The sequence below is a fragment of the Streptomyces sp. NPDC005794 genome (genome assembly GCF_042871445.1).
In the GTDB taxonomy this organism is placed as follows: Bacteria; Actinomycetota; Actinomycetes; order Streptomycetales; family Streptomycetaceae; genus Streptomyces.
On the sequence record NZ_JBIAIN010000011.1, the window covers coordinates 1 to 57,671 of the forward strand.

Sequence of the window (57,671 nt, forward strand, 5' to 3'; positions counted from 1 at the left end):
CGGCCGCCTTACCGCCGGACGAGTGTAGGCCGCACAGCCCAACCAGAAACCCGTAGGCCAAAAAGACGAACCACACCTGAATCCTGATAGACCCTACTGGTGGCGGGTGGTGCGGGGGAGCGGAGTTGTGGAGGGCTGCGCGGAGGCGGTGGAGGTGGTCGCGTGGTGGTCGCAGCCGCACGGGCTGGTCTGTACGGACCGCCGGCTGCTGGGCGCCGCTGAGGACGTGGTCGATGGTGTCGACGGCCTGGTGTGCGGCCTGTTGGGTGAGGTGGCTGTAGAGGTTCGCGGTGGTCGACAGGGTGGAGTGCCGCAGCGTCTTGGAGACCACGGTGAGTGGGACGCCGGCGGTGATGGTGATGGTGGCGGCCAGGTGCCGTAGGTCGTGGACCGTGACCCGGGGGACGCCGGCTTCCTCGGACAGTCGGTGGAGTCGGTCGAGTACCAGGTGCGGTCCGAGCGGGCGGCCGTCGGGTTGGCAGAAGACCAGCCCGTCGAACGGGTCGTTGGGGTCGCCGCGGAGACTTGGAGCGGATCGTGCGCGGCGGCGGAGCGCGGTGGCGACGCGGGGTGAGATGGCGATCCAGCCTCTGCTCGAGCGGGTCTTGGGCGTTGTGAGGACGAGGCGGTTGTTGTCGACGGCGGAGAGTGTGCAGCGGATGTAGAGCACGCCCTGGTCGAGGTGGACGTCGTTCCAGTGCAGGCCGAGGGCCTCGCCCTTGCGCATGCCGGTGCCGATGAGGACTTCGAAGAGGTCGGCTATCTCGGGGTCGGTCTGATGGCAGTGGGTGAGGAATCGGGCTGCTTCCTCTGCTGTCCAGATCCGTCGTTCCGGCGACGGCGGCCGGTGCAGCACCGGGGGAGAGGCTGGGTTGTGGGGGAGGCGGTGCTGGCGGACGGCGTCGCCGAGCGCGCTGGACAGGGTGGCGAGGCACCGGCTGGTGACGAAGGCCGCGATATGCCGGTGGGCGAGCTGGTCGAGCTTGAGGGTGCCGAACGCGGGGACGAGGTCGTTGCGGACGTAGTCGCGGTAGCGGGCCATCGTGGTCGGCTTCAGTACGAGCGCCTTCGCAGCCAGCCATGTGTCCAGGTAGGCGGCGACGGTCTGGTTCGGGTCCGCGTCGAACCCGCCGGCCTCACCTTCGAGGAACCGGCGCAAGGCTTCATCGGCCGCATCCTGGGTAGTGAAGCCGCCCCGGCGCACCGTCGTTCTGCGGTGGTCTGGGGCGGGGACATCGACGGCGAATCCCCAGGTTCCGTGGGTGCTGTCTGTGACTAGGTGTGGACAGCGGGCACCTATCTGGTGACGGTGGGTGTCTCTGCAGCCGCAGCGGCGGTAGATGCGGCCTCGGCCGGCGCTGGTACGCATGACGATCGCCTCCACGAGGCAGAGAAGGGCCTGACATTCTCAGCGTGCGACCACACGCGACCACCACGCCCGCCAGAGAGGCCATGACCAGCGATTTTCCCTTGTCTACGCGCCAAGTAGCAGCGGTCAGCCAGTAGATCCTTCGGCACTAGCATTGCTCCTGACCTGCGGCAATGGGGAGATCGTGGTCGAAGCCAGCCGCTGTACCGCCGCCGCGATCTGCCGGGCACACGGCTGGACCGCCAAGAGCCTCATCGGCCACCTCGAATGGTCCAACGACAAGGTGGACCCAAAGGGGTTCGCGATGGCATCCATGCGCACGCATGTCGCCGAACTCCTCAACGAGGCGGCGAACTGGTCGCAGGGCACGAGCGCGACGTACACGGTCAAGAAGGGCGACATGCTCTCGTCCATCGCCAGGTTCGGCGACGCCGGCCGCTACAAGCTGGCCAATCCCAGCAGGATCGACGTGGGGCCAAGTCCTCAAGCGCCCCCAGAAGTAGGCGCCCATGAAGACTGCCAAGTACTGGAACGCTGTCGTGGCGACCGGCGTCACCTTCCGGTCCCGTAGGTTCGTCCGTGCGTTCGACCGGCACCGGATGGCCGGATCGATAGGGAGCGTGGGGGTGGCGGGCGACAACGCAGCTATGGAGTCCTTCTTCAGCCTGCTGCAGAAGAACGTCCTCGACGGCCGCGCGTGGGTCACCCGTGAGGAGCTGCGGATCACGATCGTGAGCTGGATCGAGAGGACCTGCCCACAGACGCTGCAGACAAGCCTTACTTGGTCGGCTGGCCCTGTCGACTTCGAAACCGTCATGACACCACCGGCCCTCCGGCCGCGTGACCGAACCTGTCACCTGAACCTGCATCAGACCCCACCAGAGAACGTAGAGATGGCTACGCAGGCTGCATCCGCGAGCGACCGTGACGGCGTACACGCGGTAGTGACCGGCCAGTTGCTTCTGTGCGTGCACACGCTGCCTTTGAGCTCCGGACCCCGTTCGAGTAAGGACAAGACCAGCCCAGCTATTCCCGGCGACTAGGGGGCTGGCGCGGCGGCACGCGCTACTCTGAGCATGTATGGAATCTTCAATCCAAACCTTGCTTTCCAGGCTCGTGGCGGGCCCTGCCTTCATGCTGCTGGGGCAGGCGTCGGCAGAGTTTCACGCTGCCTCAGATCCCGAGCGCGCAGTCATTCCCAGCGCTGTGGGGCCGCTGAGCGACAGCGCGGCGGCCGAGTACGAGCGATTCGACCGGGCGGTCCGCGCCGTCGAGCCGCCCGAGTGGCTTTCCGAGGCCGCTCAGTATCCCTGGAACGGCGTCTTCACCTCTCGAATCGACTCATCCCTGTCAGATGTGTTCGTCAGCGAGTGGCGCAGAGTTGTCCCGACTGCCCAGGTGTTCCTCGGACGGCAACCACGCAGTGCCACCGAGATGCAGGTGCGGTACCTCTTCGGCGGGGTGGGTCTGCCCGAGGAGGAGCGGCCGCCGACGGACGTCATCCAGGAGCTCGAGTCCAGGGCGCGGGCCGCTGAGATGCTCCAAGTCTTGGCCGAGACGCTGGTCACTCCACGCGGCGTGATCGTGATCGAGGGATATCGACCGGGTGATTGGCTGACGACGCAGGAGCTCTTCACTTTCGTCAACCGCTTGCAGCCGGGGCAGGCCCACCTGTTTTCCGTGACAGAGGCCCTGCGCGAAGACACGTTCGTACGTGCCGCGATCGACCGGGGCATGCTGGTCGCGCACAGCGAGACCTTCAGTGCCGTGCTGAACGAACTGGAAACGTCAGGTCGCTTCCAGCGGATGTCGGCTGGCCGGGCGATGGCAGGGCAGCGACTCATCCCAGTCGGCGATGGCTTCGCCGAGATGGACGTCAACACGTGGAACCGGGTGATTGGCGCAGCGCGCCCGGTGGACAACGAGCTGCTGGAACCCTTCGCGTCCGCCTCGTCGGCCCTGAAGTACCAGCGCTTCCGCACGTTTCTTGGGGCGAGCGAGGGCTCTCCGCCCTGGAAGGCGGTGGCAAGCGGCTACAACCTGCGCCGGGACTTCGAAGAGGTTCTGCTCAGGCGTGTGCAGAGCAGTCTCGACGAGTTGTCGATGCCGGAACCTATCGTCATCGCCGGGCAGACCGCGACCGGCAAGACCATAGCGCTGTGCTCACTCGCCCTGCAGGTGGCACGCTCCGGCCAGGCCGCCGTTCTCCACCGGTCGCGCCGCGGGGACCGGCCGACGCTCGCTGACATTGACGCCTTCGCTTCCTGGGCCGACGAGAACCACGCGATCCCCACATTGCTTGTGTGGGACGGCATGGTCGACATAGACGAGTACTACACGCTGCAACGGCAGTTGCGCTCCAGGGGTCGGCGCGTACTTATCATCGGAAGCAGCTATCTGCCCCCTCAGCATGTCAAGAAAGTCATTCGGGTCGATTCGGGCCTCAGCGAGGCCGAGGTCGCGCGAGTCAAGGACTGGCTCCCCGCCTTCGCCATCCCGGTTCCCAATGACATCGGCGGGAAACTCGACTCTTCGTTCCTCGCGCTGCTCTACCGGGTCCTGCCTGAGACGGAGCGCGGTCTGCGCCGCGGCTTGACGATGGAGATGCGCGAAGCCGAGATCGGCCTGGAGAAGCTTTCCAAGGCAACCCAGGAGACCGGCTCGTCCCGCCTCGGGGCGGTCGCACAGGCGCTGGCCGACGCTGGGTTCAACGTCGACGCGCTGGCGCCCTCGGAACGCCCGCACGCCGAGCTCATCGATCTCTCCTTTGAGGAGAGGAGTTCCACCGAGCGGCTCACCTCGATGGTGCTCGTCGCGGGGCGCAGAGGTCTCCTCGTACCGCTGGAACTCGTGCTGCGCATCCTCGGCCGGGAAGGATCGAGCCGCATCGTCGAACTGGTGCGGAACTTCGACATCTTCCGCTGGACCGAGGACGAGAGGGGCAGTCAGTACCTGGGAGCGCGGACGCAGCTCGAAGCCGAACTGCTGGGCCGTGAGGACCTGAACGTCCGCACGGAGGTTGAGGTCACGGGCCAGATGATCGAGAATCTGCGGCCCATGCCCACCCGTGGGGGTGGGGAAGAGGTCCAGTTCGTTGTCGACCTGATGGAAGGGATGGGCCCGCAGTCTCGAGATTCGACGCGCTACGCGGAGCACTATCTTGACCTCGCCAATGCGTTCGTACAACTGCGGGAGGGGCGCGGCTCGGCACACCACAGGTTGGTGCTGCTGGAGGCCAACCTGACGCGCGAGCACGTGCTGTGGGCGCAGAAACACAATGTGAGCAGCTCCGCCGAACGAATTGAGCTGCTCCGCCATGTACAGCACCTACTCGAAGCCACGATCGAGGAGGCCGACGCCTCTCCGCGCTCGCGACTCAACCTGCTCGTGGAGCTTGCCAGTACCGATGGCGCCCAGGTATTCGAACTGTCACAGCGTGGTGAGTCGTCGAACGCGTCGGCCATCTCGGCACTGATGAGCGAGGTGACGCGGGCTGCGCTGTCGGCGAGGGCGTACGACCCGGAGAATGTCTACCCTGTGGACGTCGTGGCGTGGACCACGAGGCGCGCAGTCGAGGCGGGTGTGCTCTCGGAGGAGACTCGGATCGACCTGCTTGCTAACGCCCAGGCGTCCCTGGATTCGATCGATCCCGGCACGCTTAGCCCCGCCCAGCGTGCTACGTACGATCAGCGGCGCGTGGAAATGGCGCGCTTGCTCAACGACAAGGCCCTGGAAGCGAAGCACCTTGCGGCGCTGACGGAGAACAACGATCCGGCCGCCTACTATTTCTTGGCCCGATCGGCTGCGCGACGCGGGCCGGAAGGCGTGAAGGTGGCGGTCGAGTCCTTGTTGCGCGCGTCGATCGAGGTCCGAGCTGACTGGCGCTGCTCGCGGTTGCTGCTCGATCTCTTCTGGGAGCTTAAGACCGGAAAGCCGTTCCTGCGCGGCGAACGCCAAATGCTCGCCTTCACGGAGGCGGACTGGAACGAGTGCCTGCGCATTGCCGACGCCATCCCTGTCGCAGGCGACTTCGATCGCTATCGACTGGACTTCTTGCGTGGTCTGAGCCTCTTCCACCTTGGTTCCTACCGGGCCTCGGAGGAGGTGTTCCGCAGACTCGACAGGGAATCCCAGGACCTGTCGTCCCGTATCGTTTCCACCTACCTCGCGTCAGGGAGTGACGGCAAAGCCTCGCTGTTCACCGGCAGAGTTGTCTGGGCGACTCCGGACGGCAGGCGGGGCATCGCATGGGTGGACCAGCTCCGCATCGAAGTCCCCTTCATTCCGCAGCGCTTCTCGGTCACGGACTTCCGCAGGAAGGGAGACATCCTTCCCTCGTTCCACATCGCGTTCAACATGCGAGGAGCACTCGCAGATCCCATCCGTGCGGCGCACCGAGGGGAGAGACGGACACCTGATGCGCAATGAGCTGGAACGATTTAAGCGGTCGTGTCTCACTCTGTCTCAGCACAGGCGGCTCTGCACGGGCGAAGAGCTGCACATCCCCGTGCCGGACGTGTGGCCATCCCGCGTGCGCAGCGAAGGCGACCTCGAACGTCTCGTCTCTGCTGCGTACAAGCTGTGGCGCGAGAGGTGGAAGCTGGACATTGGTTTCCTGCTCGGTGATCGCAGGACCGGCGGGGCGGCATGGGACTTCGACAACCTGATCTATCACCTGCGTACGGCTCGGCAGCATACGGACAACGCTCAGGCGACCGCACGTTGGGCGGCGTGGACGCGGGATTCCGCCGGCGGACACGAGCCTGCAGGAGAGGAGGATTGGGCTGCCTGCGGCCAGGCTCTCATGGCATCGCTCAACAACGCGATCGAGGTGCTCTGCAAGCTGGCCGCCGCGGGCCGGAGTAGCGAGCCGTTCCGGCGGGGATGGCATGCGAAGGTGTCGGAGAGCGTCCAGGCCGTCGTTGCTAGGGTCACTGCGGATCTCGGCCTCCATCTGCACCCCAAGCGTCGCGACTACTACGTGCGCGAGGTGGAGCGGCTCTGGAGCAGGCACCGGCTACGGCCCCGCGAATTGGCCGTGGACGTGCTGGCCTCTTTTGCCGAGCGCGTGCTCGTCTCCGAAATCGGGGCGTTGCCGTGCGACTATCAGTTGATACTCGAGGAGCTGGACGTGCTCGCCACGGCCGATGCGGTCGCCGTCCTGCGGCTGGCCCACTCTGTGGCCGAAGTGTCAGGGGCTCGTGGCGAGGCGTTCCTCAAGCTGGTCGGTTCCACTTGGGTGACATTGCGGCTGGATGCCTCGTCATAGACGAACGGGCTCCGTGGCAAGCCATGAGGGAGCTTTAGGCGAATACGTTGCCTTCGGGGCCAGAGGTCCAGGTGCGGCAGCTCGGGGCTGATCCATTCCGGGGCGCCGGTCATGATGCGGCTTCTGCGGGACGGAGATTCTCCGGGTGTGGCCGATCCGGCTCAGGCGACAACGACCGCTCTCCCCTGGGGCGTAGCGTCTGTATGTCGTTTCGATACATGCCGATCCAGACGGACACGATGCGTCGGTGGACGCGTTGCTTGACTCAGGAAGGGTGGGTAGCGTTTGCCGGGTTGTGCCGTCTAGATCTGGTGTGATGTGAGGAGACCATTGACCTGTTCCTTCGCTCTGATGTCTGCCGGGAGTGGGCATGGCTGACACCGATCTTCTGCGTGCCAGCCGGGATGGTGATCAGTTCCACTATCACTGGGCCGCTCGGCAGTCGCTGAAGTTGCTGCTCCCTGGTGCGGATCTGACTGCCATCGCCATCGAGGGCGTGTCGCACGACGACACGGAGGGTCGCGTTGGTGAGGACGTCATTGATATCGCCGAGTACTACGGCGCACCTGGGCTTCGCGAAGCGAACCGTGTGGTGTATAGGCAACTGAAGCATTCAACGGCGCGGGCCACAGAGGAGTGGACCGTGTCGGGTTTTGCAAGGACGGTCAGCGGGTTCGCGGAGAAGTTCCGGCAGATCCGTCTGGAGTCGCCGGGGCTTGAGCGGCAGGTGACCTTCGAGTTTCTTTCCAATCGACCTGTCCGTGACTCCGTACTACGAGCGATCGGGATCCTGGCAGCAGGCGGTGAGCCTGGCGCGTGCGCCCACGAGGTCAGGTTCCTCAAACAGTATGCGGGCTTCTCAGAGGATGCGGACGGCGAAGCCGAGTTCTTCAAGCGGCTGCAGGTGGATCCCACGGCTCCGAGCCTACTGCGGCTCGAAGGACTGTTTCGGCTGGATCTGGCCGGTTTTCTGCCCGGCGCCCCCGACGTTCATCACCTTCTGCTTAAGGAGATGATCGCGAGACGGGCGAGTTCACTCGAGACGGACCACGTCGTCGACCGCTCCACTGTGCTTACCACTCTCGGGGTTTCCCCGGAGCGCGCCCTACCTGCTCCGAACCTTATTGAACGGCCCGGGCACGTCATCGTGACTCCGCAGACTCGCACGATCGCCGAGGACATCGTGGGGTCCGCCCAGCGGGCGGTCATTGTTCACGCGGCCGGCGGCGTCGGGAAGTCCGTGCTCACCACGCAGATTGAACGGAACTTGCCGACCGGATCCGTCGCCCTCGTCTATGACTGCTTCGGGAACGGTGGGTACCGACGCTCCAGTTCACCTCGCCATCAGCATCAGCAAGGTTTGGTCCAGCTGGCCAACGAGCTTGCTGCGCATGCTCTGTGCGATCCGCTGATTCCGGCCGGTACAGCCCAGCCGGCCGACTACGCGAACGCGTTCATGGTCAGAGTCAGGGGCGCAGCAGCGGCCGTCGCGGCCTCGGCCCCTGGTGCGCTCCTGGTCCTTGTCATGGACGCGGCCGACAACGCGGCTCTCATCGCGAGAGACGGTGGTGAGCGCACCTTCGTCGTAGACCTGTTGCGGGAGACCCTGCCTGACAACGTGCGACTCGTCATGTTGTGCCGTACCGAACGCGTCGATCTGCTCGAACCGCCGCCTGGTGTCCACAAGATCGAGCTTGCGGGATTTGGTGCTTCCGAATCCAGGAAGCATCTGAAATCGGTGTTCGGCGCGGTCACGGAGGCGCAGGCGGCCGAGTTCCAGCGTCGCACCGGCGGCAACCCTCGCATCCAGGCCCTTGTTCTCAGTACGGCATCGGACCTCGACTCCTGTCTCGCCTCCCTCGGGGAAGCGAGGCAGCCCGACGTTCCCTTGTTCGACGAACTCCTGCAGAGCCTGGTGGACCGCTGTAAGGACGCCAACCACCACCTGAGTGTCGAGATCGACCGATTGTGCGAGGCCATGGCCGCACTCCGGCCGAGGATTCCCGTAGGGGTTCTAGCTGAACTGTGCGGGGTGCCGGCTGCGCTGATCCACAGCTTTGCAGCGGATCTGGGACGCCCGCTGCTTGTCGATGGTGACAGCTTGCAGTTCCGTGACGAGCCTACCGAGACCTGGTTTCGTACGAGATATCACCCGACCGGCCAGTCCTTGATCGACTTCATCGCCCGCCTGACACCGCTCGCTGCAATTGAACCGTATGTAGCGGCCTCTCTGCCGCAACTGTTGTGGGAGGCCGGACAGGTTGACACCCTGGTTGAGCTGGCGATGACCGACGGCGCCCTGCCAGAGGGCGACGATCTGGAGCAACGGGAGATTGCTCAGCAGCGGGCCCAGTTCGCCCTCAAGGCCACGCTGCGCGTGGGAAAGGAGTGGGAGGCGGCCCGGCTGGCCGTCAAGGCTGGAAGCCTTGCTGCCGGTCACTCCCGCCGGCTTCATCTGCTGAGGTGCAACACCGACCTTGCGGGCGCCTTCCTGGACGCCAGCACGGTCGAAGACATAGTCGCGAACCGCAGCCTTGCCGCGGACTGGCCAGGCTCCAATCTTCACTTCGAGGGCGCTCTGCTCTCATTCGCGGCAGGCCAGGCCGACTTCGCACTCAGTCGGCTGCGTAGCGCGGCGGAGTGGCTCAGGGCATGGGTGCGGCAGCCGGACGAGGGACATCCTCACTGCTACCGCGTCGCCGCGACGGACATCGCTGAAGTCGCCTTCGGGTACCTCAACACCCTCGGCGTGGAGGCGTGCGTCGAGTACCTGACCCGTTGGCGCCCCAATCGGGTGGGCTTCGAAGCCGGAGAGATCATCGCCACCCGGCTTGCGGACTCAGGTCGTGTCGAGGAGCTGGAGGCCCTCGGCCACGCGGCCGCGCGCTCGAAGTACCTCCAGTTCGCCGTCGCCTACGCGGCCTGGCAGGCCAACCTCGTGTGCCAGGCACCGCTTGCGCAGAACCTGGTGCGCAGGCTGAAGCGCCAACGCAGACCCGTCTCCTTTCGCCGGCATCCGGGTCTTGCGGAGGAGAACAAGGCGCTTCCGGCGGTTTGCTGGATTATCGCCATGGGCCTGCGCCATGGCCTGCTGTCGGATGCTGAGGCCGAACGGATCCTGTGTCTCAATCTGCCTGACGACCTGGGCCGGGGCGCAGGGAGCCGCTATGGCCATAACAGCGACACACTCACATTGCTGTGTGGCTTCGCGCTGCTGTCGAGGATTCGGAGGCAGCCCTTCGATGTGGACGCGATCGCGGGCAGCGATGTCCTCGATGCGCGGCAGCACCCCCATACGTACTCGAGGGCATTGGACGACCACAAGAAGGGCATCGTGCCCCTCGGCGCCTGGGCCAGCCTGTGGATGGACTGCCTACTCGGAGCTTCCGGCGACGCAGAGGTTCGGTTCCGAGAACTCACGGCCGCCATACCGGGCAAGCAGGGCGGACATGAGCTGCCGTACTTCCTGTACCGCGGCATCGCGCGCCTCGGGGTCCGGATTCTCGCCTTCGGCTCGTCCGAGATGACACGTCGACTCCTGCTCGACTGGCTCCGGGTCACGCACAAGCACATTGCACACGGAGCACTGATCGACGCCGTTCGAGCAGCGGCCCCCGTCGACGAAATACAGCACATTGCCGTCGAACTCGCGGAGGCCGTCGCCACGTCGCTCGATGCCGCGCAGGACAGCGCGGAGTACAAGGCGGAGCAGATGGTCAAACTCGCTCGCGCCATCCAGCGATTCGACACGAGCGAGTCTCACGCCTACTTCACCCGGGCGATCGACCTGACCGAGCGAGTGGGCGACGATGTCCACGTGCTGTGGCGGGCCCTCCTTGCTGTGGCACGCCGAGCCTCTGAGGGAAACCACCAGGACGATCGCCGGGCGTATCGCGTTGCCCAGCTCACGGAAAGCCTTCAGCCCTACCTAGGGGACGGACTGGACTACTCCACGGTCGTCAGCGTCATGGGCCAGTTGAGCCCTCCGACTGCGATGGCTGTTGCTTCCCGTTGGCGCGACCGTCGCCTGTGTTCTGAAGGTCCGTTCATCCAGGCACTGCTCGACGAAGAAGCGGGCCTGCTCGCTCCGCCCGCGGTTACTGCTCTGGCGATGGTGCCGTTCGGCGAGCACCGTGTCAGCGCCCTCCGCCTCGTCGAACGGGCCATGCGCGAGGCTCCCAGCGAAGGGGAGCGCATCGCAGGGACGCTGGGCGAGTTCTTGCGGGCACATCGCTTCGGCAGGGAAACCTTCGAACGGCTTGACGAGACCGCCAGCGAATTGAGCATTGACCTTTCCGGAACGTTGTTCTCCGTTGGATCTCGCCACCTCGCGCTCCCGGAGCCATCCGGCTACAGCTCTCCCCGATGGACTCGAAGCGAGGAGGACGAGGAGCGAGCGGCGCGTCTGCGACGGTTGGAGGACGCCCTCGGAGTGTGTGACCTCTCCACCGACGAGGGCTTCGAGAGGGCCCGCCAACTAGTACGAGGGTCGGATCGCCTGCTGCATATGGAGCAGGTCATCGACCGAGCGGTCGCTCTGCCCCTGCGTGAACTCGACGACATGCTCGCCGCGTTTCACTCCAATCCCCACCTCAGCACCTTCGACTACACCCATCTGATCAAGAAGCTGACCGATCTACGCTTGCTTCCCCTGGCCGCACGCCAGCAGCTGCGTCATGTTGCGGCCACAGTCGCCAAGCGGTTCAGCCGGGAGCTGACGACCAAGGGCTACGAGCCGATCGACCTACAGAGCCTCGCCGACCTGGCCAGCATGCCTGATGCGGATCTGCTCGGAACCGCACTTCGGGAACTCGGTTCCCAGCCTGCTACGTTCCTCGCCGAGGAGTGCCACCACCTGGCAGCCCGGATCGCTCCACGTCTCACGGGTGCACAGGCGCAGGTCGTCCTGGACGACTTCGGGACCATGCTTGCCGGCCTCGCCCCCGAGGACTCAGCCGACGGCGTGTTCACCGATCTTCCCGCCAAACCGGCAAAGACCGCAGAATGCCTCGCAGGCTATCTGTGGGCGGTCCTCGGCGACCCCGAGCACGATGCAAGGTGGCGGGCCGCGCACTGCGTCCGACTTCTCGTCGAACTCGGCTGCAAAGAAGAACTCGACGCGCTGCAGCGCTTCGCGCTGGGAACTCTCGACGTGACCCCGTTCCACGACGCCCGTCTGCCCTTCTATGGCCGACACGCCCTCCAATGGCTGCTCTTCGCCCTCGCGCGTGCCGCTCAGAACACAGCAACGCACCAGGGACTCGCAGAATTCGAGCCGCTGCTGCGGAAGGCGATCTTCGACGATGGACCGCATGTCGTTATGCAGGAAAGCGCGAAAGTGATCTGCCTCGCCCTGGTCGCTTCCGGCTTCGGGAGTCTGACAGCTAACGAACTCGACATCGTGCGCGCGATCAACAGCCCGAAAGAGGTTATCAGCCAGTCATGGGCGGAACGCAGGGCAAGAGCACTGAATGAGACGGATGAGGGAGGCTCCTTCGCACTCGAACCGAGCGATTTCCATTCCTTCTGGGACTTCAGCGATCGCTGGTGCAAGCCGCTCGGGGCAGCTGTCGGCATATCCGAGGAGACGGTCCTGCGACTCGTCGGGCACACCATCACGGCCACCTGGCAGCTCTCCTACCGTGGCGCCCACGAGGACGACCCGCGCCACACCCTGAAGCTGTACAGGGAAGGAAGCACCTTCGCCCACCGTAGGGCGTGGCCGGACGCGGACGATCTGGACTTCTATCTTTCCACCCATGCCTTGTGGACCGTCGCCGGGGAGTTGCTGAAGACGAATCCCGTGTACCGGGATAGCGAGGCGGACACCGACTTGTTCACCGACTGGCTCAGTGACTTCCGTCTCACGCGCGGCGACGGCAGATGGCTTGCCGACCGGCGGGACCCCTCGCCGCAGAGCATCTTCGAGGGGCTATACGACTCACCAAAGCCCGAATGGATCTGGCAGTTGAACAGCCGGCACTTCAGCGAGCATCTCCTGGCGAGCGACGGATGGGTCACGGTCTGGGAAAGCTCCGACGACACGAGCTACGAGGCCGCGCAAAAAGTCCTGATCCGCAGCGCTCTGGTCAATCCCGAAAAGGCCAGGGCGCTCGCACTCGCCCTGCAGACCGCCCCTTCGTACATGGCGTATCGCATCCCGGACGCCGACGACGGCGACTACCAGTTCGATGCCCAAGGCTTCCAGCTGACCGGTTGGATTGTCGTCCCGGACGGCCGCGAAGGTCAGGACAACAGAGACCCGCTCGCTGCTGGGGTCAGGTACCCGCCATATCGGCCCGCAGACGAATTCGTCGGTCTGCTAGGGCTGGAACCGGACGCAGATATGCGCGAATGGACTCGTGCCGATGGCGCCGCCCTCCGCAGCACCGTCTGGGACGACACGGCCGCGACCCGTTCGGACCGAGTGACAGGAACTGAGGGACAGCGGCTGGAAATCCGATGTGATGCCCTTCAGGAACTCCTTTCCCTAACCGGTCGCAGCATGATCGTCGAAGTGATGATCGACCGTACTCACAAAGACCACAGTCAACCCTTTTCGGTGAGGTGCGACCCAGACGATGACGAATCCCTTCCCCCACGCGAAAGGTCCTACAAGATTTACCTCTTCGATGACTCCGGAGGATGCGGCGAGCTTTGAGCAGACTCTCGAACTGGGCAAAGAAATCGCCGCTGGCCTCTCGGATCACGATGTTCTGGGCCGATGGATGGCCCATCACATCAGCGACTTGATCATCCGTGCGGAAAGTGCCCCTGAGGCGGAGGCCGACGACATACGACGTGAAACGGTGGCCGCCGTCCTCGAGCTCTGGAAACACCGGTCGGCACTCCCCATGCCCAATCCGCCGCTCGACGCGTTCGAGCCCGTATTCAGAGCGCTGGAACGGCTGAGCGAGCCCCAAGACCCCTGGGGCTTCTACCGGATATTCCCGTCTGGGCATGAGCCCGGTCAGGACGACATGGTCGCCACACCGCTGCTGCGGAACGCACTGGTCCTTGAGGATGCCGTCCGCCGCGTAGTACGCGAGATCGTCGTATTTGCCGAAAGGGAAGCCGCAGACAAGGAGGCGAAGTGGCTCACGCTTTCGGAGCATCTCGAAGAGGACGAACAACGAGCTGCGCGGGACGCCGTGCTTGAGCTGGCACGCACCCTCGCAACGTACGCCGGTGACGCCGACGTCGAACCGGCTGTGGAAGCCGGGCACTCGAAGCTGATCACTACTCTGCTGCGTGCCGAGACGCAGCTGGCAGAAGTCCGCCGGGTTCTTGAGGCACATCTGTCCGAGACGTCGTCAGAGGGAGAGCCTGACGCACCTGCGTGAGAGCGTGCGACGGGCCTCACTGCATCCCAGCGAGTACGTGAACGACGCGCCAGGTCGTCGCGGCGTGGTTCTGGTGCCGGCTTCTCGGAGGGCTCCTGTAGTCGGTCGAGGTTGGAGCAGGGAAGAGGGAGGTGCCGGCACTGCCATCTCTACGACCATGTGGGACTGTGCCCGTCCACCAATTACCCCCGAGCCGGGCGTCAAATTGTCCGGTCATTCTATGCTGCCGGTCGCCCTCCGAGCTGATCCTTGGCCCACCACAAGAACGCGGCGGCGTGCTGCTGGTTGGCGAAGCCGTCACCGGCGAGGTCGAGCAGGAGGTCGTTGCTCCACAGGATGAGCCGGCCGAGGGTCCAGTTCACCGACTCGGGCGCCGGCAGCTCAAGGCCGTAGACCATTCGCGCGATCTCGCGTTTGCTGCCCGCCTCGGTCGTGTACTTCAGGATGGTCAGGAAGCGGTCGGGGTCCATCACGCAGAGAACCCTCGTGAGCAGGGCCTCCTTGAATCCGGTCATGGCGAAGGGCTTGGCGCCGGACAGCAGCTGCTCGAGCCGGTCTTCGAGCGGCACGCCCTCGGGTCCGCGCAGGAGGTGCTCGATCGTCTGACGTGTCGCCTCCGCGGCCGCCGATCTCGGAGTTGGCGAAGTCCTTGAGAACGCGGGGGTCGCACGTCCACAGCCCATCCGCCGAGAAGATCCGCTGGTACTTTGCCCAGTAGGCCGCGACGTCGGGGTCCCGCTCCGGCTTGTCGGCGAGGTACCGCTCCTTCAGCCGGGCCACGCGCTCCAGCTGCTCGGGATCGACGTCCTCGGCCTTCGGGAAACGGGACTTGAGCTCCCCGAAGGAACGGGCCGGGTTCGGCTCGGACACCACGGGCGCCTTGTGCTCCCACGAGAACCCGCACCGGTGCTTCACGAGCCGCCCCTCGCCGTCGAGTGTACGGCCCACCTCGATGTCCTCGTCGTCACTGCACAATGGACACATGGCCGAGGCCATGGCTACCCCCGCTTCGTCGGTGCCGGAGCCCCGGCTTCGAGCCGTGGAACGCCCCGGCCAGGAGCCGCATTCTCGCATTTGGTCGTGTCACGCGGCATGCGATCTCCAGCAGCCGACGGGTCTCGGATCGACCGTCGGGGACGGCAACTCTGCGTTACGATCTTGGTGGTCGAATCGTGTGACGAGGCGGCGACGCGCAGGGCGCGGAGCCAGGAAGCCGCTAGACGGTGCAGCGGATACTGACGCAACCCGGTACAGATCAGTGGGTCAGCTGGCGTACCCGGTTGTCGTCTGTCACCTCGTACACGTCGATGCGCAGGAGCCAGCGGACGTGGGCCGGGACGCGTGTGGCGGCTTTGGCGGAGGAGGACGGTACGACGAGGGCGTAGCGAGTGTGTGGGTCCTGGCTCGTCATGCGGCGTAGTAGTTGGCCGTAGGCGATGTCGGCGTCGATGCCCTTCTCGCTGGTGCGGCCCTTGGCCTCGCAAATCAGCCGTTCCTCGCCGCGTACGGCTTCCAGGTCGGTCCACCGGTCCGTGGGAGCGACGGGTGTCCAGCCGGCGGCCAGGAGCCAGCTGCGGAAGGTCTCGGTGACCCGGTCCTCGTCACTGTCGCGAGCCAGGATCTTCTGCAGCGCTGCGAGGTCGGACTCTTCGCTGCGGCGCAGTCGTCCGCGGTTGTCCGCATCCAGATCGGACGGGCGGATAATGACCAGGCGCAGCCCGTGCGCGGGAATGTCCGTATCGCGCCGGGCGTCGTACAGGGCTCGTTGCTCGCCACGGTGGACACCGCTGATGGTGAGACGGTCCGGCTTGTCGAAATGAGGCGTCGGCTGGTCATGCTGCAGTTCGCGGTACTCGACCACCAGCTGATGCCCGGGCCAGTAGGCGTCGACCGGCAGTTTGACTCGTCGGCGGCCCGCTCCGGGATCTCCCAGCAGCCAGTCGAACCTGTGCTGCGTCAGAGCACTCTCCCCGAGAATCCGGTTGCACAGCCCCACGACGTACGTCTCGTCGCTGCCATCTCTCGTTGCCATGACGAGGCATCCTGCCACCACCCACGGACCGACGGCACCGGCCCGGCAAACTACGCCTCGGAAACGTCGGATCGCAGAGCGCGATCTCGAAGTACCGTGCGGCCCATCACCTACGGTTTAGCTGGTGGCTCCGACTGTCGCGTAGCGAGCAACGCTGAGCCGCTCGGTAACGGCAGTACGCTCCCAGGGGCGTGGCTAGGCGCTCGAGACACGACGAATCCGACAGCGCGCACAGCCAATGTGACGACAACAGACCATCCGCGGCCAACGGCAACCAGCCCATCCATGTGCTGCATCACCTGCGGTGCGTGTCCTCGTAGTTGAGTGCGTCGCCATGCCCCGGCCGGCTTCAGTGTCTGTCTCGCTGCGAACCTATGCGCGGACGCAGCTTGTACGGGACCTTGGCCACGCCCTCGCGCTCGCTCCACAGCCGCACCCCGGACCGCGTCAGTGTCCAGCCGCTGTCCTCGTAGGGCATGAGTTCTCCGACACTGAGCTGCCCGAGGAGGTGGGTCAGCTCCTTGGCCATTCGCAGGTCATGCTCGCGTTCCCGTTCGTCCGCGTTGGCATACCCGTCTGCGCGAGCGGTGAACTCCTCGTAAGCCAGATCAGCGAGGCGGCGTCGATGTTCGAGCAGCGCCTCACGGTCCACGTACGCGTCGGTGTACTCCTTGCCGAAGCGGCGTCCGTACTCACGTACTCGGTGACGTTCCTCCTCGAGTGCTTCAGGGCTGATACGTCGCTGACGGGCGGTGGCGACCTGATTGGCGCGAGACAGGAGCCAACTGAGAGGGGAGGGGCAGAGGAAGATGCCGAGCCTGTCGTATCCCTGCCATTGGCAGTGGGTGTATCCGACGGCCTGTGCGACCCAGCCGTAGCGTTCGCCGGTGCCCGTGTCCGGAGTCGGGTTCTTGAACTCGATGCCGACGGCCGGCTCGGCATCGTGCCAGCCGTCCGCATCGCGCGGCTTCAGCACGGCGTCGATTCGGGTTTTCTCGCCGGTCCAATAGCATCCCGGCACCTGCTCCTCAATGTGGAACCACTGGTCCAACTTGCCCAGAACGAAGGCACCGAGGGCCTTCTCGTCAGCGAACGTTCCAGGGCGTGGCAGCAATGCCTTCTGTTCGTATCGCACTTACCCGACTGTACGGTCCACCTGACTCGGGGCGCGAGACTACAGCTGTTGGCGCAGAGTCCATGAGATGTCGTAGTCGACATGATCGCGGTAGGTCATCACCAGCGCCTGTACCGCCTGGCGGAGGGCGTTGTGTGCGGGCCCCAGTGCGGCTTGTTCGTACAGATCCAGCACCATACGGCGGGCTTCGATGTTCGCCACGGCTGACATTGGGTCCCAGGTGGCGATCTGATCGGCAACATCCCGCAGCGGACAGGCGACAACCAGCTCGTCGTGGTCGTCGACGACCCTCCGACTACGGGCCGGCCAATGCCGCCAATGGGTGATACCTGCGGCTCCGGCAGTGGCCTCCTCCTCGTCAAGGCGAGCAAGAAGGAAGGCGATCATCGGCTCATGGTCACGCTCATCGGGGTTGGCCGAGAATCTGCGGGGCCCAAGGGCAGGGTCGTCGTCGGGGCAATAGGTAAGCCAGCCGATTTCGCCACGGACCAGAATGCCGCCACCGGGCGGCACATAAGTCGCGCACAACTCGGCGGCGCACAGGGCGCCGTACCTATTGCTGGCTGCCATCCCCGTCACCCTCCCCGAGTAATCCGGTGCGCCGCCACAGTAGCTGGTTCTACTGGCACCGCATCGTTCGAGGAAGGAGAGGGGAACGGGTGCTCTGGGACGCCCGCTTAGGGTCGAAGCAAAGGCCGAGATCGCGGCTGGCGTGGACTGCTGCGTGACCGAGCGAGCGCACTCTTGGCTGTTACGTGGGAACGGCAGCGGAGGTCCTCAACCCTATGACCCGGCCCCGGGGCCACCCTGATGACCCCGTAGGTGGTCGGAGGGTTGCGATCTCGAAGGAGCTTGAGGTGCTCGCGCGAGGCGTCGGCCGGACAATGGGAAGGGGGCGCGTGGGGACCAGTTGGGGACCACACGCTACGCGCGGTGGTGCACGAGGCATGCCTACACGCACAACTCGCGCCCGGATTAAGTCCTCTATATCCAGAAAATACCCTTGACCCTTACTCCTGGGGGTCAAGGGGTCGCAGGTTCAAATCCTGTCGTCCCGACTGGAGACAGTCGTAGGTCAGGGCCGGTTTCGGAGCAATCCGAAACCGGCCCTTGATCATTTTTGGGGACCAGTTGGGGACGGGCCCTGACCCCGGAGTTTGGACACCGGAGAGACTTGGATCTTGATGGTCCGGGAGAACGGAGTCCCTGTGGGGATGAAGCACTATCCCACCGAGTTCAAGGCGGACGCGGCGGCGCTCTACCGGTCGCGTCCGGGAGCGACGATCAAGTCGGTTGCCACCGATCTCGGGGTGAACACCGAGACGCTGCGGAACTGGATCCGGGCCGCCGACGGACGCCGTGCCGGCGCCCACTCCGCATCTGCGGCCGCGCCGCAGCCTGGCGGAGAGGTGGTTCAGGCGGAGCTGGCCGCCGCGCGCAAGAGGATCCGCGAGCTGGAGGAAGAACGCGACATCCTCCGCAAGGCGGCCCGGTATTTCGCGACGGAGACGCGCTGGTGACCCGCTGCCAGTTCGTTGAAGATCATCAGCGCCGGTTCGGCGTCAAGCGGCTCTGTGACATTCTCGGGATCTCCCGCTCGAGCTTCTGTTACTGGCGCCGGACCGCCCTGCCAGGGTGGCCCGGCAGGCCGCTGACGCCCAACTCGCCGCCCGGATACGCAAGGTCCACGAGGACTCCGACGGCACCTACGGCGCTCCGAGGATCACCGCTGAGCTCCGCGACGACGGCGACCAGGCGGTCAACCACAAGCGGGTTGCGAGGATCATGCGGACGATCGGGCTCGAGGGCGTCCGGCTGCGGCGTCGGCACCGTACCACCGTCACGGACCCGGCCGCGCCGAAGGCGCCGGACCTGATCGGGCGTGACTTCACCGCCACGGCCCCGAACACGAAGTACGTCGGCGACATCACCTACCTGAGTATCGGTGGCGGAAAGTTCTGCTGTCTCGCGACCGTCATCGACCTCTGCTCGAGACGCCTGGCGGGGTGGGCAGTCGCCGATCACATGCGGACCGAACTCGTTACCGACGCCCTGGCCGCCGCCGAGCGGACCCGCGGGAGCCTGGCCGGGGCGGTGATGCATCGACCGGTTGAACTCGCCCAATACACGAGCCGAGAATTCGCCGAAGCCTGCAGGTCAGCAGGGGTCCGTCAGAGCATGAGCGCGGTCGGGTCCAGCGCGGACAACGCACTGGCGGAGTCGTTCAACGCGACCTTCAAAAGAGAGACGCTGAAGGGGCGAAGGGGCTGGTCAAGCGAGCGTGAGGCCCGGCTCGACGCCTTCCGATGGCTGACCCGATACAACACCCGACGCCGGCATTCCCACCTCGGACAACGCTCCCCGATCGCCTACGAGACCACCTTCCACCCACTATCAACTACCCTGGCCCAAGCCGCATAGATGTGTTCAAACTCCGGGGTCAAGGCCCGTCTCTTCGAGTAAACGGCCTGCCAGGTCGTCGGCCCATTCCAGGGCTCAGGTGCGAAGCGCGGTGATGGTGGAGTCATCGAGCCCGTAGGCGGCGAAGGCTTCGTCGTCGGTCCACTCCGCGCCGGTGAGATGTGCCTCAGGTCCTCGCGCTCGAAGAGCACCAGGCGCGGCGGAGCGCCTGACGCCCCGCCGTCATCCGAACCGCCCCGTCCTCCCGTCCGGCGAAGCCCCCGCCCCCGGCTTCTCGGAGCGGCCAGGCTACGTCACCCTGTTCTCCGCTTCCCCGGCCGCTCCCCGCATCACCGACGACGGCACCCGCGCCCGCAGCCGGTCCGGCGGGTAGAACTGCCGGGCCCAGTGGCGGAACGGGCCGATCGGGCCGTCGCCGCGGGCCAGCCGGGGCGGAGACACGTACCGCTTCGTCGCCCAGACCGGGAAGTCCTGGGACACGAAAGCGCAGTTGCCCCGGAACATCACACCCGCCAGCAGCCGGTGTACCGAGCCGCTCACCCAGCGGGCCAGCGGGGCCGGGAGGGCGGTCGGCTCGGCCACCTCGAAGCGGCTCGTCTGGCGCAGCTGGAAAGCCGCGGGCGCGATCATCGTGGTCGTGTATACGGCACAGGTGCGCACCCCGAACCGAGGGAGCGCCGTGCACACGTGCACCCGGCTGATCCCGTTGCCCTCCAGCGTCACCTCCAGCGGACTCGCGCCCAGCAGCGGCACCCGCTCCTCGGAGCGCACCGAGATCCGGAAGGACCGCCCCTCGAAGACCGCCGGCTCGGCTACCTCCGACGCGCCCCAGCCGTGCAGCGGCGTGAAGTGCCCGATGTCCACCGTGTTCTCGACCACGTCCTGGCTGTGCCCCGCCATCTCCCACGCGGCCAACCGCGGCGCCCGCGTCCCGAGCGTGTGCCAGGGCGTGAGCTCCCAGTCCGGAGCCCGCCCGTCGTGGTGCCGCCACACGAAGACGGCGCCGTCGACCTCGCGCACCGGCAGCAGGGTCAGGTCCGAGGACGGCGGAGGGGGCGTGCCGTACCCCGTCCGCGTGCAGGCGCCGTCCGGGCCGAAGGCGAAGCGGTGGAAGGGGCACAGCAGCTCGTCGCCCTCCAGCGCGCCGAGCCCGAGGTGCGCCCCCAGGTGCGGGCAGTACGGGCGGACCGCCCGCACCTCGCCGTCGCGGAGCCGGTAGAGCACCACGTCCTCGCCCTGGAGCGGCCGGGTCAGCAGCGCCCCCCGCACCACCTCCGAGGAGAACGCCACCGAGAACCAGCCGTCGGGGTACGGCAGGACTGGCTCGTGCGCGTCGGCCGGGCTCGGGCCCTCCGTGAGCGCCCGGGTGTGGCCGCGCCTCACAGCTCGACCAGCACCTTGCCGAAGGACGCCGCGCGGTCGGTGTACAGGCTGCGGTAGGCGGCGGGAATGGAGTCGAAGCCGTGGTGCACGGTCTGCTGGTAGCGGATCTCGCCGGCGCGCACCAGCGGCCCCAGCTCGGCGTGCAGCGCCGCCCAGTTGTCCTCGGTGAACCACTCCAGCGCGAAGATCCCGCGGATCGTCGTGCGCGGGAACATGATGTACGGCAGCAGCCGGGGCCCGGTCCACTCGCCGCCGACCTGGCTCGCCCACTGCCAGCACACCGCGACCCGGCTGTCCACGGTGAGCATCGTGAAGACGGTGTCGGTCATGACCCCGCCGAGGTTGTCGAAGTACCGGTCGACGCCGCCAGGAGCCGCCTTCGCCAGGTCCTCGCGGAGCTGCGCCGGGTCCCCGCCGTGCCGGAAGACGACGACGGCGTCGAAGCCGAGCGCCGTCAGCCGCGCCGCCTTCTCCGGCGAACCGGTCGTGCCCACCACCCGCGCGCCCGCCCGCTTCGCCAGCTGCCCGACCAGCGTGCCGATCGCGCCGGATGCGCCGCTGATCAGGACCGTGTCGCCGGGTCGTACGGCCAGGAAGGTGGTGAGGGCGCCCCACGCGGTCATCCCGGCGCCGCCGAGGATGCCGAGCGCGGTGCTCAGCGGCAGCGCCTCGTCGTAGTGGGCCGGGTCCAGCTTCCGGTACGCGGGGAAGACCATCGGGAACGTGCCGGTCTGCCACAGCGCCCCCGCGCCGTTACTGACCAGGTGGGTGCGCCAGCCGCCGAAGCCCTGCACGAGGTCCCCGACGCCGAACATCGCCCGCGGTCCGGCCGCCAGCACCTCCATGATCGAGTCGGCGCCCATGTGGTCGCCCACCGGGGTGTCCAGGGCGATCCCGTGGAGGTACGGGTCGACGGAGACGTACCGCGTGCGCAGCAGCATCTCGTCCTCGGCCAGGTCGGTGTCGAGCTCCTCCACCACCTTCACGTACATCCGGTCCACGTCCGGCACGCCGTCGGTGTGCTCGCTGACGATCCACTTCTCGGTCTTCACGGGGTCGCTCCTGCGGGTTCGATGAGTTGTACGGGGAGAGGGGCGCTGTCGTCGACGGAGGCGGTGAACGGCCGCCCGTCGTCGCGGCAGACGAAGTGCATGACGTGCCGTCCCGAGGCCGCGGCCCGGATCAGGCCGCCGGTGGTGGCCCAGACGCCGGACAGATAGAAGTCCGCGAGCCCCGGCAGTCCCGGACCGTGTCGCTTGACCTCCTGCTCCACGGTCTCGCCGCCGTCCACGAACGGCTGCCAGCCGAGCACCGTGCCGTCGTAGTTGCCGGTGTAGCGGACCTGGGTGAGCGGGGTGGACACGTCCCGCACCATGATCGCGTCCCGCAGCCCGGGGTGCCGCTCGTCGAGGAAGTCCACGATCGTGTCCCGCACCTGCCGCTTGGCCCGCTGGTAGTCGCGCCCGCGCCCGACCGGCAGTGTGTGCAGCTCCTCGCCGCGGCGGATTCGGGTGAACTGCTCGGGACCGGTGCTCAGCTCCCGCCACGGCGCGATGTCGCAGAAGTACGTGGCGTACACCACGGAGGTGCCCGGCGGCGACAGCTCCGGGTAGTGGCGGCTGCGGAACTGCACGTTGACGCTGGGGTGCCGGATGCCGGTGAGCCGTTCCGCGACCGCGTCCTCCAGGAGGTACGTGGTGCAGGGCTCGCCGTCCGGGAAGGGCCGGCGCAGCCCCAGGAAGACCGTGAGGTAGCCGGGGAAGACCATGTCGGGTTCCGTGATGGTCCGGGTGTACAGCTCCCGGTACGTGTCGGTGAGGTAGCGGCCCTTCAGCAGGTCGAGGAGCGTGGTGCGCCCGTCGCAGGCGGAGACCACGATGTCCGCCCGCAGCTCCGTGCCGTCGCTCAGCCGGACCCCGGCCGCCCGGTCGTTCTCCACCAGGATCTCCACGACCCTGGCGTTGTACATGACCTCGCCGCCGAGCCCCCGGTAGCGCTCCTCGACCGAGCGGGCCAGGCCCAGCGAGCCGCCCTCGGGGACACCGGCCGAGGCGTCGGCGTGCGCCGCGAGCTGGAAGTAGAACGGCAGCACGGGGAAGTTGGGATGCTTCTCGTACAGGATGAAGTTGAACGCCTCGCGCAGCAGCGGGTCCCGGAAGCGCTGCGAGTAGTCCCGCATCAGCGTGCCGATGGAGCGCCGGATCACGTTGAAGTAGGGGACCAAGGACGCCAGCATCCGCCAGCGCTCCAGGCGGCCCATGAGCCCGACCGGGGTGAGGAACGGGTAGCGGGCCAGTGCCTTGCGGAAGGTCCGCAGCCCGGCGCAGAAGTCGCGGATCACCCGGGCGTCGCCGGGGGAGAGGGCGAGCAGGTGCGCTTCGAGGCGGTCCGGATCGGAGTAGAAGTGGACCGTCCGCCCGTCCCGGCCGCGCACCGTGTTGAACACGTCGAAGTTGCGCATCCGCTTGCCCTGGAGCGCGCCGAGCTCCAGCCAGATCTGGTGCATCTCGTTGCCCGGCCCGCTGCCGAGCAGCCAGCTCACACAGCAGTCGAGGGTGAAGTCGCCCCGGTCCCAGGCCGTGCAGGAGCCGCCCGGGATCTCGTGCATCTCCAGCACCCTGCTGCGATAGCCGTTCATCTGGGCGTAGCAGCCGGTGGAGAGCCCGCCGAGCCCTCCGCCGACGATCAGCATGGTCCTTCTGGTCATTCGGCCACCGCCGCCTTCCCGGCGTCGCCCCGCTGTTCGAGTCGTGGCAGCCGGCCCAGCTTCCCGGGATGCCACGGCCCGGCACCCTCGCTCGGCCAGGCCCGGAACTCCCGGCCCAGCTCGTCGCAGAGGAACTGGACCGCGTACCGGCCGCTGGTCGCGGCCCGGATCAGGCCGCCCATCCCGGTCCACTGCCCGGCCATCGAGAAGCCGCTCAGCCCCGGCAGCCGCATCCGGTCCCGGTCCACCAGCGCGGTCGACACGTCGTCGGCCTCGGAGAACGCCTTCCAGGCCAGGATGCTGCCGTAGGTGTTGCCGGTGTACCGCTCCGTCGTCGCCGGCGTCGCCACGTCCACCAGCTCGATCCGCTCCTCGAGGCCCGGATGACGCTCGGCCAGGAAGCCCCGCAGGAATTCGACGACCTCCTGCTTGCGCTCCCGGTACGCCCGCCGGTCCGCCTTCCGCAGATCCTGCCAGGACCGGTGGTCGGTGAAGTACGTGCAGTGCAGCACCGACTTCCCGGCCGGCGCGAAGCCGTCGGCGTAGTCGGACCGCCGCTGCACCACCAGACTGTGCTGGAGGCTCCCCGGCAGCGCCGCGCCCCGCTCCGGACCGAGGAGGTACGTGGTGCTGTGTGGCTCACCGGCGGGCAGCGGGCCGTCGATCCCGACGAACGCGGAGACCACCGCCGGGTACAGGTTGTCCGGCCGGTCCAGCAGCTCCGTGTACAGCCGCTCGGTGCGCGGGCTGCTCCACCGCCCCTCCAGCAGTCGGTCCAGCACCGTCGGCCCGTCGCAGGCGGCGATCACATGGTCGGCGAAGTGCTCCTGCCCGTCCCGCAGCCGTACGCCGACCGCCCGCCCGTCCTCGACGAGGATCCGCTCCACCCGGGCGCGGTAGCCGATGTGCCCGCCGAGCCCCGTGTACCGCTCCTCCACCGACCGGGCCAGACCCAGCGAACCGCCCTCCGGGAAGCCCGCGTTGCCGTTGAAGGCGCAGGACATCGTGAAGAGGAAGGGGAGCAGCGGGAAGCCGGTCAGCTCCTGGAGGAACATGTTCGGGAACGCCTGGCGCAGCAGCGGGTCCTCGAAGCGGTCCGCGAACCGGCGCATCGGCGTGGCCGCGGTGCGCCAGTACAGCCGGAACGCCGGCAGGATCGCGAGCAGCGTTCGCGCCTTCTCCGTCAGGGACTTCAGCGGCGACGGCTTCAGCTCCCAGTGCGGGGCGAGCCCCGCGAAGCGCCTGAGGTCCCGGCAGAACGCCCGGATCAGGCGCTCGTCGCCGGGCGAGAGCTCCAGCAGGTGCTTCTGGAGCCGGTCCGGGTCGTTGTAGAACGTGACGGACCGGCCGTCCTCCGTCACCACCCGGTTGAACTGGTCGAAATGGGTGATCCGCTTCCCGTCCAGCGCCCCGAGCTCGCGCCACACGTCGTTCGCCCCGGTCCCGGGTGCCGTGCCGATCAGCCAGTCGATGCAGTAGTCGAAGAGGTAGCCCTGCCGAGCCCAGGCGGTGCAGCAGCCCCCTGGCAGCACGTGCTTCTCGAAGATCCGGCTCTCCAGCCCACTCATCTGCGCGTAGCAGCCGGCGGCCAGACCCGACATGCCCGCGCCGATGATGATCACCCGGGGCCGCCCGCCGGGAGGCCGGGCCTCCCAACGGGGCCCGCCGTCACGCACGCCCATCCGCGGCACCTCCCGCCAGCAGCGCCCGGACCAGCTCCGCGTTCCCGTCGAGGAACGACCCGTCGAGCATCTCGGCGTGCCGCCCGTGCCCCTCGCGTACGGTGCACCCGGCGGCGGTGACCCCGTGCCAGCCGCCGGGCTCGTCCGCCGCGAAGCGGAGCAGCTTGTCCTGGTCGGAGATCACCGCGATCGGCGCGCCGAGCACACCGAGCGACGGGTGAGCACCGCAGTGCGCCAGGTACTCGCGGGCCTGCTCCACGGTCTCCCGGGCGACGATCTCGGAACCGGTGTGCCGCCGCAAGTGCTCAGCGAGCTCCGCCTCGAACTCGACCAGGTGCTCCTCGCCGAGGGCGACGGCCTCGGCGATCCGGTACGAGTCCATGATCAGCACGAGGTCCACCGCGCGGCCCCGCCGCTCCAGCTCCCCGGCGATCTCGAACGCGAGGTTGCCGCCGAGGGAGTAACCGAGCAGCGTGTACGGCCCGCCCGGGTGCAGCTCCTCGGCCAGATCCGCGTACCGGGCCGCCTTGTCCGGACCCGACAGGTAGTTGAACGCGGCGAAGCGGTGCTCGGGCAGCCGCGCCGCGAGCTGCCGGTACACCAGCCCGTGCCCGCCCGCGGGCGGCAGGCAGAACACCGTCGCCGCCGGGTCCGCGCCCGGGTTGAACCACAGGTACGGCTCGGCGCCGGGCAGCCGCCCGGTGACGACGTCCTCCAGGGTGCGGGCCATGCCGTGCAGGGTGCTGGTCTGGAACAGCCGCCCGACCGGCACGGACGCGTTGAACTCGGTCCGCAGGTGGTGGATCAGTTCGATCAGCTTGATCGAACTGCCGCCCGCCTCGAAGAAGTCGTCCCGCAGCCCCGGCCGCTCCAGCCCGAGCAGCGACCGCCAGTGCGCCGCCATCCGCGTCTCGTACAGTGTCACCGGCGGTTCGTACCTCTCCGGTCCCGCCTCCGCGCGCGGCTCCGGCAGCGCGCCGAGATCGACCTTGCCGTTCGCGGTCAGCGGCAGCGCGGACAGCTCCGTGAAGTGCGCCGGGATCAGATACGTCGGCAGCTGCTCCGCGAGGTGGCGGCGCAGCTCCCGGGGGTCGGCCACCGCGCCCGGCGCGGGCACGCAGTAGGCGCACAGCACGTTCTCGCCCGTCTCGTCCCGCCGTACCGTCACGCACACCTGCGCCAGCTCGGGCCGGGCGGCCAGCCGCGCCTCGATCTCCCCGGTCTCCACCCGGTGGCCGCGCACCTTCACCTGCCCGTCGGCCCGCCCGAGGAGGTGCAGCACCCCCTCCGCGTCCCAGTGCCCGAGGTCCCCCGTCCGGTACAGCCGTACGGGTTCGCCGCCCGGTTCGAGGGTCACGAACCGCTCGGCCGTCCGCTCCGGATCGCCCAGGTAGCGGTCGGCGACGCCGGCGCCGCCGATCCACAGCTCACCGGCCACCCCCGGCGGCACCGGCTCGCCGTGCCGGTCGAGGACGTACAGCTCGCTGTTGGGCAGCGGCCGGCCGACCGGCACCACCCGGCCCGGCTCCAGCCCCTCCGCCGGCCCCTCGTAGTAGGCGCTGTCGATGGTGGCCTCGGTCAGCCCGTACGAGTTGACCACCCGGGTCCCCGGCCCGCACAGCGCGACGAGCCTCCGGTGCTCGCCCGCCCGCCAGGCGTCCGAGCCGACGATCACCAGGCGCATGAACTCCAGGCCCAGCCCCTCCCGCTCGCAGTGCGCCAGCAGCCCGCGCGCCACCGACGGCACGAACTCGCCGCAGTCCACGCCCTCCGCGCGCATGGTCCGGTAGAGCCGGGCGGTGTCGAAGAGGAGGTCCCGGTCGACGAGGACCAGCGTCCCGCCCGAACACAGCGCCCGGACCAGGTCCCCGGTGAACACGTCGAAGGAGACGCCCGCCATCTGCAGGTGCACCCGGACGTCGGTGTCCAGCCGGTACTCCTGCTGCCAGGCGACGAACACCGAGGCCAGGTTGCGGTGGCTGACCCGCACTGCCTTGGGGCGGCCGGTGGAACCCGAGGTGTGGATCACGTATGCCGCCTGGTCGAGGCCCACGGCCGGCTCCGGCCGCTCCTCGGTCCCCGGCCGGTCCAGCTCGTCGAGGGTGACCGGCCGTCCCGGCAGCCGGGCCGCCTGGCCCCGCCGCCCGTCGGTCAGAACCAGCGTGGCCCCGGCGTTCTCCATCAGCTCGGCCAGCCGCTCCGCCGGATGGTCCGGGTCCAGCGGCAGATACGCGCCCCCGGCCCGCCACACCGCGAGCAGCGCGATCACCAGCTCCGGCGACTTCGCAATACGCACCGCCACCACCGTCCCGGCGCCGACGCCGCGTTCGCGCAGCGAGGCCGCCACGCGCCGCGAGCGCTGGTCCAACTCCCGGTAGCCGAGCCGCCGCCCGCCCGGCACGGACACCGCGACCGCCTCCGGGAACTGCGCGACGATCTTCCCGATCAGCTCGTGCACCGGCACGTCGTGGTCGATCCGTCGGCCGACGCCGCCGAACCCGGTGACGATCCGCTCCCGTTCCCCGGCCCCCAGCATCGGCAGCCGTCCCGCCGGGCGCTCGCCCTCCGCGCGGGTCAGGCCGTCGAGGAGGTTCCGGTAGTGCGCGGCCATCCGACGCACCGTCGCCGCGTCGAACAGGTCGGTGTTGTACTTCAGCACGCAGTGGAAGCGCCCGTCGGACCGGTCCTCGTACGCGGACAGCGTGACATCGAACTGCCCCTCTTCCTCGGGGAGTTCGATGTACTCCAGTGTGTACCCGAAGCGCTCCACGGCCACCTTGTGGGTGAGCAGGATGAACATCGCCTGGAAGACCGCCGAGCGGCTCGGGTCGTGCTGGAGGCCCAACTGCTCCACGAGCAGCACGAACGGGTACTCCTGATTGTCGAGGCCCCCGAGGACCGTGTCCCGCACCCGGCCCAGCAGCTCGGCCACCGACGGCTCCCCGGCCAGGCTCACGTGCAGCGGCAGCGGATTGACGAAGTAGCCGTAGACGGAGGCGAACTCCTCCTCGGTGCGCCCGGTGACGGGGCTGCCGACCACGATCTCGTCCTGCCCCGACCAGCGGTGCAGCAGCAGGTAGTACGCGGTGAGCAGCACCGTGAACACGGTGACGTTGTGCTCCCGGGCCAGCGTCTGCACCCGGGCGCTGAGCTCGTCGTCGAGCTGGAAGAACTCGGAGGCGCCGTTGTCGGTCTGCACCGGCGGGCGCGGCCGGTCGGTGGGCAGTTCGAGCGCCGGGACCTCCCGCGGCAGGTGCTCCCGCCAGTACTCCAGCATCCGCCGCGCCTCGGGCCCGGCCAGGAAGCGGATCCGCCGGTTGAGGAAGTCCAGGTAGCAGGCCCGGACCGGGGCCAGCTCCGCCGGCCGGCCGGTGCGCATCCCGTGGTAGACCTCGAACAGCTCCTCGATGAAGGTGAAGGTGGAGATCGCGTCCGAGACGATGTGGTGGACCGCCTTCATCAGCACCCAGCGGTCCGGGGCCCGCCGGAACAGCCGCAGCCGCACCAGAGGATCCCGCTCCAGGTCGTACGGCCTGCGGTACTCCGCTACCAGCCGGGCGCGGACCTCGTCCCAGGTCAGCCCGGACACATCGAGAAGACCGGTGTCGGCGATGGCCTCGGGCCGCACCCGCTGGACCGGACGCCCGTCCTCGGTGGTGATGTTGACGCGCAGGCTCGGATGCCGGGCGATCAGCGTCCGGAAGGCATCGAACAGCAGCTCCGGGTCGAGCTCCGCGCGCACCTCCACCGCGCCGCCGATGTTGTACGCGAAGCCGTCCGGATTGAGCTGCCGAAGGAACCACAGGGCCTGCTGGTTGTGGGTGAGTGGGTAGCATGCCTCGTCGGTGAACAACTCCACCGCCGTCTCCGCCACCGGACCCCCGGCCGCCGCGAGCTCGGTCATCCCCGCGTGCAGCCGCTCGGTCAGCTCGCTCACCGGCCCATTGCTGAGCAGCGCCACCACCGGCAGCGAGACCCCCAGCTCGGTGTGGGTCCGGGCCCGCAGCTCCATGGCGAGCAGCGAGTCCAGACCGAGCGAGCCGAGCCGGGCGTCCGCGTCGACCAGCTCCGGCCGCACCCGCAGCACACCCGCCGCGAGGGCCGCGAACCGCTCGGCCACCAACGCCGTACGCGCCGCCTCGTCGGCGGCGCGGAACGCGTCGAGCAGACTGCCGCCCTGCCCCGCCGGGACCTCCCGCGCCGCCGCGGCGGCGAGCGCCGACACCAGCGGCGGCGGGGTGGGATACCAGGACAGGAACACCGGCCAGTCCACCACCGCGGCCACCAGCAACTGGGCCCGGTCCTGCCCGATCACCCGCTCCAGGACCGCCATGCCCGCCTCCGGCGCCAGCGAGCTCATCCCGCGCGCGTCCCGGTAGTGGGCGACCAGTCCGAGCTCCTCGATCATGCCGGTGGCCCACGGCCCCCAGTCCAGGCTGAGCGCGGGTAGACCGAGCGCCCGGCGGTGATGGGCGAGCGCGTCCAGGAACGCGTTCCCGGCCGCGTAGTTGACCTGACCGGCCGTGGTCAGCAGCGAGGCGACCGACGCGAACAGTACGAAGTGCTCGACCGGCTCGTCGCGCAGCAGCCGGTGCAGCAGGTACCCGCCGTGCACCTTCGGCCCGTAGCCCGCGTCGAACGCTTCGCGGTCCAACGACGGCAGCAGGACGTCCCGCACCTGTCCCGCGAGGTGGAACACGCCCCGCACCGGCGGCAGACCGGCGGCCCGACGCCCGGCCAGCCAGCCCTCCATGGCCGCCGCGTCGGTCACGTCTGCCGCGGCGACCAGCACCTCTGCGCCGAGCGCTTCGAGCTCGCGCAGGAACGCGACCCGCCGCCCCTCGGGGCCGCCCGGATCGAGCCCCCGCCACGCGCCGCGCTCCGGCACGCCGGTGCGGCCGAGCAGGACCAGGCGCCGGGCCCCGCGCCGTACCAGGGTGCGGCAGAGCAGCCGCCCCAGCGCCCCGAACGCGCCCGTGACCAGATAGGCGCCGTCCGCGCGCAGCCGCAGCGGCAGCGGACGGGTCAGCCCCGCGGGCGGACGCAGCCGGCTGAGGTGCCGCCGCCCGGACCGCAGCGCGATCTCGCCCTCGCCGTCGCCCGCCGTGAGCGCGCGCAGCAGCACCTCGGCCTCGCCGGGACCCCCGGCCGGGTCGAGATCGATCAGTTTGCCGCTGTGACCGGTGAGCTCCTGCTGCCACAGCACCCGGCCGATGCCCCAGGCGGGCGCGCCGAACGGCTCCACCGGCTCGCCCGGCACCACTGCCTGGGCGCCCCGGGTAACGATGTGCAGGCGCCCCTCCGGGCACGCCTCGGGCAGCACCTGGGCGAGCAGGACGAGCGAGTAGCCGCCGACCGTGCCGATCCCGTCGAGGTCCGCCGCGCCGACCGTGTCCAGCGGGGGCAGATCGAGGTTCCACAGATGCACCACGGCTCCGAACCCCGGCCCGAGTTCGTCGAACAGCCTGCGCAGATCGGCCGCCGAATCGGGTCGCACGGTCATGTGCCGGGCCCCGCTTCGGTATCGGCTGCCCGGGCGGACCAGCCGGCACCGCCCGCCGCGCGCCACGACCGCCTCGGCCATCCGGGCGCCGAGCCCGCCCTCGTCGGCGAAGACCACCAGGTCGTGCGCGGGGGAGCCGTCGGGCCCGTCCCCGGTCCCCTCGGCGGTCCCGCCGTCCTCCGGCGCCTCGGTGGGCGTCTCCTCCCAGACCACCTCGGCCAGCCAGCCGTCGATGGTGCCGAGCTTCACCGAGGAGGCCACCCGGTCCACCGCCGCCGCGCGGAAGCCGCTGATCCGGCCGAGCGGCGTCCCGTCCTCGGCGTACAGGGCGAGGTCGCCGACCAGTTCCTCGTCGCTCTCCGCGGTCACCGTCGCGTGCGCCCACAGGGCCCGGTCGCCGACCGCGTCCAGCCGCAGCTCCGCGATGCCGACGGGCAGCCGGATCCCGGCGGACCGGCCGTCGTCCGGCGTCATCGCGGTGAGCATGGTCTGGAAGCAGGCGTCCAGGAGCACGGGGTGCACATGGCAGTCCGCGGCCCCGTCGCCCATGCCCGGGGTGGGCCGGATCAGCGACAGCGCCTCGCCGGGCGCCGTCCACACCTCGGCGATCGCCCGGAACGCCGGGCCGTAGTGGTAGCCGAGCGCCGCCAGCTCGCCGTAGCACGCCTCCCGGTCGAGCCGACGCCCCGCCCGCGCCCGTACCGCGTCCGTGTCCAGCGGTTCCGCGAGCCGGCGTGGCTGCCCGGTGCGGACGACCCCGCTCGCGTGGACCGTACGGTCCGGAGCCCCGGTCCCGGAACCGGCGAGGGAGGCGATGGTGAACCCGGCCTCCTCCGGCGCGAAGGCCAGCTGGACGGTCGTCGCCTCGCCGTCGGGCAGGAACAGGGCCCGGGAGAACTCGACGTCGGCCAGGGTCGCCGTGTCGCCGCCGGTCAGCACCCGGACCGCCTGCGCGGCCATCTCCAGGTACCCGGCGGCCGGGAAGACCGTGCTGTCCTCGATCCGGTGGTCGGCCAGGTACGGCAGCCGCTCGGTGTCCAGGCGGCTCTCCCAGGTCGGCTGCAGCGCGGAGGTCCGCCGGCCGAGCAGCGGGTGGTCCAGCCGGCCGAGCCGGATCTGCTCCACCGGCGCGGGCTCCACCCAGTACCGCTCCCGCTGCCACGGATAGCCCGGCAGCGGCACCGGCCGCCCCACGGGCTGGAGCACCGACCAGTCCACGTCGACGCCCAGCGTGTACAGCTCCGCGAGGGAGCGGGCGAACCGCTCGGGCTCGTCCTCCCGGCGCCGGATCGACGGCAGCGTCACCCCCTCGACGGCCCGGCCCTCCAGGCACTCCCGGATAGAGTGGCCGAGCACCGGGTGCGGACCGATCTCCAGGAACAGCGTGTACCCGTCGTCGACCAGCCGGTCGACCGCGGCACGGAACCGGACGGGTCGCCGGACGTTCTCCCACCAGTACGCGGCGTCCAGCTCCGGCCCCCGCGCACGCCCCTCGCGGGTGGTCAGATACAGCGGGAGACCGGCGGCGCGCGGCGCGATCCCGGCCAGCGCCTCGTGCAGCTCGGCCTCGATCGGGTCCATCCGCACGCTGTGGTACGGCACTTCGACGTCGAGGAACCGGGCGAAGACCTGCTCCCGCTCCAGCCGCCCGGCGAGCTCCCCGAGGGTGTCCCGGTCCCCGGACAGCGTCACCGACGCCGGGCTGTTCACGGCGGCGACCGACACGTGGTCCCGGTACGGGCGGACCAGCCGCTCGGCCTCCTCCTCGGACAGGTTCGCCGCCAGCATCACGCCGGTGCCCGCGAGCCGGTGCTGGAGGGCGCTGCGCGCCAGCGCGATCCGGACGGCGTCCTCCAGGCCGTACACCCCGGCCTGGTGGAAGGCCGCGATCTCGCCGGTGCTGTGCCCGACGACGGCGTCCGGCCGCACCCCGTGGTGTTCCCACAGCGCCGCGAGCCCCGCCTGGACGGCGAAGTTGGCGGGCTGGGCGAGCCAGGTCTCGGCCATCCGGGACTCCGCCTCGGGCCGGGTCAGCTCGTCGAGCAGCGACCAGCCCGCCTGGCGCCGGACCTCCCGGTCGCAGCGCTCGACCGCCTCCCGGAACACGGGCTCGGCGTCCAGGAGCTCGCGCCCCATGCCCCACCACTGCGGCCCCATGCCGGTGAACACCCACACCAGTCGCTGCGCCCCGGGCTCCCGGAGGCGGCCCCGCACGGCCCGGGGGTGCTGCTCCCCGCGCTCGCAGGCGGCCAGTACCTCGTCGAGGGAGCCGGGCGGGCCGAGGGGGGAGTGGACGACGGCGAGGCGCTCCTCGAAGTGCTGGCGGCGGTGGGCCAGGGTGTGCCCGAGGTCCGCGAGGGGCACTCCGGCGGCAAGTTCGCGGCGGACGCCCGCGGCCAGTTCGGCCGGGCCCGACGCGTGCCGGGCGCTCAGCGGGAGGACCGAGCGGGCGGGCGTCCGGGCCGTCGCGCGCGGCTCCTCCGGCGGGCGGGGCGGCGCCTCCTCCAGCAGGACGTGGGCGTTGGTGCCGCCGAAGCCGAAGGAGTTGACGCCTGCCCGCGCGGGTCCCTCGTGCTCCGGCCAGTCGACCGGTGCGGTCGGGATCTCGAAGGGCAGCGCGGCGAAGTCGATGGCGGGGTTGGGCTGTTCGAGGTTCAGGTGCGGTGGGATGCGGCGGTGCCGGAGGGCCAGCGCCGTCTTGATCAGGCCCGCGACGCCGGCGGCGGCCTCCGTGTGCCCGATGTTGGTCTTGACCGAGCCGACGTAGCACCGCGCCCCGGGCGCCCGGCCCTGCGCCAGCACCCGGCCCAGCGCCCGCGCTTCGATCGGGTCGCCGACGGGGGTGGAGGTGCCGTGCGCCTCGACGTACTGGAGGCTGCCCGGTGTCACTCCCGCCTCGGCGCAGACCCGCTCGATGAGCGTGGCCTGGGCGTCGGCGCTGGGCACGGTGATGCCGTTGGTGCGGCCGTCCTGGTTCACCCCGCTGCCGATCACCACGGCGTGCACCGGGTCGCCGTCGCGCAGCGCGTCCGAGAGGCGCTTGAGCACCACGACGCCGACGCCCTCGGCCCGTACGTAGCCGTCGGCGGAGGCGTCGAAGGCGCGGGAGCGTCCGTCGGGCGAGAGGAAGCCGCCCTTGGTCTCGGCGATGGTGTACTGCGGCGCGAGGTGCAGCAGGGTACCTCCGGCCAGGGCGAGTTCGCTCTCGCCGCGCTGCAGGCTCTGGCAGGCCAGGTGGACCGCGACCAGGGAGGAGCTGCACGCCGTGTCGATCGAGACGCTGGGGCCGCGGAAGTCGAGGCAGTGCGAGATGCGGTTCGAGACCATCGTCATCATCGTGCCGGTCGCGGTGTGCGCGGCCAGCGTCTCGAAGCCGAGGTCGGCGAACTGCAGGATCTTGTAGTCCAGGGTGAAGGCGCCGATGAAGACGCCGACGTCCCGCCCGGCCAGTTCGGCGGGCCGCTGCCCGCCGTCCTCCAGCGCCTCCCAGGACACCTCCAGGAGCTTGCGCTGCTGCGGGTCCATGTGCTCGGCCTCGCGCGGGCTGATCCCGAAGAAGCGGGGGTCGAACTCGTCGAAGCCGTCGATGTAGCCGCCCCGGCCGCCGGTCAGCCGGCCCGGCTTGGCCCGGTCGCGGCTGCCGAGGGTCGTGGTGTCGTACCGGTCCGCCGGGGTGGGGACGAGACAGTCCCGTCCTTCGATCAGATTGCGCCAGAAGGACCGGTGGTCACCCGCGTGTCCGGGGAGCCGGCAGCCGATGCCGATGATGGCGACCTTGTCGCGGTGGGCGGCGCTGGGTGAGTCCGTCATGGTCCAATCCGGTGGAGACGACGCCTCGGTACGGGCCGGGCGGGGGCGTATGGGGGCACGACGCCGGTACGGCGCGGTACGGGGCGGGGAGGTCGCGGTACGGAGCGGGTGTGCGCGGTACGGGGGACTACGCGGTGTGGGGCGGGCGGCGCACGGGGTGGAGCAGGCTGGCGACGATCGAGCCGGTCTCCGGGAACGTGGCGGGGTCCTTGACACCGACGATCGCCGGGCGGCGGTCGGGTCGCCAGGTGAAACTGCCGAAGAGGCGGTCCCAGACCGAGAGGTCCACGCCGAAGTGACCGGCCTCGGCCAGGTCGGCGCTGTGGTGCAGCCGGTGTTGCTCGGGGCTGGCCAGGACGTGGTGGAGCGGACCGAGTCGGACGTCCACGTTCGCGTGCACGAAATAGCCTTGGACAAGGGTGAAGAGCGCCACCGCGAAAAGGCAGTCGGCGGAGAATCCGAGAAATCCCAGTGTCAATTGGACCGTGCCCTGTTTGAAGGCGACATCCAGTAGGTGGTTGACGCCGTTATTGGCGACGTTCACTTTTCCCGGGACGTGATGAATTCCGTGTACCTTCCACAGCCACCGATTGGAATGCGCCCAGCGGTGGGCGAGGTAGCCGGTCAGTGAGGAGGCCAGCAGCGCGAGGGACACCTCGGCCCCGAGCGTGAGCCCCGGTCCCGTGACGGGGGTCGCGGCCAGAACGGCCGCGACGACCGACTGGCCGAGCACGGCGCCGGCCATGGTGAACCCGAAATAGGCTGCGTACCAGCACAGTTCCCGGCCGCTCGGGTGCCAGTCGGTCCGGTGCGGGATCAGCCGCTCCAGCGCCGCGAGATAGACGATGGTGCCGATCAGGAAGAGCTGGACGGCCCGGCCCCGGTCCCAGTCGAAGCGCAGAACCGAGGTGAAGAGCCAGACTGCGGACAGGAGCAGAATCGGGTACGCGGCATAGCGGAGACACTCGCGGGCGGACGCGCCGGTGGTCCACGCATTCGCCGGCAGCGACCCCGTATCGGGTCGATCTTCCATGCGGAGAATCTCCATCACTTCCGAATAGGGAGTTCGCAGAGTAGCAGCGGACGTGAGGGGCCGTGAATGAGTGAACGGCGTTTTTTGGCCAGCGCGGTAAGGGGGCGCACGAGGGTAATTTATAAGAAGAAGTTATTTTCATTGTTCGGTGCCCGTGGGGCGGGGTGGAGGGCACGGGGTGCCGGTGACCGGAAGTAACGATTCCGCACTCGCGTGGGCGGCGCCGGCCATGCCGGTCGCCACCCGCGTAGAGAACGGTTACCGCGGGGTCCCGGGCCCGGCGGATATGCCCGAAACCATCGCCCCGTGGGAGCGCGTGTGGGGCCACGGGCGGAACACGAGCCGTACAACTCGGGCGGCCGGACCGCACAGGAGCCCGCAAGGAGAGAATTGCCCGGGTATACAGGCCCACCCAACCTGGCGGCCCGTCAACGTTGCAGGCGATCGAACACGGGACGATCCCCGGCCGCCGGAGACTCCCGTGTGGGAACCGTCCAGAGAGCACGGGTTTCACGCCCTGCGACACTTCTACGCCTCCGAGCAGCTGGAGGCCGGCGAATCGGTGCTCTCCCTGACGCGGTGGCTCGGCCACACCGACCCGGGGTTTACCGTGAAAAAGTACGCCCACTTCCTGCCCAGGGCCGGATCCCGCGGTAGCGGCGCCATCGACGCCGTGTTCGGTGAGACCCGGCCGGGGCTGCTGAGGCCAGAAAGCCCGCGAAAGTCCCACAGAGGCCCCACAGGTACCGCCGCACCCCCTACGCCCAGCGCATCCGCAGGTCAGAGGGGGTGCGGCGGTGCTGTTGCGTCAGAAAGGCGACGAGCGCCGACTCGTCATGCCTTCTGTGCTCCGCCGAAGGTCGCTTCTTCTGTTGCAGGGACTGTCGGCTGAGGCGGTCCGGCGAGGGTACGAGGTGCGGAAGGCCCACTCGTTCTTCCACCCACGCGAGGGTGGAGTGGACATTGCTATCGACGGCCTCCCTTACACCGTCAGTGTCAGGCAGGAGTTCCCGCAGTCCACGGATCCCGACCGCTCCTCTCGCCTCGTCGTGGAGCTCGCTCATGGCCTGGCCGACCGGCCCGGCCGCTGGCGAGATCGGAAGACCCGGACGCTCGAAGAGGCCCTGGACACGGTCCTCGGAGAGATCGAGGCGCGAGCGGCACGAGACGCTCGGCGCAGGCAGGACGAGCAGCAAGCCATTGCGGAACGCGAAGTTCGCTGGCGAGCGGCCGTGGAGGTGGCGAAAGAACAGGCTGTTTGCGAACAACTTGCGCAGGCACTACGCGAAGAGGCCGGGCGCTGGCAGGAGTCCGCTGCCCTCAGCGCGTACTGCACGGCCTTGGAACGTCGGATTGGCGAGCTTCACGGCGTCGTGGACGAGCCAACTTTGAGTCAGACCCGACGCTGGTTGGGGTGGGCAAGAGCGTACGCGAGGTCGATCGACCCCTTGCGCGAGCTTCCGAAGATGCCGGACGCACGAGAACCCGCACCGGAGGAACTCAATGTGGCGCCGTCGAACGTGCCGTCCCCGTCCTGTCTCCTGCCATTCCTGCGAGCGGACACAAAGGGATCCCTCGCAGCTCCTAAACTGCTGAGCAGCCCCCTCCTATTGAGCTACGCTCAAGAGCATCCGTGTGCATTCTGGGCCGAGGACTGGGCGTTGGGTGAATTATCAAAGAAACGCCCCCGCATCAGCAGCTAGTTTCTCATGATCCCGTTCGTGAAACTTGATGCTGGTTGGCTCGTTGAGCCCGACATGGATCTCTCCTCTGAACAGATGGCCGATTTGGGAGAGTTGATTGTCTCGCGTCTTGTGCCGGTCGATGTGGCCCTGCGGGCCCGGATGGTGTTGTGGTCCGACGAGGGCCGGCGCCGCAAGGACATTGCCGAACTCGCCAGAGTGGTGCCGGTGACGGTGGACCGCTGCAAGGCCCTATGCCGCGCGTGGAATGGCCGGCCTGGAGGGGAAACGCCGTGGAGGACCACGCGATCAGGTGCCGCCATAGACACGGGGAACGGGTGATCGCGCTGACGAAGATGTCGCCTCCTGCTGATTCGGGTCTGTCGCACTGGTCCACGTCTCCTGGGCTGGGCGCGAGGAACCGGCCGTGGTTCCTGTGACCACGCCGTAAGCCCAACTGGTGCGCCGCGCCTCAGGTCTGGCCGGGGCCACCGCGAACGGCGGCCCCGGCCTGCTCTGACCAAGGCGCGCCGTGTCAGCCCTGGTTGCCGAGCGGCATCCCTTGGGCTTCCCTGCGAATGCGCACCGCTGTTTGTACCGCCGCGCTTGCGCGAGCTAGCGCCCGCCGGTGAGGTGCGCCGGGATCGCGCGAGCGCGGCCGGCCTCGTCGACAAAGAGGTGCGCCTTCTGCGGCAGCGGCAGTACCCACGCGCCGTCATAGCAGTCCTGCCACGGCGTGCTGTGCCCGCTCGGCGGGCAGCACCAGTCGGCATGCGCGGTGGCGAGTAGGTGGTGAGTGGCCTCTGGTGCCGGGCCGCCGAGTTCAGTCTCGTACGGCTGGGCCAGGGTGCGGCCGATGAACTTCGCGGCGTTCACGCGGGCGTGGCGCATTGTGTCCTCCAAAGGACTGCAGGCCTCGCGCCCAATGCACAGCCTTAGCCGTCGAGCAAGGTCGAAAACCCATGTCGATCGTGGTCACGGCGGGGCAGCGCGGGGACTCACCGCAGTTCGAACCCGTGTTGGAGAACGTCTGCGTGCCCCGCATTGGGCCAGGCCGGCCGCGCGTCCGCCCCATAGAGTGCGCGCCGACAGGGCGTACGCTTCCCGCAGGAACCGCCTACCTGCGCCGCTGCGGGATCCGCTGCACCATTCCCGACAAGGCTGACCAGGCGCGCAACCGCCAGAAGCTCGGCTCCCGCGGCGGTTGGCCGCCGCGCTTCGACCCGGTCGACTACCGCGAACATCATGCGGTGGAGTGCGGGATCAACAGCCTCAAGAGAACCGCGCCGTTGGTGAGGTCGACTCGGGGCGCCCTGCTGGTGTTTCCACCAGTGGGTTTCCCCGAGCCGCCTCCCGAACCCGGCGTGCCCGTCTCCAGGCACCGGGCTCTCCACAAATCCCGTTCCGGGTTGTTCAGTTCAGTTCCTCATGCCGTAGTGGGCCACAGAGCCGGAATGAGATTTCCCCGGTATCTGGTCGTGCTTACCTTGGCCGGGTCCGTCCCTGGGCCTGGGTCCGTTCGGTGACGGTGGTGACGGCGGTGAGGTCGGCGCGGGGGACGACGATGATGCCGTCGCTGTCGCCGATGACGGCGTCTCCGGGGTTGCAGACGATGTTGCCGCAGGCGATGGGGAAGCCAATGCGGCCAAGGCCGTTCTTCCAAGGACCGGCGGGAGAGATACCGCGGGCGTAGACGGCGAGTCCTTGGCCTGCGAGTTCGCGTCCCCCTCGCCGCAGGCGCTGCGGGCAAGGCTATCCTCGCCCACCTGCCTGACAGCATTCTCGAAGCCCTGCCGCTGAGCAAGTACACCGACCGCACCCCGCTGAACCGCACCGAAATCAGGAAGGGCCTGGAGCTGGTACGCGAACGCGGCTGGGCCCTCGGTGACGGTGAACGCATCCCGGACGGCTATGGCGTCGCCGTGCCCTACTTCGCCGAGAACTCAGTGGCCGGCTCCATCACCGCCACCATCCCCCGTCACCGAGCAGACGAACTCAGCCTCGAAACCCTGACAGCCCAGCTGTCCGCCATTGCCGGCGCTGTCACGCAGCTCCTGTCAGCGTAGCCACGAGCCTCACCCTGACTGCCTGTGCGTTCAAGCTTCCGGGCGTCGGACTCAGCTGACCTACGTAGCCACTGCGCCCCCTCTGCGTAACTTCTGATCGGCTCGTCGCGGTGGAGGGCGCACCTCGGGATGGGATGCAACCCCACACACCAGGGCGGCTCCCAGCTCTCGGGGAGCTCGTCGGGCCGGATCCGCGTACGCCGCCGCCACGCCGACCGGGCCCCGGGCCGCGGAGTGCGGGTATGCCGCGCGGTAGCCACGGGCCGGGGGTCCTTGCCGTCAGTCGCTGTCATCCCATGGCGCCTCCTCGGCGACGTTCCGCGCGTCACGTGTGTAGGGAACGATGTGCACGGGGCAGTGGGAATGGTGCAGCAGCGCGTGCACGACATGGCCGAGACCCAGGGCTGAGACGCTGTGCCGCTCATGGCTCCCGACGACCAGGAGCTCCGCCTTCCGGCTCGCCTCGACGAGTACGGAGGCTGCTGACCGCGCCGTGTCCGTCTCGACCCGCACGGTGAGACCGGGGTGTTCTTCGCGGATCCGGGAGGCGAGGCCCGTCAGAAACTGCTCGCCGGGGCCTGCGCGCCGCCCGGTGTCATCGTCTGCGGCCGGGCGGACGCCGAGCCGGACGGACAGGCTGCGGACATTCAGTAGACGCAGGGGGCACTTCCGTACCTCCGCCTCCCGTGCGGCCCGGTCCAGCCACGCGGTGTCCCACTCGTCCCGCACCGCGGCCGTGACCGGCGCGCCGTTCCCTCGTTCAGGGTCACCACGCACCACGACGACGGGCGCGGGACTGCTGACGACCACTCCCAGGCCGACCGATCCGAGCAGGAGGGGACCGAAACCGCCGCTGCCCCGGCTGCCGACGACGATCATGCCGCCCGGCCCGACAGCGGTGTGGAGCGCGGTGACCGGATTCCTGCGGCTCAGCTTGACGGTGAGACCGACCCCGGGGAATCGCTGCCGTATCACTTCCGCCGTCTCCGTCAGCACGGCATTGCCGCGGTTCCGGGCGCGCTCAGACGTCTCGAACGAAGCGAACCGGTCGAGCCGGTCCAGGTTCGAGGCGTGTACGAGCCACAAGCCGTGGCCATGGCGGGTGGCCTCGGCCGCACCCCACAGTGCGGCGGCCCTGGCGTGCTCCGAACCGTCCACCCCCACGACTGTGCGCGGTTCTGCCGTGGCGCCGGACGCGTGCGTACGCATCGCTGCTCCTCGTGCCGTCCGTGTGTCCGTGTCTTCATGCTGCCACCGCCGGTCGTGGTGCGGCCAACGCCAGGAAGGCCCTGAAGGCCGGAAGGCCCTGATCCGGCGCGGAGGACGACGACGCATGGAGCCCGCCTGACGGGACGCGGGGCATGCGACGATGCGAGTGCCCGACCCGGCAGGAGCCGTGGACAGCGAAAGGCCCGGGTCCCGAAAGGTTCTAGTCCCGCACGATGCGCCACCGGTTGTCAGCCGTGCCGTCGTCCGGGTCCTGCACTGCGAAGGCGCCGAGCGCGGCGGAGCCGTTCTCGATGGCGAGCAGCTTGCCGCTGTGCACGTTGCGGATCCTGTAGGTGCCGTTTCCCTGGTCGAGCAGGGTCCATCGGTGGTCGGCGGTGCCGTTGTCCGACCACTGCAGGACCGTCGCGCCGTCAGCGGTGGACATGTTCTGGACGCCGAGCACCTTGCCGCTGTTGACGTTGCGGAAGCGGAAGGCGTCTCCGTCCGGGAGTATCTCCCAGTCGTGGTCGGCAGTGCCGGAGTCGTTCCACTGCAGGGCGCGGCCACCGTCGGCCGTGGACATGTCCTGGACGCCCAGTACGAGGCCGCTGCCCACGTTGGCGAGGCGCACGGGGGCGAGGCCGCTGGTGTTCCAGTAGACGGTGTAGTTGTGGCCGTGCGCGTCGTGGAAAGGGCCGAGGGCGACGGGTGAGCCGTCCGCGGTGGCGGTGAAGGCGAGTGCGCCGGGGCTGGCTTGTTCGATCGAGGACGTGTCCAGGGCCGGGAGGGAACGGAGGGCGGTGTCGCCGTAGTTGCCGGACAGGACCACGGGGCCGTAGGTGATCGCGGCGACTCCGGGGTTGTCGTTGGCCGCCCGCATGACGACCCGCATGGGCAGGCGGACGGTGACCGTGTCGCCGGAGGCCCAGGCGCGGCTCAGGGTGGCGTAGCTGCCGGGTGTGGTGGCGATGTCCTGTGTGTCCCCGTTGACGCTGACAGTGGCCCCACTGGTCCAGCCGGGGATGCGGATGCGCATCGCCCAGGTGCCGCCGGCGTTGCCGGTGACGCGCAGGGTGGTGGTGTCACCCTCCGGGTACGAGGTGGTCTGGGTGACGGTGATGCCGCGCTGGGACCAAGTGAGTACCGAGGGCACGAACAGGTTCACGGTCAGCGTGGTGCCGGAGTGGAAGTAGACGGAGTCCATCAGCCTGGTGTGCATCTCCAGGCCCGTACCCTGGCAGCACCAGAAGGTGGTGTAGTCGGTGCTCCAGGTGCCGCCGCCCCACGCGGGGCCCACACCGCGCCTGCCTCCCGGGTTGAGCGGGGTGAAATAGGTGACGTGGCCGTGGCTGTCTGCCGGGTTCTGCTGGCCGATCATCTGGTTCAGCCATGCCTGCTCGTAGAAGTCGAACAGCGCGGCCCGGTCCGGTTCCAGGACGAACAGTTCCCGGGTCAGGGTGAGCATGTTGAAAGTGTTGCAGCTCTCGCAGGTGTCCTGGTTCAGGTAGGAGGCGATGGCGTTCGGGGCGCGGAAGTGCTCCGCCTGGCTGTTGCCGCCGATGGCATAGGTGTGCGTGCCGACGCACATGTTCCAGGCGTGGGTCGAGATGTCCTGATAACGGGCGGTACCGGTGGCCTTGTACTCCCGGACGGCCCCGATCCACTTAGGTACCTGCGTGTTGGCGTGCAGTCCGCTCAGCTTGTCCTGGCCGGCCGCCAGCGGGTCGAACACCGCGGCGTGGTCGAACCGCTGGGCGACGGTGAGCCACCGTGCGTCGCCGGTCTGCTGGTAGAGGTCGGCCAGTACGGCGTTCATGCCTCCGAACTCGGTGCCCAGCATCGCCTGCATCTGCTGGGCGCTCAGCCTGCCGGTACGCCCGTCGACCCAGCCCGCGAGGGCCAGCAGCACGTCACGGGCCTGGGTGCTGCCGAGATGGCGCCACACGTCCAGCAGGCCGGCCAGGGTCTTGTGGATGGTGTAGTACGGCACGTTGCCGTTGGTCAGGGTGCGCGCTTCGAGGGCGCTGAAATCGGACTCGGGGTAGCCGGAGAGGTACCCGGCGCTGAAGCCGGCGGCGCTGTTGTTGGCCTGGCACTTGGCCAGCCCCGCCACCATGAGGAGAGCCTTGTCCCTGCACACGGTGTCCCCGGTCGCGGCGTACAACTGAGCCCACGCCGTGAGGAAGTGGCCCTGGACGTGCGTACGGAAGGGGAAGTCGGGTGCCTCCCAGCCACCGGTGGCCGCAGCACCGTCTGTGGACAGGCGGTGGTTGGCGCGGAAGTTGTACAGGAGCCGGTCGACGTCGACGAACCGCAAATAGTTCCGGGTGCGGTTCTGGTTGTCCAGCCACCTGCTCGCGGTCAGCCGGACCTGCCCGAGTGTGAAGGCAAGCGCCTGGACTCCGATGTCGCTCCGTGCAGGAGGTGGTACGGCCGCCTGGGCGGAGGAGCCGCCGAGGCGGGGGCCGGCTGCGGAGGCGGCAGCCGTGGCTCCGGCGACCTGCAGGAGGTGTCGTCTGCTGACGAAGGAAGACATCATGCACCTTTTCCGTGAGTGCGCACTGAACTGGCGTGTGCGGTTTTGTGTCGGTCCGGCTCTTTCGCATGCGGTGGCCGGAAACCGACCCGTTCCGGAAGTGGTCTCCTCGCGGTCGGGGGAGGGGAAGCCGAATCCGGGAATGCTGCGCCTGGCGGAAACGGCAAATATCGGAGGACCGGAATGTGGCGGCGACAGGGAGGTTGTTCGTGTTTTCGAACAGTGTTCGCTATGTCGCCGGAACCATAGTTGCCTCGTAATGCGCCGTCAATGCCGTCAACGCTTCCAACTGGCAAGCGGAACACGGGGGCAGGAGGTTTCGGTGCGAGGGGAGGAAGCGCTGTCAGGGGCCTTGACGCGCCTCTTGCGAGGGTCTATTTTCCGATCGGTCAACCGAACCATGTCCGAAATGTCGACCGCGAAAGGGGGTCGCAGAGTCACCGGCTGCCGGCTTGTCCGCCGCAGTCCGCTCGGCACGATCGCCCCCCATCCCGACCAGCGAGTACAACAACCTGGTCGCCCGCTGGGGCGCGCGCCTGAAACCGGCTGAAGTCGTGCAACTTCCCGGACCGCTACGTGCGCCACACCGGCTTCGTGGCGCAGCTCGACACCTACCCGTTCGACCCGTACGCCGACTCCCGGTGGCGGTTCGTCCCTGGCCTGGCCGATGCTTCCTGGACGTCCTTTCGCACGACAACCCGACCCGGTACATCAGGCACTCCGGCTATGTCCTGCGCGTCGATCGGGTCGCGACCACCATGGGTGCGGCGGGAGGACGGTCCGGGCTGATGGCCATGCGACAGCCCGTGCGTACGAGGGAGGCGGTGGCGGACGGCACCGGGCTCCGCCCCGCGCCGTCCGCTGTGCGGCCGCCCGGTCACATTCAGACGGCCGCGTCCGAGGAGCCGTCGGATTCCTGGCCGCGCAGTCGCGCCTCCACGCGCCCACCGGTGATCCTGGTGTCGAAAGCAGGCTGCGCCGCGGTCGCCGGTCCCCTGAGGTTCCAGCCGTCGGACAGGCGGAAGGCACTTCCGTGCCACGGGCAGCGCACGCAGCCATCGGTGACCTCGCCCGCGGACAGCGGACCGCCCAGGTGACTGCACGTGTCCGCCAGCACGCGCACCTGCTCGTCGCCCTCCCGTACGACCACGACCGGTACGTCGTCGACGTACCGGCGGACGGCCTCGCCGACGGGCAGGTCGACGACGGCGCCGATCTCGTGCCACCCGGGCTTCACCAGGTCCTGTACCGCCTCGGCGTGGTTCGCCCCCGAGGCCTGTCGGTACGCAAGGTGCCCGCCGATCGCTCCGCCGATTCCCACGACCGAGAGCCCCGCGAACCCCAGGGACTTACCGAGACAGGTGCGCCCGCGCGCGCGGGCCGTGAACGACCCGGCGTACAACGCCACGGCTGTGATGTTCGCCGCCGCGTGTACGAAGCCGACGCGACGGTGGCGGTGCTGCAGCTCCGCCCAGTCGACCCAGCCCGCCACGGCGGCCGGGCCGGCGGTGCCGAGGCCCACGCCGATGAGGGCGCGGGCCGCCCGGCGCTGCCCGGGCAGGAGGTCGAGTACCGCTGCGGAGAGCCAGCTGCCGATCGGTACCTGCACCAGCAGAGGATGCACGGGATGGCCCAGCCGGCATCCGTGCAGCACGTCGCGCAAGGGCCCCAGTGGGACGGCCCGGACCTTGTCCCGGACCAGGTCGATGACACCGTCGAGTGCGGTGGTGTGCTCCAGGCGGTCCATGGCCCGGAGAACCCTGCCGGGGCCCAGAGGTGACGGCAGCAGGCGCTTCGCGGTTCGCGAAGCCGTCCTGCCGCCAGGGGTGTGACCGCTGACTTCAGGCATTTCGTTCATAGGGGGCGGGTATCCACTGTGGGCGCCCGGTAACAGCTGCACGCCGTTGTCATTCGTTTGCCTGTCCGAAGCCCCCCGACCGCCGCCTTGCGACATTCAGCCGCTTCCAGCCGCTGAGGTGGAATTGCTGCTGTCTGTGCTGGTGCGCACCGGCGCCGACGGTGGCCGAACACCGCGACGCTCGACCTGGTTACCTCCTTGAAGAGGTCCGGAAGCACGGTGAGGAGTCGGACGGCCTGCCCCTACGGTCCGCCGTGCGGTCCGGCTGAGCTGCTCAGGAGGCGTTGACCGCGTTCCCCGACGCCGTCTTGCCCTTACTGCGGTCGACCACGGCGATCACCTCGACCGGCGCGCTGTGCAGCGCGACCCAACCGTCCTCGGGAGCATCGGACCCCTTGGTGAGGTACTTGGCCTTGATGCGGATGACAACGACGCCTCGCGGTCCCTGCCGGCTGAACTGCCGTGCTATGTACTGCGAGGTGGAGAACTCCGGATAGCGCCTGCCCTTGGTGACCTGCAGCTCCGCCTGTTCGACAGTGGGCGCGGGGGTGGCCGAGTCGGAGGCCGCGCCGCCGGCCGAACTCTGCTGCTGCATCGCCCGAATCTTCGGCATATCGTCACCCCGGCACAGCGTGACCACCGTCTCGCCGTCCGCCGCAACCGCGGCCTCCACGGCGCTCTCGGACGTGAGTGCCGGCAGCTGTGCCTCCTGAGCGCTGAGATCGTCCTCCGAGCTGTAGTCGGAGTCGCTCTCGGTGAGGGTCGTCGGGTTCGTGGCCAGTTCCATGCGCTGCACGGAGGTCGCGCCCGCCGCCGCAACGCGCCCGGCCGTGGTCTCGTCTCGCAGCGCGGGCACCGGGCCCGTCATCACCTGCCGGGCGGTGTCCTCCGCCTGGCGTTCGGCCCAGTCCGAGGGGTCAGAGACGCGCAGGCCCGAGCCGTTGTCCGTACCCGGCACGACACCCCGGCTCTGCTGGATGACATGGGTCAGCTCATGGGCGAGGGTGTGCTTGTCCCGGCCGTCCCACACCACATGAGTGCCGGAGGTGTATGCCTTCGCGCCGATCTCCGCCGCCGAGTCCATGGCCGCGGAGCCGGTGTGGACGCGCACCCCGCCGAAGTCGGCACCGCCGTGCCGGGCCTCCATCTCCTCGCGCACCGGCGCGTCCAGCGGCCGCCCCGACGAACGCAGCACCTCGTGCACGGCCGACCGGCGCTGCACGACCTGGTCGTGGCCGCAGCCCGCCGCGTGCACGTGCCGCTCCTCCTCCACGGCACGGCACACGGCCGCGTTGCCCACCGAGCGCTGCAGTGCCAGCATCCGCTGGGCCGGGGTGATGGGCGTGGCCGCACGGAATTCCTTGTCCTGTTCAGCGGCCCGCTGGGCTGGTGTTCGGTGTGCACGCACGACGATCCCCTTCACGCTGGACGGCTGATCTTCCAGCTCTACCGGACCGCTCAGGGGGGCGGAAGGTCCGTGGGGGCAACCTCGGGGCAGCCGGTGAACTGCCCTCACGGTCACAGCCGGTGCCCCCCAAGTGGGCACCGGAGGCCGTTCCGGGGATCGCTGCACGCGCGTGACGAACCCGGTCACGTAGCGATCGAGGTGCACCCCTCCGTTCGGCAGGCGCCTGTCACAGACGAGGATGTCCGCCGACACCACCGTCGGACCTTGAGTTTCCGCGAACTCGCGGGCTTCCCCGGATGCGAGTAGGCGTGGTCCTCGGCCGCGCCTGAACTCCAGGGCAGGGTCGGGCCGGAGCCGTGGCCCCGGCCGATGCCTGCGGCGAGGGTGTGAACCTCTCAGGCCGGCTTGCGCCACACGGAGATGTGTTTCGCGGAACCCTGGGTGAACGGCGCCCCGTCCCAGTCCGCGACACGGCGATCCGTGCCATCAGGTCGAGCTCCGCCGGCCAGGCGTACCGGTGCCGCGAGCTGCCGCGACGGTAGCGTCCGTCGCCGCCGTCGTGGGTGAAGTGGTGCGAGACGAGGATCTGTTCCACCAGGTCGAAGGTGTCGAAGCCGAGATGCTGCTCGGAGACGTCGAACGGCACCGCGACCTGGCCAGGAGGCAGGAACCGCAGGGGTGGCACACCCAGCTCGATGACGAATCGGCCGCCGGGCTCCAGATGACGTGCGGCGTTGCGTCGGTGACCTTCTCCCAGGGCCCGTACGTGGCGTGGAGCTGGTCGGCGGTGGGTCCGAGGGGGTTGCCGTACTTCTCGCGGTTGCGCTGTTCCAGGACGGCGACCTCCTCCGGGGCCATGCCGGCGCGGGTGATCTCCTTGGCCTGGTTGCGCATGTCGACGAGCTCCCCGGGGGAAGCCCATGGGCGGCCGGCCAGGATGCGCCGTGCCCCGTTCTCGGTGAAGAACGGGGCACGGCCACGGCGCACGACCCCGGTGCCGGGCCGGCCGGACTGCCGGCGGCGATGCCTCCGGGTCAGGCGGGAGGCCTACGGGACTCCGGTCCCGATGCCGGTGGGAGGCCTGTCCGACACGGTCAGGTCAGGAGCCCGCCGCAAGGGCTTTGTCGATCTCACCAAGGAAGGGTTCGAGGTCGCCGGGGTTGCGCGAGGTGATCAGCGTCCAGCCACCGGAACCGTCCGTCACGACCGGTTCATCGGTCCATTCGCCTCCCGCGTTGCGGATGTCGGTCCGCAGCGACGCGTAGGAGGTCAGTCGCTTGCCCGTGACGACGCCCGCTTCGACCAGCGCCCAGGGGCCGTGGCAGATCGCCGCCACAGGGCGGCCGGAGTCCGTGAACGAACGGACGATGCCGGCTGCGGCTTCCTGGAGGCGGAGCGTGTCGGCGTTCAGGGTGCCGCCCGGGACGAGCAGCAGGTCGTAGTCCCCGGGGTCGGCGTCGGTCAGGGTGAGATCGGGCCGGACCGTCTTTCCCGGATCCTTGTCACCGACCAGCGTGACGATGCCGTCCATGGATACGGCCGCGACGTCGACCTGGGCTCCCGCACCGCGAAGGTGATCGAGGGGCACCATCAGCTCGTCCTGTTCCACGCCGTAGTTGGTGACCACGGCCAGTACCTTCTGCTGCTTCATGTCGGTGTCGGTCATCAGTTGCCGCCTTTCCTCGTTCCTTCGTTCCCTCGTGACATCCCCCGGTCCACGGGCCGGGAGCATGGACGTTCAGGCTCCGTCGTCCTCCTGGATGTGCACCGCTGCCTCCTCCGCGGAGGCCGCGCCTCCGTCCACGCCGACGTCACGCCCCAGCACCCTGTTGTTGCGGACCTGCCCGGCCTCCTCGTCGGCGGCCGCGACGCGGCCCGCGCGCTCGCCCCCGGCATCGCCCTCCTCGGGACCGTTGTCCTCCGGTGTGTCGTCGGCTGCTTCGACCAGGAGCGGGTCCTTCTCGGGCACCTCCTGCGCGAGGCGCTGGTCGAGGGACTCGCCCTCCCGCTGCTCCTCGCCGGTCGTGCCGTACTTCGACACGCCCAGGGGCTTCTCCGGTGGGGAGTACCCCGTGTCCAGCACGTCGTCGAGATCGGGCTCGTCGATCACGTTCTCCGGGTCCAGGTCGTCCGAGGGCTGGTTGCCCGCGTCCGAACCGTCCGGCTGGTAGACGTCGTCACCGCGTCCTTCTTCCGGCATCGGGCCGCTCCTTCCCTTGAGGTCTGCCTGGTACGCCGCATCCGCCCGTCACCCGTACGAGGGGCGCGCGGTGTGACCGCTCTCCTGCCCACACGTGCTCATCTCAGTGATGCGGCGTTTCCCGGGTGTCCCCTCGGTTCGCCCGAGTGCGCACGGTACGACTGCCCGGCAGGTCAGAAGTGCTGGTCAGGCCCTTGTCGTCACACCCTGTCGGCCCCGGCAGCTTATGGCCGATCCCCGACTGCGGCGACCGGGCAGGCCTATGATGGGAACGTGTGTTCTAACCGGGGTAGGCTTGCCCCATGTCCGTTCATCTCCAGGGTTCGCTGTTCGACCAGGCCGACGGTCCGGGCCTCGGCCGCCTCACCGGGCTGCGACGGACAGCCCTCGGCGACGGGGCGTGGATCGACCTGCTCCCCGGCTGGCTGAGCGGCGGCGACGAGCTGTTCGCCGAGCTCGCGGCCGGGGTCCCCTGGCGGGCCGAGCGGCGGCAGATGTACGACCGGACGGTCGACGTGCCCCGGCTGCTCGCCTTCTACCGCGCCGTCGACCCCCTGCCGAGCCCCGTCCTCGACGAGGCCCGCGACGCGCTGTCCTCGCGGTACGCCGACGAGCTCGGCGAGCCCTTCACCACCGCCGGGCTCTGCTACTACCGGGACGGACGCGACAGTGTCGCCTGGCACGGCGACCTGAACGGCCGCAGCTCGTACGAGGACACGATGGTGGCGATCCTCTCGCTCGGTGCACCGCGCGATCTGCTCCTGCGCCCCTGCCGGGGCGGAGGTATCGTGCGCCGCCCACTGGGTCACGGCGACCTCATCGTCATGGGCGGCTCCTGCCAGCGGACCTGGCAGCACGCGATTCCCAAGACCGCCCACGCCCGGGGCCCGCGGATCAGTATCCAGTTCCGCCCCCGCGGAGTGAGCTGACCCGAGCCACCGCGAGGCGGTGGCCTGCGGTGGTCGGCGGTGGCTCAGGTCGACTGAGACGCCGGTGCCGAGCTCGTCTCAATCAACGTGAGGCAGCGGGGTTGAGTCCTTGACCCCAAGCGAGGTTGAGGTTTTAGCGTGTCGTGGACGTGATCACCGGCTGACGACAGGAAGAGATGACGATGATCCTCGTGACCGGCGCGACCGGGAACATTGGAAGTGCTCTGCTGAGGGAGTTGCAGGTGGCCGGCGCCGCACGTGTGCGAGGTCTGACTCGTGATGCGGGACGGGCCTCGTTCACTGAAGGGATCGAAGCCGTTGAGGGCGATCTCGCGCAGGCGGATTCTCTGAAGGCCGCGCTGGAGGGAGCGCGCTCCTTGTTCCTGTTGTCGGGTATGGGTGCGGAGGCGGAGGTCCTGGCGGCTGCCCGGCAGGCCGGCGTGGAGCATGTGGTGCTCGTGTCGTCGATCACGGTGCAGACTCATCCGCATCTGCCCGCGGCCGGCGAGAACCTGGCTGTTGAGCGGTTACTCAAGGACAGCGGCATGGCCTGGACCATACTGCGGCCGACGCAGTTCGCCTCGAACACCCTGTGGTGGGCGCAGTCGATTCGCGATCAGGGCGTGGTCCGAGCGCCGTATGCGGACATCGGCCTCCCGGCCATCCACCCTGCGGACATCGCGGCGGTGGCCTGTGCGGCGCTGACCGAGCCGGGCCATCAGGGGCGGACGTATGCACTGACCGGGCCGGAGTGCATCACGGTTCGACGGCAGGTCGCGGCCATCGCTGCAACGTTGGGGCAGGAGGTGGCCCTCATTGAGATCAGCCGGGAGGAAGCCCACCGGCAGATGGCTTCCTTCATGGGAGACGAGACCACGGATGCCGTCCTCGACTTGATGGGCGGGGACGTCAATGACGAATTGCTGAAAGTGCGCGACACGGTTTTCCGGGTCACCGGGTCCGCGGCCAGATCGTTCCAGCAATGGGCGTCGGACAATGGTGCCGCCTTCCGCTGAGACCGCATCGGCACTGCTGTTGCTCAGGTTGAGCGAGACGGCTTCAGAGGGCTCGTCTCCCCCAACCTGAGCCACAAGGCTTGGAGTTGTTGGGTGCGTCGCCTCCGGCGAGGGCGTTCTGCTCAGCGGCGTCCTGGATGGCATGCGCGATGGTTCGAAGCTGCTGGACGAACCAGGGCTCGCGCACCTGCTGGACAACCTGATCGCCGACGGCCGGATCCCGCCGCTCGTCGCCCTGCTGCCGGACTCAGCGGACGTGGAGACCCGGTGGTCCGAGCTGACCTGCCGCCCGGAGTACGTCGCCTTCCTCGCCGACGAGCTGCTGCCCTGGGCGGCGTCCCGACTCCCCGTCACGCACGACCCCGCCCGCACCGTCGTCGCCGGACATAGTCCGGGCGACCTCTCCGCCGCCTACGCGGCGATGTCCGCGCCCGGCAGCTTCGGCAACGTCCTCGCACAGTCCGGCTCCTTCTGGTGGTCCGACGGGCCACAGGCGCAGTGGCTCACTGACCGGATCGCCGGGACCCCGCGTCTGCCGGTCCGCTTGCGGCTCTCCTCCGGTGAGCAGGAATGGGTCGCCCTGCCAGCCGCCAGGCGCCTGCGCGAGGTCCTGGCGGCGGCGGGCTACGACGACGCTGCCACCCGCGCGTCCGACGGCCGCCGCGAACCCGCGCCGCCGCTGAACACCGGGGCGGGCAGGGCCGTCCGCGTCGGGGCCCGGCCCGGCCCGGCCCCGACGGCATCGGTGAGCAGGACGGTCATGAGACCTTCAGCAGCGACACCCAGGTCTCGATGGCGGGGTCCTCGGCGAGGTCCGCGAAATCCGCCTCGACACCGTGCTCCCGGCGCCGGCGTTCCAGCAGCGACATGATGCGCACCGAGTCCAGCCCGTGGTCCATGAGGTTCTCGTCGAGAGGGACGGCAGCCGGTTCCTCACCGAGGGCGTCGGCGACATCGTGGCGGATCAGTTCGAGGGTGAGCGCCACGGTGTTCAGATCTCCTTCAGGAGCGCGTCGGTCGACGTGACGACCGCGCAGCGGCCCGCGGCCCAGCGCAGTGCCATGTCGTGGTCCTCGCGCGAGAAGTCCGCCACGGCGTCGGCGACCACGAAGGCCTGGATGTCGCGCATCCACGCGTCACAGGCGCTCATGAGCACCCCGATGTGCGCGTACACACCGGTGATCACCAACTGGTCGCGCCCGTACTCGCGGAGCAGCGAGGCGAGTTCGGTGCGCACGAACGCGCTGTACTTCCATTTGGTCAGGACGGTGTCGCCCTCCACGGGCGCGACGGCCCCGGGGATCGCCAGCGCCTCGGGGTCGTCGGCTGCGCCGGGGCCCCAGAAGTCGAGCTGAAGACCGCGTTCCTGGGGCGTCTGACCACCGCGCTGCACCGAGTAGACGACCGGTACACCGAGTCGGCGGTACTCCTCGATGACGCGGGCCGTGTTGTCGAGCATGCCGGTGAGCGGCTGCTCACCGGGCGGGAACGCGCCGAGGAAGTGGTTCTGCAGGTCGTGGACCAGAAGCACGGCCCGCGACGGATCGACGGTCCAGTCCACTCGGTTGGCGGGCAGTTCGGCTTCGGTCGGCAGTGCGTAGGAAGCGATGGCGGGAAGAGCCATGGGGTGAACCTTTCGGTGCCGCTCTGGGCGGAACTCGGTGCTGATCTCAGTGCTGCGTGGTTTCGGCGCGGCCGGGGGCCGCGTCGGAGCGCAGTCCCTTCTTGCTGACCTTGCCGATTCCGGTCTGCGGGAAGGCCTCGACGAATTCGACGAGGTCTGGAATCTTGTACGCGGCGACACCGCGTTCACGCACGAGGCGTCTGATCGCCACCGGTTTCAGCGGCTCGGCGTCCTCGCGCAGGATGACGTAGGCCAGGGTTCGTTCGCCCAGGTACTCGTCGGCCACCCCCACGACGGACACGTCGTGCACCGACGGATGGCCGAGGATGATGTTCTCGATCTCCTCCGGGGCGACCTTCTCGCCGCCCCGGTTGATCTGGTCCTTGGCCCGCCCCTCGACGATCAGGTGACCCGTCGGGGTGCGGCGCACGATGTCGCCGGTGCGGTAGAAGCCGTCCTCGGTGAAAGCCTTCCGGTCGTGCTCCGGTGCGCGCCAGTAGCCGCGGATCGTGTACGGGCCACGGGTCAGCAGATTCCCGAAGCTTCCCTCGGGTACGTCCTGGTCCGCGTCGTCGACGACCCGGACCTCGTCGTCCTCGGAGATCGGCCGGCCCTGGGTGGTGACCACGGTCTCGTGGTCGTCGTCCAGGCGTGTGTAGTTGACGAGCCCCTCGGCCATGCCGAAGACCTGCATGAGCCGGCACCCCAGCGCGGGCTCCAGCCGGCGGGCCGCCACCTCGCTGTACTTGGCGCCGCCGACGAGGATCAGCTCCAGGCTCGACAGATCGTGTTCGGTGCCGGGGGCGGCCTGTGTCCACACCAGGGCGAGGGGCGGCACCATCCCGGTCATCGTGACGCGTTCGCGTTCCACGAGGGGGAACGCCGTGGCCGGGTCGGGGGTGGGGCACAGGATCACGGACCCCCCGGCGTACAGAGCTCCGAGCCAGCCCGGGGAGCTCATCGGGAAGTTGTGCGCTGCGGGGAGGGTGACGAGGAAGCGGGTGTCACCGTCGACCCCGCAGATCTCGTTGGATCCGCGCAACGAGTAGATGTAGTCGTCGTGCGTGCGCGGGATGAGCTTGGGAACACCCGTCGTGCCACCCGACAGCTGGAGGAACGCCAGATCGTGCGGCTCCGGCTCGTACCCGGTCCCGGTGGGCGTGCACGGCACCTCGGAGAGGGCGGTGTGCTCACCCGGTGAACCGACGACGAAGACGTGCTTCAGTGTCGGTGTGCGCTCCTTGACCTTCGACGCGAGCGCGAGGTGGTCGAAGCCGGCGTGCCGGTCCGGGATCACGTAGGCGACGGCCTCGGTGAACGAGCAGAAGTACTCGATCTCCGTGTCCCGGTGCGCGGGCAGGGCGTAGACGGGCAGCGCGCCGATACGGAAGAGCGCGAAGACGACCTCGACGAACTCGGCGATGTTCGGCAGTTGTACGACGACCCGGTCGCCCGGGGAGATCCCACGGGCCGCGAACCCCGCCGCCAGACGGGAGGCCCGCTCGTCCAGTTCGCCGTACGTCCAGGCGCGGCGTTCGGGGGCCGGATCGACGACGGCGACGCGGTCCGGGTGTGCGGCGGCGCGTTCGCGCAGGACACCGCCGAACGTCTCCCCGCGCCAGTGGCCCGCCGCGCGGTAGCGTGCGGCGAACTCGGCCGGCCAGGTGGGGGCGTCGGGTACCTGGCGGGGGGTCACAGGGAGGCTCCTACAGCGGTCAGGAAGGTCCGGAACTTGGCCTCGGTCTCCGCCGTCTCGGCGGCCGGCGAGGACTGCGCGACCACGCCCGCGCCGGCGAACAGGCGCAGGGTGCGGCCCTCGGCCTCGGCGCAGCGGATGGTCACGACCCAGTCGCCGTCGCCCGCCGCGTTCTGCCAGCCGACCATGCCGGTGTACGCGCCGCGTTCGAAGGGCTCGGACTCCGCGATGACCTGCCGGGCGACATCGGTCGGCGTGCCGCAGACCGCCGGAGTGGGATGCAGGGCCGACGCCAGGTCCAGGGCGGTGGACGAGGGGTCGCGCAGTTCCCCGGTGAGGGTCGTCGACAGGTGCCACATGGCGGCGGTCCGTACGAGGGTGGGGCGTTCGGGCACGTCCAGGCGCACACAGTGCGGCGCGAGGGCCTCGCGGATGGCGTCGACCACGACCGCGTGCTCGTGCAGGTCCTTCCGCGAGTCCAGCAGGGCGGCCGCCCTGCGGACGTCCTCCGCCAGATCGCTGCTGCGTGGTGCGGAACCCGCCAGTGGATTGGCGACCAGCTGGGTGCCCCGGCGGGCCACGAGGAGCTCGGGGCTCGCGCCCACGAGGGTGCGTCCCGGGCCGCTGGGCACGGCGAAGGTGTAACCGTCCGGGTCACGGCGTGCCAGCCGGCTCAGCATGGCCGGCAGGTCGAGGTCACGTGCGGAGGTCAGTTCGAGTGTGCGGGCGAGGACGACCTTGTCGAACTCACCGGCGCGCATCCGCTCCACGGCGGCGGCGACGGCCGCGGAGTACTCGGCAGCGGCCGGCACCTCACGTATCCGCCAGTCCTCGCCCTGACCGGCGTCCGGGCCGTGCAGGGCGATCAGAGGGTCCGTGCGCAGGGCAGTCGCCCACCGGACGGTCTCCGGGACCGCGAGGGCCGCCACGCCGTCGGGTGCGAACGGGACCGTGCCCATGACGACCGGGGCCGGGCCGCCCGCGCGCCGGGCGGTGTCCAGGACCTCCCGCACCCGCTCGCTCAGCGGGCGTGCGTCGTGCGGCACCTCGGCCGTGGTCCCGGAGCCGAGCAGGGTGTGCCGGGGTGTGGCGAGAAAGCGGTCCGTGCCGGGCCGGTAGGCCTCCAGGAGGGCGGTCGCGGCCCCGGGGGAGTCGAGTGGGGGAGGAACGGTGGGGACGCGCAGAGATGCAGACATGGGTGGTCTCCAGTGGGGACGGCTCGAGCGTCGGCAGGTTGTCGGGCGGTGCGGGACGAGAGGCCGGGCAGGCCGGGTATCAGGCCCGCAGGGTGGCTCCGCCGTCGACGTACAGGTCGTGCATGGTGATGTGCCGGGCGCGGTCGGACACCAGGAAGGCGACCGCGTCGGCTATGTCGGAGGGGTCCGCTATCCGGCCGAGCGGGATACCGGTGCGATACGTCGCCGGGTCGCCCTCGATGACGCGGCGGACGGCGGCCTCCTCGTCCCCCGCCGTCCACATGCCGCGCTGCATGTCGGTGAGGGTCGAGCCGGGGGAGACGGTGTTGCACCGCACTCCGTGCGGTGCCACCTCGAGGCCGAGGCACTTGGTGAACATCACGGCCGCGGCCTTGGAAGCGGCGTAGGCCGCCATGTTCGTACGGGGGATGCCCGCGGCGTTGGAGGCCACGGTGACGATGCTGCCCGAGCCCCGTTCGGTCATCCGGCGGGAGACGGACCGTGACACATGGAACACCCCGTGGGTGTTGACGGCGAACGTGGCCGCCCACTCCTCGTCCGACAGCTCGGCGACCGGCGCACCACGGAGGATTCCGGCCACGTTGACCACGATGTCCAGCGGGCCGATCGTGCGCTCCACGTCGGCGACGAGGTCCTCGACGGCGGTGGGGTCCGTGACGTCGAGCGTGCGCGCGGTCACCGGACCGTCGTACCTCTTCTCGAGCGCGGCGATGCCGTCCGCGGCCAGGTCGGTGGCGAGGACGCGGGCACCCCGGCCGGCGAGGGCCTGTACGACCGCCTCGCCTATGCCGCGGCCCGCTCCGGTCACCAGGGCGATCCGGCCGCCGAGTTCCTGCTCGGGGCTCACTTGGCCATCGCCTTCCGGATGTCGTCGAGTACCGAGACGGCTGCCTGCGCACCACCGAGGCTGGTCCACTCGGTCCCGTCGACGACCGTCGCGTGTGCGTCACGCACGGCGCCCAGCTGCTGGTAGGCGGACTTCTTCGCCAGCTCGGCGAGGAGACCGGCGTCGGTGCCCGCGTCGAGGGAGCCGATGAACAGCCAGTCGCCGTCGATCTCCTGGAGTTTCTCGTCGCTGAGTGGCGTCGAGCGGCCCTCGCCCTTGTCGTTCTGGACGCCCGGGCGCGCGAAGCCGAGGTCCTTCAGGACGTCGCTGACGAAGACGCCCTGCGGCGTGACCGCGGTGCCCTTGGCCGAGTAGCGGGCGACGGACACGCTGGCGCCAGCCCGGGAGCCGAGGTCGGTCGTGAGGGCCGCGGCCTTGGCCGCGTAGGCGGTGAGGAACTCCTCGGCCTCGTCGGACTTTCCGAGCGTCGTGCCGGTGAGCTCGAGCGCCTTCTTCCAGTCCTTGGTGCTGCCGATGGTGACGACAGGGGGCGCGATCTTCCGGAGCTGCGCGAGCACCTGCTCGTCGGCGAGCTGTCCGGCGAGGATCACATCCGGCTTCGCCTGGACGACCTTCTCGATGTCCGGGCCGGTGACGGCGCCCACCACGGGGACGCTCTTCGCCTGGTTCGCCACGTACCGGGGGGCGTCCTTCCGGCCGCGTCCCGCCGCCAGGCCCGCCGGCTCGACGCCCAGCGAGAGGGACGCGTCCAGGCCCATCTCGCTGAGGGCGACCACGCGCTCGGGGTCCGCCGGAATCTCCACCTTCGTCCCGGACGTGTCCGTCACCTGGGTCGTGGTCGCCGGTGCGCCGGCGGCAGCGGATTCGGCTTCGTCCTCGGATCCGCAGGCACTCAGGGGGAGAGTGCACAGGGCGATCAAGGTCGCCGACACGACGGGACGTGTGATTCCGCGGGACGAGGGGGGCGAGTGCGGCGCCATGGCCAGGGATCTCCGTTTGTAATCAGACGAATCCTGTTCCGTCAGAACCCTCTCCGAAGCCTGCATCGAAGAGAAATGGTGCACACGGCGCCATTTCAGGGCATAGGGGTGCCCAGGGCCCGCAAGAACCGGACGAGTTCCCTTAGGTTAGGCTACCCTTATATCGATAGCGCAAGGGGGTCGGCCAAGATCAGCCGGATCCCGCCCATCCGAAGGTCCTCCACCCCGAGGTCGCTCAACTCTCCGTTTTTGCACGGTACTTCTGGTTCTCCTTGTGGCCTTGTGCTGCTCTCCCTCGTCATCGGCACGGGTGAGAGCACTGCGGGGCGCGCCTGGGACTTCCTCCTCGGTGACCCCTCCGCCCGAGCCGATGCACAGATCCGGCCGGCCGTCATGGACGTACGCCTTCCACGTACGCTCGCCGCTCTCCTCGTCGGTACGTGCCTCGGCGCGGCCGGTGCTCGTCTGGATCGCCCGCTCCTCCCGGCTGTCCACCGCTGGGGCCGAGGCATGACCGACCTGAAAGCGACGGGCCCGGTGTCGCACACCGGCACCACTGTGCCCCCCCGACAGCACCGTGCTGCGGACCGGGACGCTGTCCTGGCTCCTGCCGCGCCGCAGCGGAGCTCGCCGCCGCACTGCTCCTGCATCGCCCTCGCGGTGACGGCGAGTTCGGCCGGAATGAGCCTGTCGCAATCCGTCTCCGGACCCCCGCG

At 69.2% G+C, this 57,671-nt stretch carries 36 protein-coding genes and 5 pseudogenes; 14 read left to right on the forward strand and 27 right to left on the reverse strand.

The window, feature by feature from the left end; translation table 11 throughout:
* Positions 1 to 1,159: tyrosine-type recombinase/integrase (locus ACFYQ5_RS18875; protein WP_389198757.1), on the reverse strand; the 1,159-nt coding region annotated here is incomplete at its 3' end.
* A gap of 394 nt (positions 1,160 to 1,553) precedes the next feature.
* Here ACFYQ5_RS18875 and ACFYQ5_RS18880 point away from each other — a divergent pair.
* From ACFYQ5_RS18880 to ACFYQ5_RS18905, 6 genes and pseudogenes are all read left to right on the forward strand, one after another.
* Positions 1,554 to 1,940 carry a LysM peptidoglycan-binding domain-containing protein gene (locus tag ACFYQ5_RS18880; RefSeq protein ID WP_389198759.1) on the forward strand — a complete coding sequence of 129 codons (387 nt, stop codon included), beginning with the start codon at positions 1,554 to 1,556 and terminating at the stop codon, positions 1,938 to 1,940.
* Positions 1,918 to 2,199, forward strand: a pseudogene (locus ACFYQ5_RS18885) (IS3 family transposase); the annotation flags it as partial. The gene ACFYQ5_RS18880 and the pseudogene ACFYQ5_RS18885, both read left to right, overlap by 23 nt.
* A gap of 250 nt (positions 2,200 to 2,449) precedes the next feature.
* Positions 2,450 to 5,797 carry a hypothetical protein gene (locus ACFYQ5_RS18890; protein WP_389198761.1) on the forward strand — a complete coding sequence of 1,116 codons (3,348 nt, stop codon included), beginning with the start codon at positions 2,450 to 2,452 and terminating at the stop codon, positions 5,795 to 5,797.
* Positions 5,787 to 6,638: a hypothetical protein gene (locus ACFYQ5_RS18895; RefSeq protein ID WP_389198763.1), complete on the forward strand. Its 852-nt coding sequence runs from the start codon at positions 5,787 to 5,789 to the stop codon at positions 6,636 to 6,638. The genes ACFYQ5_RS18890 and ACFYQ5_RS18895 overlap by 11 nt, the downstream gene beginning before the upstream one ends.
* A 370-nt stretch (positions 6,639 to 7,008) precedes the next feature.
* Positions 7,009 to 13,299: a hypothetical protein gene (locus ACFYQ5_RS18900; RefSeq protein WP_389198765.1), complete on the forward strand. Its 6,291-nt coding sequence runs from the start codon at positions 7,009 to 7,011 to the stop codon at positions 13,297 to 13,299.
* Positions 13,271 to 13,981, forward strand: coding sequence for a hypothetical protein (locus tag ACFYQ5_RS18905; RefSeq protein WP_389198767.1), 711 nt, complete (start codon positions 13,271 to 13,273; stop codon positions 13,979 to 13,981). Before ACFYQ5_RS18900 ends, ACFYQ5_RS18905 begins: the two co-directional genes overlap by 29 nt.
* 218 nt (positions 13,982 to 14,199) lie before the next feature.
* On the opposite strand, the gene ACFYQ5_RS18910 is transcribed toward ACFYQ5_RS18905, so the two are convergent.
* The 4 genes from ACFYQ5_RS18910 to ACFYQ5_RS18925 all read right to left on the reverse strand — a co-directional run bounded on the left by ACFYQ5_RS18910 (position 14,200) and on the right by ACFYQ5_RS18925 (position 17,718).
* Entirely contained in the window at positions 14,200 to 14,550 is a 351-nt protein-coding gene (locus ACFYQ5_RS18910; protein ID WP_389198769.1) for a hypothetical protein, read from the reverse strand.
* A 686-nt stretch (positions 14,551 to 15,236) separates the two neighbouring features.
* Complete coding sequence (locus tag ACFYQ5_RS18915; RefSeq protein ID WP_389198771.1) at positions 15,237 to 16,013, reverse strand: hypothetical protein; 777 nt, start codon at positions 16,011 to 16,013, stop codon at positions 15,237 to 15,239.
* A 349-nt stretch (positions 16,014 to 16,362) separates the two neighbouring features.
* A complete protein-coding gene (locus ACFYQ5_RS18920) occupies positions 16,363 to 17,148 on the reverse strand; it encodes a hypothetical protein (protein WP_389198773.1) in 786 nt (261 codons plus the stop codon).
* A 39-nt stretch (positions 17,149 to 17,187) separates the two neighbouring features.
* Positions 17,188 to 17,718, reverse strand: a complete 531-nt coding sequence (locus ACFYQ5_RS18925; protein ID WP_389198775.1) for a DUF6221 family protein — start codon at positions 17,716 to 17,718, stop codon at positions 17,188 to 17,190.
* A gap of 638 nt (positions 17,719 to 18,356) precedes the next feature.
* Between ACFYQ5_RS18925 and ACFYQ5_RS18930 the strand changes: the two are divergent.
* Positions 18,357 to 19,569, forward strand: a pseudogene (locus ACFYQ5_RS18930) (IS3 family transposase).
* A 288-nt stretch (positions 19,570 to 19,857) separates the two neighbouring features.
* On the opposite strand, the gene ACFYQ5_RS18935 reads toward ACFYQ5_RS18930, so the two are convergent.
* The 7 genes from ACFYQ5_RS18935 to ACFYQ5_RS18965 all read right to left on the reverse strand — a co-directional run bounded on the left by ACFYQ5_RS18935 (position 19,858) and on the right by ACFYQ5_RS18965 (position 36,955).
* Positions 19,858 to 20,952 (reverse strand): Rieske 2Fe-2S domain-containing protein, encoded by a 1,095-nt coding sequence (locus ACFYQ5_RS18935; protein WP_389198777.1) that lies wholly within the window; start codon positions 20,950 to 20,952, stop codon positions 19,858 to 19,860.
* Entirely contained in the window at positions 20,949 to 22,004 is a 1,056-nt protein-coding gene (locus ACFYQ5_RS18940) for an MDR family NADP-dependent oxidoreductase (protein ID WP_389198779.1), read from the reverse strand. The genes ACFYQ5_RS18935 and ACFYQ5_RS18940 overlap by 4 nt, the downstream gene beginning before the upstream one ends.
* Positions 22,001 to 23,644, reverse strand: coding sequence for a phytoene desaturase family protein (locus ACFYQ5_RS18945; protein ID WP_389199088.1), 1,644 nt, complete (start codon positions 23,642 to 23,644; stop codon positions 22,001 to 22,003). Before ACFYQ5_RS18945 ends, ACFYQ5_RS18940 begins: the two co-directional genes overlap by 4 nt.
* 11 nt (positions 23,645 to 23,655) lie before the next feature.
* Entirely contained in the window at positions 23,656 to 25,341 is a 1,686-nt protein-coding gene (locus tag ACFYQ5_RS18950) for a phytoene desaturase family protein (protein WP_389198780.1), read from the reverse strand.
* Positions 25,328 to 34,654, reverse strand: coding sequence for an amino acid adenylation domain-containing protein (locus ACFYQ5_RS18955; RefSeq protein WP_389198782.1), 9,327 nt, complete (start codon positions 34,652 to 34,654; stop codon positions 25,328 to 25,330). The genes ACFYQ5_RS18950 and ACFYQ5_RS18955 overlap by 14 nt, the downstream gene beginning before the upstream one ends.
* A 127-nt stretch (positions 34,655 to 34,781) precedes the next feature.
* Positions 34,782 to 35,687: a sterol desaturase family protein gene (locus ACFYQ5_RS18960; protein ID WP_389198784.1), complete on the reverse strand. Its 906-nt coding sequence runs from the start codon at positions 35,685 to 35,687 to the stop codon at positions 34,782 to 34,784.
* A gap of 758 nt (positions 35,688 to 36,445) precedes the next feature.
* Positions 36,446 to 36,955, reverse strand: coding sequence for a hypothetical protein (locus ACFYQ5_RS18965; protein WP_389198786.1), 510 nt, complete (start codon positions 36,953 to 36,955; stop codon positions 36,446 to 36,448).
* A 453-nt stretch (positions 36,956 to 37,408) separates the two neighbouring features.
* On the opposite strand from ACFYQ5_RS18965, the gene ACFYQ5_RS18970 reads away from it, so the two are divergent.
* The gene (locus tag ACFYQ5_RS18970; RefSeq protein WP_389198788.1) at positions 37,409 to 37,711 is read left to right on the forward strand and encodes a hypothetical protein; all 303 of its coding nucleotides are present in this window, start codon (positions 37,409 to 37,411) and stop codon (positions 37,709 to 37,711) included.
* 273 nt (positions 37,712 to 37,984) lie between these two features.
* On the opposite strand, the gene ACFYQ5_RS18975 is transcribed toward ACFYQ5_RS18970, so the two are convergent.
* Together ACFYQ5_RS18975 and ACFYQ5_RS18980 are read right to left on the reverse strand one after the other, a co-directional pair.
* Positions 37,985 to 38,245 (reverse strand): hypothetical protein, encoded by a 261-nt coding sequence (locus ACFYQ5_RS18975; protein ID WP_389198789.1) that lies wholly within the window; start codon positions 38,243 to 38,245, stop codon positions 37,985 to 37,987.
* 606 nt (positions 38,246 to 38,851) lie between these two features.
* On the reverse strand, positions 38,852 to 39,106 hold the full coding sequence (locus tag ACFYQ5_RS18980; protein ID WP_389199090.1) for a hypothetical protein: 255 nt from the start codon (positions 39,104 to 39,106) through the stop codon (positions 38,852 to 38,854).
* Between ACFYQ5_RS18980 and ACFYQ5_RS18985 the strand changes: the two genes are divergently transcribed.
* A complete protein-coding gene (locus ACFYQ5_RS18985) occupies positions 39,079 to 39,435 on the forward strand; it encodes an IclR family transcriptional regulator C-terminal domain-containing protein (protein WP_389199092.1) in 357 nt (118 codons plus the stop codon). The two genes, ACFYQ5_RS18980 and ACFYQ5_RS18985, sit on opposite strands and share 28 nt — an antisense overlap.
* Positions 39,436 to 39,714: 279 nt before the next feature.
* Here the strand turns inward: ACFYQ5_RS18985 and ACFYQ5_RS18990 are convergent, their stop codons facing one another.
* Both ACFYQ5_RS18990 and ACFYQ5_RS18995 read right to left on the reverse strand, forming a co-directional pair.
* A complete protein-coding gene (locus ACFYQ5_RS18990) occupies positions 39,715 to 40,644 on the reverse strand; it encodes a universal stress protein (protein ID WP_389198791.1) in 930 nt (309 codons plus the stop codon).
* A 220-nt stretch (positions 40,645 to 40,864) separates the two neighbouring features.
* Positions 40,865 to 43,180 carry a beta-L-arabinofuranosidase domain-containing protein gene (locus tag ACFYQ5_RS18995; protein ID WP_389199093.1) on the reverse strand — a complete coding sequence of 772 codons (2,316 nt, stop codon included), beginning with the start codon at positions 43,178 to 43,180 and terminating at the stop codon, positions 40,865 to 40,867.
* Positions 43,181 to 43,774: 594 nt separating this feature from the next.
* Here ACFYQ5_RS18995 and ACFYQ5_RS19000 point away from each other — a divergent pair.
* Positions 43,775 to 43,969 carry a hypothetical protein gene (locus ACFYQ5_RS19000; protein ID WP_389198792.1) on the forward strand — a complete coding sequence of 65 codons (195 nt, stop codon included), beginning with the start codon at positions 43,775 to 43,777 and terminating at the stop codon, positions 43,967 to 43,969.
* A gap of 94 nt (positions 43,970 to 44,063) precedes the next feature.
* Here ACFYQ5_RS19000 and ACFYQ5_RS19005 read toward each other — a convergent pair whose 3' ends face one another.
* The 5 genes and pseudogenes from ACFYQ5_RS19005 to ACFYQ5_RS19025 form a co-directional block, all read right to left on the reverse strand.
* On the reverse strand, positions 44,064 to 44,927 hold the full coding sequence (locus ACFYQ5_RS19005) for a Rieske 2Fe-2S domain-containing protein (protein WP_389198794.1): 864 nt from the start codon (positions 44,925 to 44,927) through the stop codon (positions 44,064 to 44,066).
* 385 nt (positions 44,928 to 45,312) lie between these two features.
* Positions 45,313 to 46,446: a DUF4765 family protein gene (locus ACFYQ5_RS19010; protein ID WP_389198796.1), complete on the reverse strand. Its 1,134-nt coding sequence runs from the start codon at positions 46,444 to 46,446 to the stop codon at positions 45,313 to 45,315.
* A 395-nt stretch (positions 46,447 to 46,841) separates the two neighbouring features.
* Positions 46,842 to 47,185 (reverse strand): annotated as a pseudogene (locus tag ACFYQ5_RS19015) (SAM-dependent methyltransferase); the annotation flags it as partial.
* A gap of 360 nt (positions 47,186 to 47,545) precedes the next feature.
* Complete coding sequence (locus ACFYQ5_RS19020) at positions 47,546 to 48,112, reverse strand: type 1 glutamine amidotransferase domain-containing protein (RefSeq protein ID WP_389198797.1); 567 nt, start codon at positions 48,110 to 48,112, stop codon at positions 47,546 to 47,548.
* A gap of 72 nt (positions 48,113 to 48,184) precedes the next feature.
* Positions 48,185 to 48,646: a DUF5709 domain-containing protein gene (locus ACFYQ5_RS19025; RefSeq protein ID WP_389198798.1), complete on the reverse strand. Its 462-nt coding sequence runs from the start codon at positions 48,644 to 48,646 to the stop codon at positions 48,185 to 48,187.
* 302 nt (positions 48,647 to 48,948) lie between these two features.
* On the opposite strand from ACFYQ5_RS19025, the gene ACFYQ5_RS19030 reads away from it, so the two are divergent.
* The 3 genes and pseudogenes from ACFYQ5_RS19030 to ACFYQ5_RS19040 all read left to right on the forward strand — a co-directional run.
* Positions 48,949 to 49,575 carry an alpha-ketoglutarate-dependent dioxygenase AlkB gene (locus ACFYQ5_RS19030; protein ID WP_389198800.1) on the forward strand — a complete coding sequence of 209 codons (627 nt, stop codon included), beginning with the start codon at positions 48,949 to 48,951 and terminating at the stop codon, positions 49,573 to 49,575.
* Between the two features lie 182 nt (positions 49,576 to 49,757).
* Positions 49,758 to 50,591, forward strand: coding sequence for an SDR family oxidoreductase (locus ACFYQ5_RS19035; RefSeq protein WP_389199095.1), 834 nt, complete (start codon positions 49,758 to 49,760; stop codon positions 50,589 to 50,591).
* Positions 50,592 to 50,766: 175 nt separating this feature from the next.
* Positions 50,767 to 51,249 (forward strand): annotated as a pseudogene (locus ACFYQ5_RS19040) (alpha/beta hydrolase); the annotation flags it as partial.
* 100 nt (positions 51,250 to 51,349) lie between these two features.
* On the opposite strand, the gene ACFYQ5_RS19045 reads toward ACFYQ5_RS19040, so the two are convergent.
* The 6 genes from ACFYQ5_RS19045 to ACFYQ5_RS19070 all read right to left on the reverse strand — a co-directional run bounded on the left by ACFYQ5_RS19045 (position 51,350) and on the right by ACFYQ5_RS19070 (position 56,955).
* Positions 51,350 to 51,577, reverse strand: a complete 228-nt coding sequence (locus tag ACFYQ5_RS19045; protein ID WP_389198802.1) for a phosphopantetheine-binding protein — start codon at positions 51,575 to 51,577, stop codon at positions 51,350 to 51,352.
* Between the two features lie 5 nt (positions 51,578 to 51,582).
* Positions 51,583 to 52,215 (reverse strand): isochorismatase family protein, encoded by a 633-nt coding sequence (locus tag ACFYQ5_RS19050; protein ID WP_389198804.1) that lies wholly within the window; start codon positions 52,213 to 52,215, stop codon positions 51,583 to 51,585.
* 46 nt (positions 52,216 to 52,261) lie between these two features.
* Positions 52,262 to 53,911 (reverse strand): (2,3-dihydroxybenzoyl)adenylate synthase, encoded by a 1,650-nt coding sequence (locus ACFYQ5_RS19055; RefSeq protein WP_389198805.1) that lies wholly within the window; start codon positions 53,909 to 53,911, stop codon positions 52,262 to 52,264.
* The gene (locus ACFYQ5_RS19060) at positions 53,908 to 55,107 is read right to left on the reverse strand and encodes an isochorismate synthase (protein ID WP_389198807.1); all 1,200 of its coding nucleotides are present in this window, start codon (positions 55,105 to 55,107) and stop codon (positions 53,908 to 53,910) included. The genes ACFYQ5_RS19055 and ACFYQ5_RS19060 overlap by 4 nt, the downstream gene beginning before the upstream one ends.
* 79 nt (positions 55,108 to 55,186) lie before the next feature.
* Positions 55,187 to 55,975 carry a 2,3-dihydro-2,3-dihydroxybenzoate dehydrogenase gene (locus ACFYQ5_RS19065; protein WP_389198809.1) on the reverse strand — a complete coding sequence of 263 codons (789 nt, stop codon included), beginning with the start codon at positions 55,973 to 55,975 and terminating at the stop codon, positions 55,187 to 55,189.
* Positions 55,972 to 56,955: an ABC transporter substrate-binding protein gene (locus ACFYQ5_RS19070; RefSeq protein ID WP_389198811.1), complete on the reverse strand. Its 984-nt coding sequence runs from the start codon at positions 56,953 to 56,955 to the stop codon at positions 55,972 to 55,974. The genes ACFYQ5_RS19065 and ACFYQ5_RS19070 overlap by 4 nt, the downstream gene beginning before the upstream one ends.
* Positions 56,956 to 57,217: 262 nt before the next feature.
* Here ACFYQ5_RS19070 and ACFYQ5_RS19075 point away from each other — a divergent pair.
* A pseudogene (locus ACFYQ5_RS19075) lies at positions 57,218 to 57,423 on the forward strand (iron chelate uptake ABC transporter family permease subunit); the annotation flags it as partial.
* Positions 57,424 to 57,671 lie beyond the last annotated feature (248 nt).

Coding starts and splice junctions, on each gene's coding strand:
- ACFYQ5_RS18915 (WP_389198771.1), bottom strand. CDS start 16,013: ATGGCAACGAGAGATGGCAGCGACGAGACGTACGTCGTGGGGCTGTGC.
- ACFYQ5_RS18960 (WP_389198784.1), bottom strand. CDS start 35,687: ATGGAAGATCGACCCGATACGGGGTCGCTGCCGGCGAATGCGTGGACC.
- ACFYQ5_RS19005 (WP_389198794.1), bottom strand. CDS start 44,927: ATGGACCGCCTGGAGCACACCACCGCACTCGACGGTGTCATCGACCTG.
- ACFYQ5_RS19060 (WP_389198807.1), bottom strand. CDS start 55,107: ATGTCTGCATCTCTGCGCGTCCCCACCGTTCCTCCCCCACTCGACTCC.
- ACFYQ5_RS18995 (WP_389199093.1), bottom strand. CDS start 43,180: ATGTCTTCCTTCGTCAGCAGACGACACCTCCTGCAGGTCGCCGGAGCC.
- ACFYQ5_RS19030 (WP_389198800.1), top strand. CDS start 48,949: ATGTCCGTTCATCTCCAGGGTTCGCTGTTCGACCAGGCCGACGGTCCG.
- ACFYQ5_RS18890 (WP_389198761.1), top strand. CDS start 2,450: ATGGAATCTTCAATCCAAACCTTGCTTTCCAGGCTCGTGGCGGGCCCT.
- ACFYQ5_RS18900 (WP_389198765.1), top strand. CDS start 7,009: ATGGCTGACACCGATCTTCTGCGTGCCAGCCGGGATGGTGATCAGTTC.
- ACFYQ5_RS18950 (WP_389198780.1), bottom strand. CDS start 25,341: ATGGGCGTGCGTGACGGCGGGCCCCGTTGGGAGGCCCGGCCTCCCGGC.
- ACFYQ5_RS18945 (WP_389199088.1), bottom strand. CDS start 23,644: ATGCTGATCGTCGGCGGAGGGCTCGGCGGGCTCTCCACCGGCTGCTAC.
- ACFYQ5_RS19070 (WP_389198811.1), bottom strand. CDS start 56,955: ATGGCGCCGCACTCGCCCCCCTCGTCCCGCGGAATCACACGTCCCGTC.
- ACFYQ5_RS18925 (WP_389198775.1), bottom strand. CDS start 17,718: ATGGCAGCCAGCAATAGGTACGGCGCCCTGTGCGCCGCCGAGTTGTGC.
- ACFYQ5_RS18990 (WP_389198791.1), bottom strand. CDS start 40,644: ATGCGTACGCACGCGTCCGGCGCCACGGCAGAACCGCGCACAGTCGTG.
- ACFYQ5_RS19020 (WP_389198797.1), bottom strand. CDS start 48,112: ATGACCGACACCGACATGAAGCAGCAGAAGGTACTGGCCGTGGTCACC.
- ACFYQ5_RS19025 (WP_389198798.1), bottom strand. CDS start 48,646: ATGCCGGAAGAAGGACGCGGTGACGACGTCTACCAGCCGGACGGTTCG.
- ACFYQ5_RS18905 (WP_389198767.1), top strand. CDS start 13,271: ATGACTCCGGAGGATGCGGCGAGCTTTGAGCAGACTCTCGAACTGGGC.
- ACFYQ5_RS18895 (WP_389198763.1), top strand. CDS start 5,787: ATGCGCAATGAGCTGGAACGATTTAAGCGGTCGTGTCTCACTCTGTCT.
- ACFYQ5_RS19050 (WP_389198804.1), bottom strand. CDS start 52,215: ATGGCTCTTCCCGCCATCGCTTCCTACGCACTGCCGACCGAAGCCGAA.
- ACFYQ5_RS19035 (WP_389199095.1), top strand. CDS start 49,758: ATGATCCTCGTGACCGGCGCGACCGGGAACATTGGAAGTGCTCTGCTG.
- ACFYQ5_RS18955 (WP_389198782.1), bottom strand. CDS start 34,654: ATGACGGACTCACCCAGCGCCGCCCACCGCGACAAGGTCGCCATCATC.